The following is a 57,671-nucleotide window of genomic DNA, read 5'->3' as shown; positions in this document are numbered from 1 at the left end:
CACTCCATGGCGGTCTGAAACAGGCCGGTTTCACAGTGGGACCGCAGGTCAGTCCCATCGTAGCAGTGACAATGCCGGATATTCCCACCGCCATCGCTTTCTGGAATGCGCTGCTGGCACGTGGAGTTTATGTCAATCTGTCCCTGCCACCCGCAACGCCGGATGACCATCCTCTGCTGCGTTCCAGCGTGACGGCCAGCCACACAGAACAGATGATTGGCAACGCCATCGCACGTTTCAAGGCTGCCGCCGCCGACATAGGCTTTCCGCTCTGAAGGGTGGCGGAGCCTGTCAGGCTGGCAGGCTGGCAGAACGGATCATATCCACAAACGCGGCGCGACGACGCCGCTGGGCACGCAGCAGCATCGCACAGACCATGCTGAAGCCAATGATCTCCATCAGAAAATAACCCGCTGGCAGGCCGATCAAACAGAATATAAACAGGCTGATCGTCCGCCAGTTGGCCGACATCACCCCCCAGCGGCGTACAGGCGCTGCAAAAATCTCCTGATAGCGGGCCTGTAAAAACGAACTCTGCGCGGGATCATGCATCATGGCATCCGCCATGACCCGATCCAGTGCCACTATATCCCCCGCCACCATCCATTGCAGACGCAGATAGGCTGCATATAACCAGCCTCCGCCTGACGCAGACACAGTAAAGCGTTTATGAATCAAGCCTTTGCCCCACGCCTCATAATCCTGTCGCTGTGCCTCATACGAGGCCGCCTGCACCGCATGCGCGATGCCCGCCAGCGCAATCAGCCCCCATATCCAGCCACCATGAAGCGGCGTCAGAGAAAAGCCGAGTCCAATATAAACCGCGATAAAAGTGATATAATCGCAGATACCATCCAGTAATTTGCCAAGCTCGGACTGCTTTGAGGTCAGGCGGGCAAGCTGACCATCTGCTCCATCCAGCACATGCCATGCCACCATCAGCAAAAAACCAAAGATGATAAAAGGCAGGCGCGGATACTGCGCATAGGCAAAACCGGCAGCCACACCGCAGATCATGCCGCTAAGCGAAACAGCATTCGGATGGATGCCCAGACGCGCACAGATCGGCACCAGCTTTGCCGCAAGAGGATGCACGATCCAGCGATTGGTAGCTTCCTCGATCTCGGTCGTCCGGCGAACTGGCTCAGCCTGTGGGCGCGCATAGGTCGAGGGGGGTGGAATGGCGTTCAGAGCCGCCCCTCCGCCAGCAACTGCTCGGCCTTTCCAAAAGCCAGCGGGTCATCGACATCCACCCAGACGCGGTCGCCTATATCAAAGACATGCGCCTGGCCCCAGCCGGCCAGAACGTTCATCGCCCCGGAAATACTGTCATCCCCGGCCGCCTGACTTTCTTCCAGCGCAGCGAACATGGCAGGCGTACACAGGAAAACACCCGTATCGTAGGCATTATATGTACGGATCACCTTGCCGATATGGAGGATGCGGCCATCCTTGACCTGAACCCTCGTCACATCGTCGGGATCGTTCAGCGGGCTGTCCAGATTGTAATCGACCGCCAGCGTCACCGTATCCTCCGGCGTGCCATGCGCGATCAGGGCACGGATCAGATCCGGGTCCACCAGATGATCGCACATCACCAGCAGAAACCGATCATCCAGAAACTGCCGGGCCATGGTCACGGAATAACCATTGGCCCGATCCCACTGACGATTGATCACATGCGTGACACGAACGGTTTCCCGTGCTGCATAGCTGTTGAGGAACGCCCTCAGCTCATCCCCACGATAGCCGCTAACGACGAAAAATTCATCGACGCCAGCCTGCATGGCGCGGGTCATCACAGATTCAATCAGCGGAACTCCACGAAGGGGGATAAGCGGTTTCAGCGCCCCCTTCGCGCGCAGCCTGACACCCTGACCGGCCGCAACAATCAGGCATTTCATGCGACGACAGAGACCTTCACCTTTGCCTTGAGCCCTGCATGATCCAGAATGAACTGCTCGGTCGCCTGGAACGCTTCGTCATCGGTGAACTGCACAGGCGGATGTTTGCAGAAATAGGCGCTCGGCCCTTCCAGAACGCCGCCCACTCCGGCATCCAGCGCCAGCTTGCAACAGCGGATCATATCGATCACCACACCGGCCGAGTTGGGAGAATCCTCGACCGACAGACGCATTTCCAGATTCATCGGCACGTCACCGAACAGATGCCCCTCCATGCGGATGAAGCAGACCTTGTTGTCATTCTGCCAGGGCACATAATCGCTCGGGCCCACATGGATATCGGTATCATCCATACGCTTCTTGGCCACGGCCTGCACAGCTTCGGTTTTCGATTTCTTCTTCGAGACCAGACGATCCTGATTTTTCATATTCAGGAAGTCGGTATTGCCGCCGGTATTGAGCTGATACGTCCTCAGCAGCTTGACCCCGCGCTTTGCAAACAGATCGGTCAACACACGATGGGAAATCGTGGCCCCCAGCTGGGATTTTATGTCATCGCCGATGATGGGCAGGTTGGCAGCCTTGAAACGCGCCGCAAAAACGGGGTCAGAGGCTATGAAAACCGGCATGTTGTTGATGAAGCCGATCCCGGCCTCCAGCGCGCATTCGGCATAGAACCGTGCCGCCTGCTCCGACCCTACCGGCATATAGTTGAGCAGGACCTCTGCCTCGCTGCGACGCAGTTCCGCGACGATCTCGGCCTTGCTCAGTTCAGGGACATCCGCGCGCAGGAACGTCCTGTCATCCGCATAATGCGCCATGTGGTCGGAGATTCCATCCAGCACCTGTCCCATCTGCACGATCACGCCGCTATCAGGAATGTCTGCCTGGAAAATGGTAGTACAGTTTGGCTTGGCAAAAATCGCCCGGCTGACATCCTGCCCAACCTTGCGCGCATCAACATCGAACGCCGCAACGACCCGTATATCACAGGGACGAAAACCGCCGATCTCGGTATGCATCAACCCGGCAACACCCTGATCACAGCGCTCCGGCGTATAATAATGCAGCCCCTGAATCAGGGCACTGGCACAATTGCCTATACCTGCGACCGCAATGCGGATGGATTTTTCAGACATAATCATAAATTCCCTGTTCACGGCTGCAAGTATAGGAGAAGTTGATATGTCCACCCGGCTTGCAGAATTTTAGGCAACCAAGACGGCAACAATACTTCCATCCTATGACCGGATTTATCGTGGTGGAAAGCATCGTGGCCTAAAAATATTTTTAAGTTGTCGGCGGCAGAATTTCCAAAATCAACCTGCTGACATGCGACATTGTCCGCTCACTCCTCCACAAGCGATTTTCGATAGACACGGTAGGTCTTGTAGATACTGCCGCCCAGTGCCTCGTTCATACGCCGCATGGGATCATTATTTTCCAGAACCCATGAAAGCTCAACCGAACACATTCCCAGTTTCGCGCTTTCCCGGCGCACCGCATCAACCAGCAGAAAAGGGACCAGACTGCCCAGCAACCCATGATTGAAGCTGCGCCTGACACCCATCAAAGGCACACGAGCGGTTTTGACACCGCGTATTTTCAGACGCCACAGCAATCTGACAAGACCAAAAGGCCATAGTTTTCCGTGAAGATCACGGATGGCCTCGTTCAGATTCGGAAGAGCCACGATAAAAGCAATTGGTTTGCCTTCATATTCTGCAAACCAGATCATTTTATCATGCAGCAGCAGTTTGAGTTGCTGCGCCATGGCATCGGTCTCATTCTCGGTCAGTGGCACGAACCCCCAGTTATCCGACCATGCATCATTGAAGATCGCCGTGATCGAGGCCACTTCCTCCCTGTAACGCGACCAGTCGAGGTGTCGGATCGACAAGCCCTGTGGCAAAGGCCGGTTCAGCATCCTGCCGACAAAAGCCGGCAAAGGCGCTTCCGTGTCATAGAGATAAGCCAGCAGATCCTGGGCCTTCTCATAGCCCTGTTCTTCCAGCCGTGATCCCGTATAAGGCTGGTCATGGCCCATCATCAGCATGGGCGGCGTATCAAAGCCATCAATCAGAACACCTGCCGTTTCATTGATCGACAGATTGAACGGCCCCAGTACCTCCCGCACGCCCCGTTCCCGGTGCCATGCCTCCACCGTCCTGAGCAGGGCTGCAAAAACGGCTGCATCATCTTCGGCCGCCAGCATGCCGAAATGCCCGGCCCCGTTTTGCTCCAGCGAGTCATGTTGCGCACTGATACGCCCCACATCACGTCCATCGCGCCTGGCCAGCCAGAACGCAGCCTCTGCATGGCGGAAATACGGGTTCCGGGACTGCGACAGCAACATTCTCTGATCAATCCGGAGGGGGGCAATATAACAGGGATCCGCAACCGCCAGCCGGTCGGGAAACGCTATGAAACGCTCCCTGTCCGCTTTGCTGCGCACAGGGATGACCTCAATGTCTGAAACCGGATTGATGAAAGGGGAGATCATACCCGCTTCGCCAGCGCCGATGCAGGCAGAGGACGGTCACGCGGGGGAGCCCCCGTGGCCTGCATCACCCATGGATAGCGGCGTGCCTCCTCTATATCATAACCCAGATTGAACACATGCGGACTGCGTGGCCGAGCCCGGGTATCCCGGTAATAAGTGCCCGCCAGAATATCCGGCAGAAAGGTGATGATGCCGTAATTGCCGCTTTCATCATGGAAATGATGCAGCAGATGTACACGCTTCATATACTGGAGAATACGTGATTTCGGCTTGTAGTTCAGATGCTGGATGCAATGAAAGAACTCATAGACGCATGTCATCATCAGCGCCCCACCCAAGGCCGAGACAGCGCCTGCCATACCGCCCAACCATGCGCCGACCGGTACCGTGATCACTGCCATGGTCGGAATGGTATTCAGGGGATCACCAAACAGCACCTCCAGCCGATGCGGATCCTGATGATGATCGAAATGCACCCGCTTCCAGAGCCGGGCTGTCCAGCGCATGCGATAGAGCCAACGACCATGCAGGATAAAGCGGTGAATGCCGTACCAGACAAAGGGATAGATCAGGATCGCAGCCAGCACACCCAGCAATACGCCGCCCGCGCCCTGATAAAAGATAGCCGCCAGCAGCGCACAGCCTGCCATCAGGGCAAAGTAAAGCTGTATCGCCGGATAGGTTAAATAGGCGATCCATAATTCGGGCAAGGTCATTTTGCCCAGATCATAGCTTCGGCCGCCCCAGAGCCTGCCCCATCCCACCGATTTGTCCCCCTTCAATACCTGGCATGACCACATCAGGCCGACAGAATGGCCATCAGCGCGATGCGCTCTGTCATCCAAGGAATGCGTTGGTACTCCATCGCTCTGACCGAGCGGTCAGCAGACAGGTAATAAGCTGTGTCCCTTTCAGATGACAGTCTCGGGTCAATGCATTCTGCGCATATGACATAAGCCTGTCACATGTACCAGAACAGGTTTGACATACGTCCGCAGGTAATTCACCTTTCTAAGAATCATTATCATGATATGCTGACATAAAGGTGGCTGCCAGCCTTCTGGAGACAGTTGCCCGCATTGGCCCTGGCGGACGGGGATGTCTTCCCATGCCCTCTTCCCGATAGAGCGGCGGCATGGATTTGGCCTCCCTGCCGCACTCCTGTTAATAGTCAGAGCCTCAGGTGCATCATACGCCAGTGACGGGAGCCTGCTATTCCCACCATCCTCATCCGCGGATAACGTCCGGCGTCAGGAGTCTCTCGCCCGCATGTCCCTTTCCGAACTTTCTCCTCCGCCCAGCGGTCTTAAGCTTGCCAGCAGCGGCGCAGACGATGCCGGGATCATCGCGGCTGCCGATCAGGCGGCCCGGCATTGGGTCAGCCCTTTCAAGGGCAAGCTCACCCCTGGCTCTGAAGCCCACAAACAGGCGACGCTGCGCATGTTTCTGGAGACCTTCAACCCCTACAAACCAACCATCATCGACTGGCCGAAGCTGAGCGATGAGGAACGGGACCGGCTGACCAGCCTGCCGATCTGGGACATCGCCGTTCAGACAGAAGGCAAGGCGCGCATCCGCATGGCATCCTATGCCGAGAGCCTCCGCGATCCGGCCTGGCGGGAAGCCATCGCCCTGAACGGATGGGAGGAAGGGCGGCACAAGGTAGTGCTGTCCAACCTGGTGCAGGCATACGGTATCGTGCTGGAGCCGGAGCCGCCCTACCCTCCGCCGAAACATACGGAGTGGGCTTATCTGGTCACGGGTTTCAGTGAATGCATCGACAGCTTCTTCGCGTTCGGCCTGTTCGCGGTCGCGCAGCGATCCGGCTTCTTCCCGCCCGAGCTGGTCGATACATTCGAGCCTGTCATGCAGGAGGAATGCAGACATATCCTGCTGTTCGCCAACTGGCTGGCGGCACATCGCCGTAACCTGCCCATCTGGCGCCGGATCTGGTTTGAAATGCAGGTGGCTGCCGTGTGGGTGTTCCTGGGCTGGGAACGGATCGGACTGGCGCGCGGCATGGATGGCGACGGAAAAGCCGCCAAAGCACAGGATAATAATTTCACCGTCACCGGCACCAAAGCCGTCAGTGACGTCGATGTCAGTGTGCGGGAGCTGATGGAGCTGTGCCTGTCCGAAAATGACCGCCGCTTTGCCGGTTATGACCAACGCCTGCGCCGCCCCACCACCATGCCAGCCCTGACCCGGCTGGCCTGCCGCTTCATACGCAAACCAAAGCAGAAAGCAGCGGCTTAGCCGGACCGCCATGAACACCCCCGTCCTTCTCGGCCTGCTGGCAGGGCTTGCCATCGTCACCCTGCTGGTCCTGGAGCAGAATGCAGGGGCGGTCTGGCACAGCCTGACTGCCATCGGCTGGGAAGGCTTCGGCATCATCGTCCTTTATCATCTGATCCTGATCGGTCTGATGGGCCTTGCATGGTGCCTGCTGGGGCGGAACAAAGGGCGGCCATGGCAGTTCGCATGGGGGCGCCTGATCCGCGATTCAGCCGCCGAAACCCTGCCCCTGTCACAGCTGGGCGGCTACGTGCTGGGCGGACGGGCAGCAACGCTGGCCGGCATTCCCGGGGCTTTTGCCGCGGCATCCACCGTCGTCGACGTTACGACGGAACTGGTGGCACAGTTGATCTACACCCTGATCGGCCTCACCCTGCTGTCATGGATCCGCCCCGATAGCGGGCTGGTCACACCCCTGCTCTACGCCGTATCGGGCATGGGCGTACTGGTGTCCCTGTTCATTATTCTGCAAGCCAGAGGATTGAAGGGCACCGACCGGATCGGGGCATCCCTCTCCCGCCATCTGCTGGGGCAGGCACTGGCCCGCTCCGCCGTGGTGCAGGATGATATCCGCCAGATTTATGCAACACCTTCCCGCCTGTTGCTGGCCGGAGCGCTGCATCTCCTGTGCTGGATCATCAGCGGGCTGGAAACATGGCTGACCATCCGCCTGCTCGGCATTGACCTGCCCGTTACCAGCGCCATTGCCATCGACAGCCTGCTCTATGGCATACGAAGCCTTGCCTTCATGATCCCGAACGCAATTGGCGTGCAGGAAGGCGGCCTGATCTTTCTGGGCGGCCTCTTCGGCCTCGGCGGAGAAGCCGCCCTTGCCGTATCACTGATCAAGCGCGGACGTGATCTGGCCATCGGTATTCCCGCCCTGCTGTTATGGCAATGGGCTGAAGGCCGACGCGCCCTGCTGCAGCGTCGCCCGCTTCCCCCCGATCAATGCGCCCCTCCGACCATTCGATCTGTAAAAGACTTGCATTAAGACGATAATCGTTCTGATATCGCTTCGATGATTCTATAGAAGCCTGTCAATACCGCATCTGATATTCAAGTAAACAAATTATCCTTTCCTAGGTATTTATTCATAATAAAAAACAAACGGTCCTAAATTACAATGACAGTAAAAATAAATTTCGGTCATTGCTTGCGAAGGCAATCTTAAACACGATTTTAGTTACTCATTTGATTACTTTTATGCAGAAGTCCCTGCGAGCTAAGGAAAATAACATGCACCGCCTTCAACTATTAATGCCTTGTCATCTGCCTACCTTGACTTCTCTCCGGGATTATCAGCCCGTTGGCTCTCAGGATAAAAAATTTCACGAGAGCAAAACAGGTGCAGCCGAACGTATTTCGGCATAAAGGCAACTGACCGACTACACGTGAGGAAAGTTTCCCAATATGAACGACCGCCGGGATTAGACGAATGAACGCACTCGTTCTTGTTGCTCTTAGACGACCATACACTTTCGTTGTTTTGTCGATTGCCATTGTTTTCTTTGGTATTCTGTCCATCCTCAAAACACCAACAGACGTATTTCCGACCATCCGCATTCCGGTTATCGCCGTCGTATGGACGTATGGGGGCTTGCTCCCTGATGAAGTCGCCGGTCGAATTATCTACAATTTCGAACAGGGCGTTACCTCGACCGTCGAGGGAATCGAACATATGCAGTCCGATTCCTACTACGGTCGCGCGGTTGTTAATATTTTCTTCCAGCCCGGCACTGAAATCGGCTCTGCTGAAGCAGACGTGGTCGCTATTTCCCAGACCGTGCTGATACAGCTGCCGGAACATACGCCAGCGCCGATGATCATGAAGCTGGAAGCCTCCTCGGTTCCAGTGATCACGCTGAAGCTGACATCCGACAATATGACTCCTTCGGATCTGTTCAAACTGGCGCAGATCCGTATCCGCCCCATGCTGGTAACCGTTCCGGGCGCGATCGTCCCCCACCCCTACGGTGGTATGGACAGTTTCGTCATGATCAGCCTGAATCAGGAACAGTTGCAGGCGCACCATATCTCGGCCATGGACGTGCAGAAGGTTCTGGATACCCAGAACGTCGTGCGTCCGGCGGGTGACCAGAAAATAGGCCCGACAGACTGGATGGTGCAGACGAACGCCACCCCCAGAACGGTCGAGGAAATCGCCAATATTCCGGTTAAACGTGTCGGCAACGCGGTCGTTTATATTCACGATCTCGGCGAAGTGTACCGCGGCGGCCATCCACAGACCAACCTCGTCCTGGTGCATGGACGGCAGGCAGTTCTGCTGGTTGTCATGAAAAGCGGTGAAGCCTCAACCCTGGACGTGATCAGCGGCGTGCGTAATCTTCTTCCACGTCTGGAAAAAGTTATTCCCGCCAGCAGCCATATCAGCGTGTTCAGCGACGCCGCCGGTTTCGTGAAAGGCGCGATCACGGACGTGTTGCGGGAAATGACGACCGCAGCAGCACTCACCGGCTTCGTGGTCATCATGTTCCTTGGCTCATGGCGTCCCACGGTCATCATCGCGACATCGATTCCGCTGGCTATTCTCTGCTCCCTGATCGGGCTTGGCTGGCTTGGTCAGACCATCAACGTGATGACACTCGGCGGTCTGGCGCTGGCTGTCGGCATCCTGGTGGACGACGCCACCGTGATGATCGAAAATATCGATACCCATCTTGAAATGGGAAAAGATCTGGAAACAGCCATTGTCGATGCCGCCAACCAGATCGTAATCCCGACCTTCGTCTCCACCACCTGTATCTGCATCGTCTGGCTGCCCCTGTTCGCCCTCAGCGGCGTGGCAGGCTGGCTGTTCATGCCGATGGCTGAAGCCATCATTCTGGCCATGGCGGCCTCGTTCATCCTGTCCCGCACACTGGTGCCGACCATGGCAAAGTATCTGCTGGCCGGGCATGGACATCAGGAAGGTCACGGCCACGAGGAAGGCCATGGTCATGCCCATCCGCCCAAACCGCCGGGCTTCTTTACCCGCTTCCAGAAAGGCTTCGAGAGAGGGTTCAGCGCCTTCCGGGAAGGATATGGACGATTTCTGGAAGTCGCCATCAGGCGACGGGGAACGGTCGTTCTCTCCATGCTGGCGTTTTCTGTCGCCTCGCTCGGACTGTTCGGAATTATGGGCCGGGATTTCTTTCCGGAAGTAAAAGCCGGTCAGTTGCAGATGCATATGCGTGCACCGCTCGGCACACGTATCGAGGTCGCAGGCCGTATCGCAGCACTGGTTATCGACCGGATGCATGAATTGCTGCCTGGCCAGGTTGCCGATGCCGTCGCCAACTGTGGTATGGCTGAAGCACCGCACAACCAGGCCTTTATTCCGACCCCAACCATCGGCACTCAGGATTGTGACTTCACAGTCATGCTGAACAATCCTGAATCTCCGGTCTGGGATTATCGCAGACTCCTGCGTAAGGAACTGTCTGCCAGTTTCCCCGGCACAGTCTTTACCTTCCAGCCTGCCGAACTGACGGCAAAAATCCTTAACTTCGGTTCTCCGTCTCCGATCGACCTTAAGGTGCAGGGACCGGAACTGGCAAAGAGCTATGAGTACGCACGGATGCTCGTGAACAAGCTCCGTCGCATTCCAGGCGCATCAGACGTGGTTCTGCAGCAGACCATGCGGAATCCTACGCTCTTCGTCCGGAATGACCGAACCTTCGGCAGCGAGACGGATATCACCGCTGGCGATCTTGCCGACAGTGAACTGATGACACTGTCCGGCAGCTCGACGGTCGATCCTCAATATTGGTTCGATCCGCATTGGGGTGTCACCTTCACCCTCAACACCTATGTTCCACAGCCGCAGCTCACTCACTTCAACAATCTGCTGACTGTTCCGGTTGGCGGATCCGCAAACAACCCTCATTCCAAAATCCAGCTTCTGGGTGGCGTCAGCCATGTCGGCCCGATCGGCACACCTGGAGAAGTGACCCGCTACAACTCTATGCCGAGCTTCGACATCTATGTTTCTACAGAAGGGATCGACCTTGGCACGGTTCTGAAAAATGTCGACAAAATCGTTAATGAAAATGCCAGCACACTGCCCCGTGGCGCCATTGTGCAGATACAGGGTCAGGCCCCCACAATGCGCCAAGCCTATGCCCAGCTGATCGGTGGTCTATTCGTCTCAGTTGCGGTGATCTATCTGCTGATCGTGGTGAATTTCCAGTCCTGGATGGATCCGTTCATCATCATCACCGCCTTGCCAGGCGCGCTTGCCGGGATTGCCTGGAGCCTGTTCCTGACTAAAACCAATATCTCGGTGCCTGCCCTGACAGGTGCGATCATGTGCATGGGCACAGCCACCGCCAACTCCATTCTGGTGGTGTCCTATGCTCGTGAAAGGATGGAAATACACGGCAAAGCGCTTACGGCTGCCCTCGAAGCGGGCTACGGGCGTATCCGTCCGGTGATCATGACGGCCAGCGCTATGATCGTGGGCATGATCCCGATGGCCACCAGCAACTCGGAAAATGCGCCATTGGGTAAAGCCGTGATCGGTGGCCTGATCATGGCCACGATTTCCACCCTCGTGTTCGTCCCCTGTGTTTACGCAATTATTTATGGCCGGCGTTCTGCTTCCAAAGGAGCGGCATAATGAAAATAAGACTCCCCTACGTTATTGTCCTGCTTGGCGGCTGTGCGCTTGGTGTCTATGCGTTCACCCTGTTCAAGGAACAACTGACCAAGGTCTCATCCCTGAAGGATGAGACCGACTACAACGCCATCCCCGATGTGACGGTGGTGAAGCCGAAACTGGCCTCCAACCAGCACAAGCTGACGCTGCCCGGCACTCTGGACGCGTGGTATCAGGCCAAGATTTATCCTCAGGCCACTGGTTATGTGAAAATGTGGTACAAGGATTATGGCGCAGTCGTCAAAGCAGGCGATGTGCTGGCCGAAATCAATACACCCATGCTGGATGCAGAGTATAATCAGGCGAAAGCTGACTACGAAGCCAAGGTGGCCAAATACAATCTGGCCAAGATCAGTGCAGAACGCTGGCATAACATGAAGAAGGCCAATGCTGTCTCCGGCCAGTCCGTCTCGGTTGCTGATGCCAATCTGCAATCCGGTTACGCGGAAATGCAGGCAGCAGCCCATACTGTTGCCAAGTATGAAGCACTGGAACGGTTCAAGACCATCGTTGCTCCGTTTGATGGCGTTGTGACAGCTCGTAACATCAATGTCGGCGACTACGTCCGCTCCGGCACCGGTGAACACGGCGAGGAAGACGAAGCGACACAGATGTTCACAGTCTCAGACATGCACAAGATGCGTCTGTTCGTCTCCGTGCCTCAGAACTTTGCCACCATTCTTCAACCCGGCATGACAGCGAACATCACCCTGCCTCAGGATCCGGGCAAGGTATATAAGGCTGATTTCCTGACAATCGCCCGCAGCTTCAACTCCGATACCAGAACGGCGATTACAGAATTCGTACTGGATAATCCTGATCATGCCCTGTGGCCGGGCACTTTCGCCTCTGTGCATTTTACGGCTCCCGTGCCTTACAAGAGCTTCGAGATTCCAACGGCGACCCTGGTCTTCCAGGAGCCCGGACTACAGGTTGCGGTGATCGACAAGAACAATCACGTCCATTTCAAAGACATCAAGGTCGGAACGATGGCTGATACATCGACGACCGTGACCGAAGGCGTGAAAGAAGATGATGTGCTGATCAAAAATCCTCCCTCCGACCTGCTGGAAGGACAGACTGTCCGGATCACCAAGCCGATGAACGGATATGAGGGCAATAACTCCCCGGCGGATGAGGAGGTTTCCGAAGAATGATGCCCTCTCTCCAGATATTGCAGAAGGGACTTCGGTCCCTTCTGAAGGCAAGTAGCGCCCTTATTTGTTCCGGTATCGTCGCGGGCTGCAATCTCGCACCGGACTATAAAGTGCCGAATTTCATCGTTCCGGCTTCCTGGCACGGACAAGGTCCATTCAAGGAAGCAAAACCTGCCGACACGCAAATTCCACAGAAATGGTGGGTCCTGTTCCAGGATCCAACCCTGAATGATCTGGAGGAGCGCGCCGTCGTCAACAACGCCGATCTGCAGGCAGCGGCCGAACGATTCCTGCAGGCACGCTCGATGATCATGAAGGTGCGGTCAGAGCTTCTGCCGCATGTCGGGATTCAGGCCGGAGCCTCAAATAACAGGCAGTCGGCTGACAGCCTGTTCTATGCACCGGGCAGCCCACTCAACCAGAGCGACACGTTCTATGGCGCGGTCGCATCATGGGAACCTGACTTTTGGTCCAGAATCCGTAACCGTATTCGTGCCACGGAAAATTTCGTGCAACAGCGTGCCGCCGACTATGCCGCGGCAAGGCTGAGCATGGAGGCCGAACTGGCATCCGAATACATTATGCTGCGCGGACTGGATGCGCAGGAGGAAATTCTGCGTCAGGCAATCGCCTATTATAATAAAGCGATTGAAATTACGGGTGCCCAGGTCAGCAATCAGGCAGCGCCGCCACTGGATCTGATCCGTGCCAAAAACCGTCTGTATGTCACGCAGGCTCAGGAACTTGATATTCGTGCAGAGCGGCAAGTGGTTGAACATGCAATCGCAATTCTGACCAACGCCTCACCCAGCACGTTCCACATTCCAGCGAAAGACCACTTTGACTTTCCAAATGTGGATGTGCCGGTCAGCGTGCCCTCTCTGCTGTTGCAACGTCGCCCGGACATTGCTTCCTCGGAACGCAAAATGGCTGAAGCCAATCGTATGATCGGTGTGGCGAGGGCTGCATTCTATCCGGATGTATCCCTGGCAGCGAATGGTGGCTTTGATGCCAGCGGTTTCAATCTTGGAACGCTCCAGAACAGCATGTGGTCCTATGGTGCAGCCGTGAACATCCCGATTTTTGAAGGCGGGCTGCGACGGGCCGAATTGCAAAACTCATGGTCCGTCTATCGCGAAACACGGGATGCTTACCGCTCCAAGGTGCTGTCTGCATTCAAGGAAGTGGAAGACGGACTTTCCAAAACGACCCTCTACAAACAGGAAGTCGTCAAGCTGGCAGAAGCTGTCAAGACAGCTTCACAGATGCAGGTGATCACCATGACGCTGTATACGGGTGGTCTATCCAACTATCTGGATGCGATCATCGCCCAGGAAGCAAAGCTTGATGCACTGATGTCCAAGGTGCAAGTGCATGTGAAATATGAAAAATCGGTAGTGGAACTGATCAGATCTGTCGGTGGAGGCTGGAGCACGGCCCAAATTCCGCCAAAAGACCAGCTCCAGTCCTTCGATGTCTTCCAATATGACGGACTACGTCATCCCAAGGACATTGGCGGCATTCCGGTGGAAGCCAATCCCGAGAAGTTTGAAAATCTGACGACGCCTTACATACCTTCAGCGAATACACACTGAACAATAAAAAATCCGCCCGGCCATAAGGTCGGGCGGATTGATATAATGGACAGAGTTTTTATTTTGTCAGCAATCCAATTACAACTCATTCTCTTGCAAACCAGCAGATACAAAAGCTGCTTTTATTAAAGCGTCGATTCGCTCACGCGAACAGTTTTTCTGGATATAAGAAAGGCAACGCTCTGAAATTTTATTGTATAGTTCCGGATCATTGTGCAGATTGAGTATCACTGTGACGAGGCTTTGCGTATCCCCGCCTAACAAGGCATTCATGGATAATGGCAGGTCCATGCCTTCTGCAGCAATCGGGGTGCAGACACAGGGAACGCCAGCGGCAAAACTGTCGAGAACCTTCCCTTTAAGGCCAGCCCCATAGCGCAAGGGCGCGACTGTCAACCGCGCCGTCAGAAAAACATCGCGAAGGTCAGGGACAGGTCCGATAAAGTGAACCCGTCCATGGCGCACGCCAACCAGATGTTTGGGAAGGCCCGTACCATATATCCGACAATCGATTGTCGGATCGATCGCCCATATCTGCGGCATCACCTCATTGATAAGATACTCTGCGGCATCACGATTGGGCGCATGCTTGTAGTTGCCAATGAAAGCAATGCCATGGCGCTGGTAAAATGTGGCGGATACCGGGTCTGCATCAACCGCCCATGGAATGACATGAACATTGGCGGCAGGCACATGAGTCCGAAGAACATCGCGTTCGTAAGAAGAATGCGTGATAACAGTGTCAACCTGCCATGCTGCTGCCAACTCAGCTTTCTGTGTACGGAAAGCATCCTGCCACAACAGTTCATCCTGTGTCATCTCGGCCTGCCGCATCATGCGCACAGCGTGAAGATCAGCTACCAGATAGACAATGACGGCATGTGGATTCCAGTACCGTATCAAGGGGATATACCGTATCGCCATTGAAGTGCGATGGATATAAACCGCATCGAACTGCCCGACATTCCTGCGCAGTACGTCTTCAATACTGCGAAAAAGCGGCGGTGCATAAAAATGAACCCCTATACCCGTCAGGAGATCAGGCGCAGCATCGTACTGCACCGCTGCAAAACTGACTTCCATCCCCAGACGCTGGAGAGATTCAATATGCGATACGATCGCGTTGGAGCCGGCATCACGATTTTTTGCCGGAACTACTTCATCCAGAACAAGCACACGGCATCCGGTGAAAGGATGAATTTTCTCAGCCGGTAAGCGATCCAGAAAATCATCTTCCCGACAAAGGGATTCTGTTTCAACCATACGCTGTGCAAGCTGCTCTGCCTGATCCAGCAGGAAACCGGCAGCCTGTTCCTGCCCCTCCCTACTTTCAATACTGCGAAGAAGACCGGACAGACCGTTTTTGAATTCCTCGTCAAAACAGTTTTCAGCCTCCAGCATATGGGGCGAGTTTTTAAGCTCCTGTCCGCTGGCTTCATCAACCAGGCTGATAACATGCCTTTTGACCGGATCAAGGGCAATGTCCCACTCCAGCTCAAACCCATGATAGCCGTTCCCGATACCGGCCTGCTCAAGATCAGGGCGATAACTGTTGGCAACAATAATGGAAATGAACTCTCCATTGCAAAGGCACCGTAATTTTGGTGGCACATGGGGATCATCCGGATTAAAAGCCCAGCCCTTGACCTTCCTTCGGGTTACTGAATCGACATGGCCGATCATCTTGCCATCCTTCCCACCTGCCCCAGGCTCAGGCAGTACCTCCAGGGCTGCGGCAAATCAGCAGAATCATATTGCAGATACCGGACGCTGATTCTGGATCGTCGGAGATCACGGCAAGCTTTTTTCCGGATTTCAGATGCCCGGCCAACATTTCAACATAGTGCTTGGGAACCACGACAGGGGCATTCCCCTCTTTTGCCAAATACCAGTAACGGTCTTCCTTCAGCATTTCAGGGTTCTGCTCATCAGAATTCTGCAGCAGTATCTTGAACGGCATATCATCAACCCAAGCGGGTGACAGATCCGGACCATTCCCTTCAAGCCGGATACCTTCTCCATCATACAAGGTGCCAGTGATCATCAAAAAGTCCCTTCAAACGTAAATTTAATTAATATTATTAGTATTAAAAACACATTCTTCAAAAAATGCGCGAATATCTCCCGATTATCATGATCAGGAGTATCATTAAAGCAATTTATATTAACCTGGACGATTAAAGAAGCGCTTAGGGATACAGTCTCTCCTGTCCCCAGCTTTTACCCTGACGCCTGAAAACCAGCCGGTCATGCAACCGGAACGGCATCTGCTGCCAGAATTCTATCGCTGTCGGAATCACGCGATATCCCGACCAGTAGGCCGGACGAGGAATATCATCTCCCGGATAACGCGCTTCCTCCTCCTCCACGCGCTTCTGCAATGTCCTCCGGTCAGGAAGGGGGCGGGACTGATCCGATGCGCGTGCTCCCAGACGGGAGATGCGGGGACGCGTATGGAAATAGGAATCCGCTTCCTCCACTGCAACTGGCACGGCCTTACCCTCAATACGGATCTGCCGCCCCAGAGATTTCCAGTGAAACAACAGGGCAACCTGCGGATTAGCCCCGATCTCCAGCCCTTTCCGGCTTTCCGTGTTGGTAAAAAACACGAATCCCCGTTCCGGATGCTGCGGCCCATCGACATTACGCAGCAGCACGATCCGGGCCGAGGGAGCGCCGGAAGGTGTAGACGTCGCCACCGTCATGGCATTCGGGTCATTCGGCTCCGCTGCTCTGGCCTCTTCCATCCACAGGGCAAAGGCTGCAAACGGGTCTGCAAACGCCAGTTCCGGTGCCTGAAATGGGGATTTTGCGTCACTATCCATGCTCATGCGATCTTCCTTCCCCGCCGATCCCTTGCCGAAAGCGCCAGCCCTGTGCCACCACCCATCAGGCGCCGGACCGTAGCAATACTGTGCTTCTGCCCTGCCCTGCTGTTTCGTCAAGTCCGCCGCCCGGGACCACTATGCCTGACAGTATCAATGCCTGCCCGTTTTCAACACCCATGGCTCTCTTTGCCAGGACTGACCGTCCCATGATGAGGAACCTCGCACCATGACACAGAGCGGACCCCAGACCGGAACTCTGATGCAGGGAAAGCGTGGCCTGATCATGGGTGTCGCCAATGACCGCTCCATCGCATGGGCCATCGCGCAGGCCTGTGCGGCACAGGGCGCGCAGCTTGCCTTCACCTATCAGGGGGATGCTCTGGCCAAGCGGGTCATTCCGCTCGCGGAAAGTGTTGGCAGCTCCCTGATTGTTCCGTGTGATGTCGGTGATGATGCCTCGATGGATCAGGCCTTCACACAGGTGTCCGATCATTTCGGTGGCAGAATTGACTTTCTGGTCCATGCCATTGGCTGGGCCGACAAGAATTTCCTCCGCGGCCGCTATCTGGATATTCCGCGCGATGCGTTTCTGCAGGCACTGGACATTTCATGCTACAGCTTCACCGCTGTCTGTCGCCGTGCAGCAGAGTTGATGAGCGATGGTGGCTCCATGCTGACACTCAGCTATCTGGGGGCGGAACGCTGGATGCCGCATTATAACGTGATGGGCGTGGCCAAGGCCGCATTGGAAGCCAGCGTGCGTTATATGGCTGCCGATCTGGGTGGGAATGGCATCCGGGTGAACAGCCTGTCCGCCGGCCCGATCAAAACACTGGCCGCGAGTGGAATCGGCGATTTTCGCTATATCCTGCGCTGGAACGAGTTGAACGCGCCCATGGCCCGCAATGTCACTCTGGCTGAGGTCGGTAGCGCCGGCCTGTATCTGGTGTCTGATCTCAGCAGCGGCGTAACCGGGGAAAATCACCATGTCGATTGCGGCTATAATATTGTTGGCATGAAAAATCCCCTCGCCCCCGACATTGCAGTGGTTTCAGACTGAAAGCCTCACGGTTGCCCCATGTCCCATAACAGCTTCGGCCATCTGTTCCGCGTCACCACCTGGGGTGAAAGCCATGGCCCGGCGATTGGCTGTGTCGTGGATGGCTGCCCCCCCGGCATTCCGCTGACCGAAGCCGATATCCAGCCAGCGCTGGATCGCCGCCGCCCCGGCCAGTCACGCTTCACGACCCAGCGCCGGGAAGCCGATCAGGTGCGCATCCTTTCCGGCACGTTTGAGGGTGTGACAACCGGTACCCCGATCGCGCTGGAAATCCAGAACACTGATCAGCGATCAAAGGATTACGGAGACATCGCCCAGCGTTACCGGCCCGGCCATGCCGATCTGACCTATGATCTGAAATACGGCATCCGGGACTATCGCGGTGGTGGTCGCAGTTCGGCCCGTGAAACCGCCTGCCGGGTCGCCGCCGGAGAAGTCGCCCGTAAAATCCTGGGCGCGGCAATCACCATCCGGGCGGCTCTGGTCAGGATAGGGCCGCACGGGATCGACCGATCACGTTGGGACTGGTCACAGATTGAGGCCAATCCGTTTTTCTGCCCTGATCCGGTCGCTGCTGAGCAATGGACGGCCTATCTGGATGAGATCCGCAAACGCGGCTCCTCGGTCGGAGCCGTGGTGGAAGTCATTGCCGAAGGGGTGCCGGCCGGCCTCGGCGCGCCGCTTTACGGGAAGCTGGACAGCGATCTGGCCGCAGCCCTGATGAGCATCAATGCCGTCAAGGGCGTGGAGATTGGAGATGGATTCGACGCAGCCACCCTGACGGGTGAAGAAAACGCCGATGAAATCCTTGCTGCCCCCAATGAAGCCGGAGGAACCCATATTTTCGGCTCCAACCATGCAGGTGGCATTCTCGGCGGCATTTCCAGCGGACAGCCGGTCATAGTGCGGTTCGCGGTTAAACCGACCAGCTCTATCCTGATCCCCCGCCGTTCGGTCGGACGGGATGGACAGCCGGTCGAGATCATCACCAAAGGCCGCCACGATCCCTGTGTCGGCATCCGCGCCGTGCCGGTTGGTGAAGCCATGGTCGCCTGTGTGCTGGCTGACCACCTGCTGCGTGATCGGGCACAGAACGGCCTGCGGTGACCTGACCCTACCTTGACCTGGCACGGCAGGGGCAAGCAATATCCTGATAAGCGACAGCAGTCTTAATGCGGATTTAATATTATTACGTCAGAACAACATTGCTTCCTGTCATCAGATACCGTGAAATGAGCTTGCTTGCTGCGACAGGTTATCCCTTACCATTTAACATACCCAGCCAGCCACCAGCCATGACGCCAGGCAGGCATATTATTGAACATGCGGAATTTGCGCGGTGGAATGACAGAGTCCGCTGCCTGCTCCGTGCAATGGAGAGTCGGTTTGAACGAGATGCGTGATATTCCTGCTCCGATCACACCGGATGACGGCTCTCTGGCAGATGTTTTCCGTTTTACCGCCGCTCGTTTACCTGAAAAAACCGCCATCCGCTTTCGCGGGCAGACCATCAGCTATGCAGAGCTGGACGCGCTCAGCAGCCGCTGGGCGGCCGTTCTGGCGGCACGTGGCATCGGGCCGGGTCGTTTCGTCGGCATCTGGATTACACGCTCCATTGCCCTGCATGCCGCCGTTCTCGCGGTTCTGAAAACCGGTGCGGCCTATCTGCCCTTTGACCCCGAAGCGCCGCGTGAACGCGTGGATATCAGCGTCGAGGACTGCCAGGCCGCCGCCGTGCTGGTCGATGCCGCCCATCTGACACTGGCCGATGGGCTGAGTGTTCCCGTGATGACGACCGATACGCTGGATGAAACCGCACCTGCCATCGCGCCGGGTGCCGATGCGTTTCAGCGGCCTTCTCCAGGTGATCCGGCTTATGCCATCTACACATCGGGCTCGACCGGCAAGCCGAAAGGCATCGCCGTCTGCCAGAGCAATATTCGCCATCTGCTGCAGTCCGAAAATGCGGTTCTGGGCATCCGCGAGGATGATATCGTCTACCAGGGTTTCTCCCCTGCTTTCGATATGTCGCTGGAAGAGGTGTTTATCTCCTACCTCGCCGGGGCGACACTGGTCGTCGCACCGCCGGAACTCGTCCGCGCCTCCGATGCACTGCCGGACGTGCTGACCGAGGAAAACGTCACCGTCCTGCATTGCGTGCCGACTCTGCTGGCCATGCTGGACCGTGATGTTCCCTCCCTGCGTCTGATCAATATGGGTGGGGAGGCCTGTCCCGCCGTACTGGTGGATCGCTGGTGGAAGCCGGGGCGTCGCCTGCTGAACACCTACGGTCCGACTGAAACCACCGTCACCGCCACGGCGGCAGAGCTGGAGCCGGGCGATCCGATCACCATCGGCTATCCGCTCCCCGGCTATACCGCTTATATTCTGGACGAAACGACGCTGGCCCCTGTTCCTGCCGGTGAGAGCGGGGAGTTACTGATCGGTGGCCCCGGTGTGTCCCTCGGCTATATCGGCCGCCCTGAGCTGACTGCTGAAAAGTTCATCCGCAATCCTCTCGCGGCTGCGGATGCATCGGACATTCCTGACCCTGTCCTGTATCGCACCGGCGACAAGGCCAGCTTTGATACGGAAGGTCGCATCGTCTTTCATGGCCGCATTGACGACCAGATCAAATTCCGTGGCTACCGCATTGAAACCGGGGAAATAGAGGCCGAACTCGGCAAGCTGGATGCGGTGCGGGCGGCCGCGGTCGTGCTGCGTGAGGATAGCGCCGGCACACAACATCTGGTCGCGTTCATTTCCTATGCCGAGGGTACAACACCCGATGCCGGAACGATCCGCGCCGCGCTCGCGGCCAGATTACCCGCCTATATGCTGCCAACCGTGTTTCTGGCGCTGGACGAGATTCCCCGCCTGCCCAGCGGTAAGATCAACCGCAAGGCGCTTCCCGCCGTCATTGAAACCATTGCGCCGGAAAAACGCGATATCGTAGCGCCGCGCACCCCGGCTGAGGCAGCACTGGTGGAGGCGGCGCAAGCCGTGTTTCCGCATATTCAGGTCAGCACCACCGACGATTTCTTTCAGGATCTCGGCGGCCATTCACTTTCAGCGGCAGGGCTGGTCTCACGGCTGCGACAGGATGAGCGGTTCCGCTCTGTGTCCATTCAGGATCTGTACGAGTGCCGCACACTGGACCGGCTGGCAGCCAAATTTGCCGACACGGCAAGCGGGGACACAACCGCCGCCCTGCCACCTTTCCAGACCGTGCCGCCATGGCGTCACCGCCTGTGCGGCGCAGCCCAGTCTGTAGCCCTGATCCCGATTTTCGGCCTTCAGGCCATTCGGGACATTGTGCCGTACCTGGTCTTCTCCGCCCTGATGGAATTCGAGTGGACGCTGCGTCAGGCCATTCTCGGCACATTATTCACCTTCGTGCTGACGCCGCTGGTCATTACCGCCATCGCCATTGCCGCGAAATGGCTGGTGATCGGGCGCTATAAACCCGGCAGCTATCCGCTATGGGGCAGTTATTATTTCCGCTGGTGGTTCGTATCGCGGATGCTTCAGGTCGTGCCGGCGGCTTTCATGGCCGACACGCCTGCCTACAGTATTTATTGCCGTCTGCTCGGGATGAAAGTCGGCAAGGATGCCCATCTCGGTTCGGTCGGATTCGGAGCTGCCGATCTGATCGAAATCGGCGCCGATACCAGCATCGGCAACGAGGTGTTCCTCAACAACGTGTCGATCGAAGGCGGTATGCTTCATATCGGCCATATAAGGATCGGCGCGGATTGTTATGTCGGTTCCCGCGCCGTGGTCGAACGCGATGCGGTGATGGAAGACCGGGCCGAATTGGGCAATTTGTCTGCCCTGTCCGCAGACCGCACAATCCCGGCCGGTGAGATCTGGACCGGCTCCCCCGCCAGCTTCACTGCGAAAGCCGCACCGGAAACACAGCCGGAACAAGTCACCCCATTGCGCCGCGTGGTGTTTGATACCGCCCTGTCACTGGTGATGGCTGTATTCCCGGTTATCGCCTTCGTGCCACTGCTGCCCGGCATGGTGATCTATGATCAGCTCCATGATGGTCGCTGGAGTATCGGCGCGGTGCCGCTTTATGCCCTGATCCCGCTGCTGTCGGTCATGTATATCAGCTTCATGCTGGCCGAAATCGTGATCCTCCGCTGGCTGCTGCTCGGGCGGGTCAAGGCAGGCGTATATGATGTGCGCTCAGCTTTCTTCCTGCGGAAATGGTTCGTCGATCATCTGATGGAGCTGGCGCTGGGGGCTGTCCATGCCATTTACGCCACGCTTTATGTCGTCCCCTGGATGCGGGCGCTGGGTGCCAAAATCGGCGAATATACCGAGATTTCTACCGCAACCTCCGTCACGCATGATTTGCTGGACATCGGGCCGGAAGCTTTCATCGCCGATGGCGTGATGCTGGGGGATGCCGATATCCGCCATGGCAGGCTATACCTGCGCAAGACCATCATCGGCCGCCGTAGCTTCGTCGGTAACTCCGCCCTGCTGCCGGATGGCACCTCCATCCCCGATGAGTGTCTGGTCGGCTGTCTGTCAGTGCCGCCCGCAACCGACAAGGCACCGCTCAAGGACGGTCAGACCTGCCTCGGCAGCCCCTCCTTCATCCTTCCTACACGCCAGAGCTTTACCTGCCATGCCGAGACTCTGACCTTCCGTCCTGGGCCAATCCGCATCGGTATGAGGCTGCTGATCGAAGGTATTCGGGTGCTGCTGCCACCTGCGCTGTTCATCGCCATGCTGGGTCATGCGATGAGCTGTTTCGACTGGACCTATGACCATTACGGATTGCTGGCCTCCTACGCGGCGGTGCCGTTTATCTACTTCGCGGTGATGGGTGTTCCGTCCCTGCTGAGTGTCGCCCTGATGAAATGGGTGCTGATCGGGCGCTATAAATCGGCGGAAGTACCGATGTGGACGCCGTTCGTGTGGCTCAGCGAGGCGGTTACTGCCACCTATGAAGGGCTGACCGTGCCGTTCCTGCTCGACCCATTCCGCGGCACGCCTTTCCTGCCATGGTCGTGGAAACTGCTGGGTGCGAAAGTAGGACACCGTATCTGCGCCGACACCACCGACCTGACCGAATTCGATATGGTGGAAATCGGTGACGATGCCGCACTGGACACAAATTGCGGGCCGCAGACCCATCTGTTCGAGGACCGGGTCATGAAAATCGGTCTGGTCCGGCTGGGCGCACGCACCTCGCTCGGCACCATGTCCATCGCGCTGTATGGCAGCACGGTGAATGATGATGCCCGGATCGGGCCGCTTTCTCTGGTCATGAAGGGAGAATCCATCCCGGCCGGCACAGTCTGGGCCGGTTCTCCGGCACGCCGGCAAAGCTGACATCCGGACTGGAACCCAAAAAGCCGGGATGCCGCTGCATCCCGGCTTTTTTTATTCCTTTACCGCCGCAATCAGAAATTCGCGATTGCCTTCAGGGCCGGTGATCGGACTGGGCTCGATTCCAAGCACGCGCCAGCCAGGCAAGCCCTGCCACCACTCCTGAATCATGCTACAGACCGCCTCATGCACAGCAGGGTCGCGCACCACTCCCTTGGCACCGATCGCGTCTCTTCCGGCTTCAAACTGGGGCTTGATCAGAGCAACAGCCCATCCGCCGGGAACGACCATCTCCAGCGAGGCTGGCAGGACAGTGCGCAGGCCGATGAAACTGGCATCACACACCACCACCTCGATCCGGTCACCGCCGAGACTCTCCGGGGTCAGGTGACGGGCATTGGTTTTTTCGCGTACCACAACACGGTCATCAGCCCGTAATTTCCAGGCCAACTGACCATGGCCGACATCAACCGCATGAACTTTGAGCGCGCCATGGCTCAGCAGTACATCCGTAAAGCCACCTGTAGAAGCCCCGACATCGAGGCAAATGCGCCCCTGCGGTGACAGGCCGAAATGCTCAAGACCATGGGCCAGCTTCAGCCCCCCGCGCGAGACCCAGGGATGATCCTGACCACGCAGTTCCAGCGGTGCCTCTTCCGGCAGCAGGTCACCAGCCTTGGCGATCCGGCGCTCCTGCGAGAAAACCAGCCCGGCCATGATCACGGCCTGCGCCCTGGAGCGGCTTTCCGTCAGACCGCGCTCCACCAGAAGCTGATCAGCACGCTTCTTGGCCATCAGGCGGGCTGCGGCGCCGTTACATTGACATCAGCCAGTTTCAGGACGGTATCGCGAATTGCCTGATGGTCAAGTCCGGCCTGTCTGATCTGGTTTGGCTGTGTATCATGGTCGATATAGCGATCCGGCAGGATCATGGAGCGGATTTTCAGGGCATGGCCATCGCGCCCATCCAGCAGGCCGGACTGCGCCAGATGCTGCATCACGTGGCTGGCATAGCCGCCTATCGAGCCTTCCTCAACGACCACGAGAACGTCGTTCTCCCGCGCCAGACGCTCCACCAGCGCCGTGTCCAGCGGCTTCACAAAGCGGCCATCCGCCACCGTCACCGTCAGGCCATGCGTGGCAAGATCATCCGCTGCCAGCAGGGCATCCTGCAACCGAGTGCCTATGCTCAGGATCGCGATCCCGCTCCGGCCATCCCGCACGATGCGGCCCTGACCGATCGGCAGGATATCCCCGCGCAGGCGACCTTTCCCATCACGCGGCAGCGCAACACCCACGCCTTCACCACGCGGATAACGCACCGCACTCGGCCCCGCATCATACGCCGCAACCGTCGCCACAGCATGCACGAGCTCCGCCTCATCAGACGGAGACATGATCATCATCCCGGGCAGACAGCCCAGATACGCCATGTCGAAGCTGCCAGCATGCGTCGCGCCATCGGCACCCACCAGACCCGCACGGTCAATCGCAAAGCGAACCGGAAGGTTCTGGATCGCAACGTCATGCACCAGCTGGTCATAACCGCGTTGCAGGAAGGTCGAATACAGCGCGCAGAACGGAACCATCCCCTCCACCGCCAGACCAGCCGCAAACGTCACCGCATGCTGCTCCGCGATCCCGACATCAAAGCAACGATCCGGGAAGCGCTTCTCAAACGCATCCAGACCCGTGCCCGACGGCATCGCCGCATTGATCGCAACCACCCGGGGATTATCCTCCGCCGCCGCAATCAGCGCCTCTGCAAAGACTTTCGTGTAGGTCGGCGGCGCAGGCTTCGCGCCCGGAACAGGCGCAGGCTTGATCTGCTCGCCCGTCACAACATTGAACCGGCTCACCGCGTGATATTTGTCCGCAGACGCCTCCGCAGGGGCATAGCCATGCCCCTTCCGCGTGATCGCATGCACCAGGATCGGACCCGTCTCCTCCGCATCCCGCACATTGCGCAGAACCGGCAGAAGATGATCCAGATTATGACCGTCAATCGGGCCTACGTAATAGAAGCCCAGCTCCTCGAACAGCGTGCCGCCCGTCAGGATGCCGCGGGCATATTCCTCCGCACGGCGCGCCGTCCGCTCGATCCCCCGCGGGAAATGGCGCGCCATCTTCCCAGCCAGATCACGCAGGTTCAGGAAGCTCCGCGATGACAGCAGACGCGACAGATATGCCGACATCGCCCCCACAGGAGGCGCAATCGACATGTCATTGTCGTTCAGGATCACCACCAGACGCGACTTCAGGCTGCCGGCGTTGTTCATCGCCTCATACACCATCCCCGCGCTCATCGCCCCGTCGCCGATCACAGCGATCACATGCTCCGGTCCCGCCCCGACCTCGCCCGCCGCACGCCGCAGATCGCGCGCCACCGCCATGCCAAGTCCAGCCGAGATCGAGGTCGAGCTGTGGCCCGCGCCGAACGGGTCGTATTCGCTCTCCGAACGCTTCGTAAAGCCGGACAGACCCCCACCCATCCGCAGCGTGCGAATACGATCCCGGCGACCTGTCAGGATCTTGTGAGGATAAGCCTGATGACCAACATCCCAGATCAGACGGTCAGACGGCGTGTCGAACACCGCATGGATCGCCACCGTCAGCTCAATCACGCCAAGCGCCGCGCCAAGATGCCCGCCCGTGACCGAGACAGCGTCTACCGTCTCCGCACGAAGCTCATCCGCAACCGCGCGCAGTTGCTCCGATGACATGTTCCGTAAATCAGACGGGTAACGAACACGGTCCAGGGTCGGAGTCTCATGGCGACGGCCAGGGGTTGTATCAGTCATAAAGTCAGTCTCACTCACACCGACGCGTCCATTCCGGGACACCGGAAGGGCGCCTCATCAAAAAGCGCTTCAGCTACGGCGCGCCAGAACATAATCGACCAGAGCGGTCAGCATCGCCGCCCGCCCACCGAACACGGACAAAGCCGCCTTCGCACGGTCGGCCAGAGCCTGTGCTTCGCGCTTTGCCCCGTCGATACCGAGCACAGCAACGAACGTCGCCTTGCCGGCGGCTTCATCCTTACCGGCGGTCTTACCAAGTTCTTCCGCCGTGCCTTCAGTATCCAGAATATCGTCCACAATCTGGAACGCCGCCCCGAGATCACGCCCGTAAGAGGCCAGAGCTTCCTGCTGAGCTGGCGTGGCCGCGCCGAGAATACCGCCTGCCTCAGCACTGTACTGAATCAGCCGCCCGGTTTTCAGGGCATGCAGACGCCCCACCTGCTCCGCCGTCAGCGCCCGTCCTTCCGATGCCATATCGATCATCTGACCACCGACCATGCCATCCGCACCCACAGCCCGGGCCAACGCCAGCACCAACGCACAGCGCGCGGCAGGATCAGGATGCGTGGCCGCATCCGCCAGCAATTCGAACGCACTGGTCTGAAGGGCATCACCGGCCAAAATCGCGGTTGCCTCATCAAAAGCGCGATGAGCAGAGGGTTTGCCTCGGCGCAGATCGTCATCATCCATCGCCGGAAGATCATCATGCACCAGAGAATAAGCATGCAGCATTTCGACCGAGGCCGCGGTCCGCACACCGGATTCAGCGGCGACCCCATCGAACAGGGCAGCACTTTCCAGCACCAGAAACGCCCGCAGACGCTTGCCACCATTCAGAACCGCATAGCGCATCGCCTCCACCACCCGTGACTCCGGGCCGGGAGGAACAGGCAGCAGACGATCCAGCGTCGCCTCGACCTCATGGGCGCGACGGGTCAGGGCCTCCTTTAAAGCCGAGGCCGGCAGCGTATGGGCAAGCTCAGGCGTCGCCACGGTCATATCCGCTTCATTCCCGTATGGATGATGGTCATCATAATCCGTTTCCGGTCGAACTCTCAGTCGCTCAGAGGACGGGTACCGGTGACGCCATCCGCTGATTCCACAATCGCCGCCACCCGCGCCTCGACATCCGCAAGCTTCGTCTCGCAGTGGCGACGCAGTGCATTGCCACGCTCATACGCGGCAATAGCGTGTTCCAGTTTCTGCTGGCCGCCTTCAAGGGTACGCACAATCTGCTCCAGCTCGGCCAGCGCATCCTCGAAAGACAAGGACTCGATGGGAGCGGAAGACACAGATGACGGTCCGCTTTTCGCGTCGCTCATGCCAATTCCTGCCTCTATCCTGCCGCGGGCATCGAAGGGCCAGTCTCGTAGCGGCTGTGCGGCGTTTTGGATAGAGCCTTCAGCCCCCGCCGCCTGCGTCTCTGATCAGCCGGAAACGGTGCCCTGCCCCTCCCCCCGATCCGTGGACGATCCGGAAGGGAAAGGATCGCCGCGGCGCCTGATCACGAAACTGAACACGCCGCCTTCCTCGCTCCAGGCCACCAGAGCATGGCCGGTCTCTCGACAGAAAGCATGGAAATCCGCCACGGAGGCACGATCGGTCGCCTGCACCCGCAGACGGTCCCCTGCCGCCATACCCCGTAGGGCACGGTTGGCACGGAGCACAGGCAAAGGGCAACTGAGGCCCCTGACATCCAGAACAGTTTCGGCCATGACGTAATTCTCCGCTCTTCTGTCCAACAGGACAAGCCCGCCCTGCCATAGAGACCATGAGAACAAGCAGCATTGGCGCTTGAGCATGGCCGATAGCTGCGGCATCACGTGATCATGGCGCATGGCATTCCTGATTTTCGTATCGGCCCCGATTTCCGTATCGGCATTGATCTTGGCGGCACCAAGACGGAGATTGTCGCTCTGGGACGGGATGGCGATATCCTGTACCGCCGTCGCGCCATAACCCCATCATTTTATGACCCTTCACTGCGCCAGATCGCCTCCATGGTGGAAGCGGCGGAACAGGCGCTGGGCGGGCATGGCAGTGTCGGCATGGGCATTCCCGGCACCATCGACGCCCGGACCGGACTGGTGAAGAACGCCAACTCTACCTATCTGATCGGTCATGCTCTGGATCGTGATCTGGCAGAGCTTCTGCATCGCCCGATCAGGGTGGAAAATGATGCCAACTGCTTTGCACTCAGCGAGGCCTCTGATGGGGCAGCCGCGGGGATGAACATCGTGTTCGGTGTGATTCTGGGCACGGGTTGTGGGGGTGGAATAGTGGTCAATGGCCATGCCCTGACCGGGCGCCACCGTATTGCCGGAGAATGGGGGCATAATCCGCTGCCATGGCCCGATGCAGAGGATCTGCCCTTACCGGCCTGCTGGTGCGGACAGCATGGCTGTCTGGAAACCTATCTCAGCGGACCGGCTTTGGCCGCCTCCTGCGATGGTCCCGGCTGCCACGACGCTCATGACCTGCCTGCGCGTGCGCGGGCGGGCGATTTTGCTGCGCAACAGGCGCTGGACCGACATGCGGATCGGCTGGCACGCGGGCTGGCAGCGATCGTCAATGTGCTGGACCCCGATGCCATCGTGCTGGGTGGGGGATTATCGGCCATGGACCACCTCTACAGCATCGTGCCCGGCCTGATGGCCCGCCATGTTTTCAATGACCGCTGCGATACGCCAGTACTGAAAAACCGGCACGGTGACAGTTCCGGCGTGCGCGGTGCGGCATGGTTATGGCCGGCGCCAGAGCCTCTGCCGGGATGACGGCAACAGCCACCTCGCTGTGCCGGGACTGTCTGGCTGCGCCGGCAGGGCTGCGCTGCACCTGCGGCTCCCGCCGGATCGTTCGTCATCCGCAATTGCATCAACTGACCGTCGCGCATGTCGATTGCGATGCTTTTTATGCCAGTGTCGAAAAACATGATCGCCCGGAACTGGCCGCGAAGCCCGTTCTGGTCGGCGGCGGCAAACGGGGCGTCGTCGCGGCTGCCTGCTATATAGCCCGGATGCAGGGGGTGCGCAGTGCCATGCCGATGTTTCAGGCCCTGAAAGCCTGCCCGGACGCCGTTGTTCTGCCGCCCGATTTTCCAAAATATCGTGCCGCCGCCCATCGTATCCGGGAGATGATGCTGGCGCTGACGCCTCTGGTGCAGCCTTTGTCCATTGATGAAGCCGCCCTTGATCTGTCTGGCACGGAGGCACTTCACGGTATGTCCCCGGCCTGTGTGCTGGCACGGTTCGCACAACAGGTGGAAGCAGAGCTGGGCGTGACCGTCTCCATCGGACTGGCCGCCAACCGGTTGATGGCCAAGATCGCTGCCGGTCGGGACAAGCCACGCGGCTTCAGCGTCATTGGGGCAGAAGCCGCACAGGTGCTGGCATCGGAGCCGGTCCGCCTGCTGCCTGGAATCGGAGCCGCGCAGGCCAGTCATCTGGCTGCGCAGGGCATCGTGCTGCTGGGGCAGTTGCAGGCACTGGATGACCGCGAAGCACGGCGACGCCTCGGCGATGACGGGCCAGGCCTGGTGCGGAGGGCAAGGGGAGAAGATTCCCGTCGTATCTCCCCTGAGCGCGACACGAAATCCGTCAGTGCGGAAACCACCTTTGAAGCCGATATCAGCGACCAGGAGACATTGGAGCGGCATCTCTGGCGTATGGCTGAAAAACTGGCGCGCCGCCTGAGGGAGCAGGATCTGGCTGCGTCGGGCATCGTGCTGAAGCTGAAAACCGCCGGTTTCGCCCAGCGCACCCGCAGTCGTCGCCTGCACAGGCCGACCTGCCTGCCCGAAACACTGTTCGAATCAGGACGCAACCTGCTGGAAAAAGAAACCGATGGCACCCGTTTTCGCCTGATCGGGCTGGGGGCTTCACCGCTGGTCAGCGCTTCCCTGGCCGATCCCGGTGATTTAATGGACCAGACCAGCACCAGACGCGCCGCAGCCCGGAAAGCGCTGGATCAGCTGCGTGATAAATTCGGAGACCGTGTTATTCAGCACGGACGCGGAATGATACTACCCCCGCCAGTTCCAGGGAGACGATCCTGATACCTTTTTCATCCGAGCCGGCCGCCAGCGGTCGTCTCAGTTATCTATGGGGTCTTCTGATCGGCGTCCTGCTGACCAGCACCCTGTTCCCGCTCTCCGCTTTTCTGGGGCACTATCAGTCCGCTGCACCGACTTCGGCCGATGTGGCCCAGCACATTGTCGGCCAGTGGTATTTTCTGGCTGAGCCCTGGAACTGGCCTCCTCTGGTCTCTCACAGAATGGCCGATACGGCGGTCAGCCTGACCGACAGTATTCCTCTGACCATTTTACTGGCCAAACTGTTTCAACCATGGCTGCCGAAAGGATTTGAGACCGTCACCATCTGGCTGACGCTGTGCTGGATGCTGCAACCGGTTGCCGCCATATATGCCCTGCGCGGTCTGGGAGAAAAAAGGCTGCTGCCTGCGCTTGCCATTGCGGTGATGGCCATCTCCATGCCGACCTTCATCTTCCGCATCGGGCATGCCGCCCTGTGCGGGCATTTTCTGATCCTGCTGATGGTCGGGCTGTATTTCCGGCTCTGTGCCGGGCCGCGCCTGTCGCTCCTGTTGGCAGGCTGTGTGCTGACCGTGCTGAGCCTGCTGATCCATCCTTATCTGATGGTCATGGTGGCCAGCCTGTTTCTGGCTGTTCCTGTCACACTCAAGCTGCGTGGAGACAAAGGCTGGCGCAAATGCGCAGCCGCTGTCGTGCTGACAGGTGCTCTTGTTGTCCTGACCGGCTCTGGCGCCAGTCTCTGGGGGGCAAAGTCAGATGGCGGATATGGCCATTATTCGATGAATCTGCTGGCCCCGTTTTATCCAGCCTCTTCCGCCCTTCTGCCCAATCGCGGGATTGGCGCCATTGATATGACAGGCGGTCAATATGAAGGCTTCCAGTATCTGGGAGCGGGATTGCTGTTGCTGCTGATCGTGCTGGCCTTTTCTGTCAGCAAGCGGACAGAATGGCATCATTTCGTACATGGCGGCTGGCGCAGGCATGGGGGGCTTCTGCTGGCCTGCCTGTGCCTTATCCTGCTGGCCATCTCTCATACATGGTATCTTGGCCCTTATCGTCTGCTGGTGATCATTCCTCAGCCACCCGGCTTCCTGCAACAAATCAGGGCGAGCGGACGATTATTCTGGCCGGTGGCCTATACGCTGCTGCCTGTCAGCATCGCGGCGATTGCTGCGTGGAAAGGGATCTATCGGCACACCATCGGCATGGCTCTGATCATACTGGCGGCAGGGCTTCAGTTTCTGGATACCTCGCAACTGCGTGCAGGAGTCCGCACCGAAACCCATCAGCAGGTTGCGTCACCGTTCGACAGCATAAAGCTGCGGGAGATCCTTGCCGGGCAAAACAGATTGAACATCTATATGCCTGCCCGTTGCTGGAACAACGACATCAATGATCTGATGCAGGTTCTGTGGGTTGCCGCCCAAGTCCCCATTGCCGTGAACACGATGTATACGGCCCGCACCAACAATGCCGCCGGATGTTCACTGGACGCCGCCGGAGGAGCCACGCTAGCAACGGGTGAGGTCAAGTTGTTCCTGCCCAATCATCAGGCTTCTGCATTTCTGGTCGATCATGCTGCGGAGCAATGCAGGGCGCTGGGTGCGCTCGGGGTCTGCACTGCTGATACAGCCAGGCTGGAGGGGCTGCCTGCCATCCGATTGCCTCACGCCATAAGTGGGGAGCGTCTGCCTGCCAGCGCCGGGCATATGCTATCCACCCTGCTGGTTCAGGGCTGGCTTGAACCGGCAGGGTGGGGAACATGGAGCGTCGGCCCGCAAGCCGATCTCCTTCTTCCTGCCATCGGCAACGGCGCCCTGCATCTGGTTGTTCAGGCACAGGGCTTTGCCCCCGTCAGCGGAGGCACCCAGCATGTCACCGTTTTACAAAACGGTGTGCCTGTCGCGGAATGGGATCTGACCGATATGCAGATCAAAACCTATCAGGCTGAGTTGCCACCCGTGACTGGCCTGCGCCGCCTGACCTTCCGGATTGCCCGTCCGATCTCGCCCACGGAACGTCAATCATGGTCTTTTGACGGTCAGATCGGGTTCGGACTGGAAGCTGTGACGGTTTCAGAACGATAATAAAAAATTTTCTCTTCATAGAATATCAGGAATATCCTTATAAGATTGCAATATCTTATAAGGATATTTTTCTTGATCTTGAATGGAAGAGCTGGAATTACGAAAAAATTTCACCGTATAATAGAACGATGAAGGCACACATCACCAAAAAATCTCTTACTGATTTTCTGGAACTATCAATTGCAGCGGTGATATCGCTTTTTTTGACTGTCTCCATTGCCATTTATGCCCGCCTGATCCCGCTCAGCCGATGGCAGGCTGACGAGTTCATTACATTTGCCCATAATCGGGATACCGGCCTGCCGTTTCTTCTGGATCGTTTTTTCCACTGGAGTCCCAGGCCGGTCTCCGAGTTCATTCTCTGGCTGTACTATCTTGCATCAACCGCTTTACATCGCCCCATGATCACCGCGATCATCGGAAGCTTATGGGCGGTTCTGATCATCAGCGGGCTGGCCATCCTGAGGCGCAGCAGCAACAAAAAACTGCTCCAGCTTTGTCTCTGTCTGGCGCTGCCCGCCTTCTATCTGCTCGATACCGATCCGACCGAGGTGTTTTTCTGGCCTCAATCAGCCGTTGCTTATGTCACGACACTGGCAGCCATCACCTTGCTGTTCTGGGAGATCGCCAGCAACACACCCATTACCTCCACCCGATCCATCGTGCTGCTGATCATTGCCGCATGGAGTAGTGAAACCGGCGCGTTTTTCGTCTTCCTCTTCACCATCATGAATGCTCCGTTCGCCTTTTCCGAGCAACCGCAGCCGCCTGTATTTTTTCGCTGGAGTCTGCCTCTGCTGGGATCAGGACTGATTTTGTTTCTGCTGTTGCTGGGGAGGGTTGGTACCCCCGAACTTCCCATCCAGACAGGGCACTATATTCACCATGTTCTTCCCAGCGCACAGGCGGCGACAGGCGTTCTGATGGAGGAGCTTGGCTTTTCAACACAGAGCCAAATGCCGCTCGGCTGGATTCATCTGCTGTTTTTTCTGGGAGCACGCTGGTGCTGGAGCAGCATGCGCCGCGATGGAGCCCGGATTCGAGCGGGGCTTCTGACAGGCTTTGCTCTCGCCCTGCTCTCAGCCGCTTATATCTCCATCCTCGCAGCCTATTATCAATTTGATTATGTCTGCTGCGCCCGGCACGCCACGATCCGTGAAAGCTATATCCTGCTGGCGGTTATGGCCCTTGGATTTGCATCAGCCCGCTGGTCCCTGATCGACACACGATATCTGCGGGCCGTGTCAGCGTTGCCATTCGCCGTGGCGCTTCTGATCGCGCTGCCTGTTCGCCTGCCAGCGCTCCAGCATGATCATGCGCTCATTGATCAGGTCACTGCGGCGAAAGCAGCGACATGGGTGTCCGGCACAGCCCACGCTGAAGCAATGACTTTTTATCAGCAGCCGGATGGCATGATCGTCCATAATGGCTATCTGCCAGCAGGCAATTACATCCTGGGACAAACACAGAACTGGATTCCGACCGGGATTATGCAGTTCTTTCACAAACAGAAGCTGACCGTCACTGCCGCACCACCGCCATAAGCGGCGACCAGATCAGCATTTATGCGGTAGTGACTTGAAGGATGCGATGCTGCCTTTCAGTTTGAAATCACCGAAATTCATGGTGAGGTCATCCGCCACGCCATTCAGCCAGTATCGCATACCGGCCTGATAAGCAGGCTCGATCCTCGCCTTGTCGGTGTCGAAGAAGGACACCAGCACTTTGGCGCTCGGCATGTCCTTCAGCAGGTTGATCTCGACCGGAACCGATTTTTTCCAATCGAGCGCTACGACAAATGTATCCTGCACTCCATCTGCCGATGTTCCATCAAACAGGGGCAGGGCAGAAAATTTGATCCCGTTCTCCGCCGCGGCCAACAGTGCCGCGGTATGCATCATCGGGAAGAACGTACCGGCCCGAATTGGCTTGGTCATCGGACGCGGCAGATCGTAACGGATCGTCCCGCTCTGACCGAAACCGTTCATAGAGGCTTCACCTGCCGTTTCCTGCGATACGGCGGTATCCGTAGTCTGCCGCATGTGAAAACGCATGTGGGTGCCGTCTTTGGATTCCCAGGTGGTGTAATCCGAAACCATCTGGATATCCTGACCATCCCGATTGGAAATGGTCATCTCCAGACGCTGCCGTGTGGCCCAGCCGTCACAGGCATCAATGACCTCGTAATCCATGCCGCCGCGAGCGCCAATCACATCCCCTGTCGGGGTGCCATCCAGCGTCAGATCATAATGGATGCGATGCGCCGCCATCCCGGAGGCGATCTTAAAAATCTGGGCCTGAGTAGGATGCTCCGTGGGCGTGATGGCAGAAGCCGCTTGCGCAGTCTGCACGATACTATGGGAAGAAGACTTTTCTTCCCCCCCTCCGGCTGAAGCCGCAAAAGCTGGCTGGATGGCTGCCAGACTGATCCCGCCCCCCAGTATCAGCCCGACCAGCGCCATGGAAAACCCATTGACCGGCTGGGCCTTCAGGACAGGCGCGCCCTCCTGCGCTGCATGGATACGGGACAGAAGGAGAAAATCGCGGATACGTGCCATGTGGGGAGGATAAGAGCCTCCTGCCACGATCGCCAACCCCCGCCAGAGCGGAAAATACTGCTCAGGCAGGAGAAGGGGACCAATATTACCCCTTTTTAACCACAGGCGGCTTCTCGATCCGCAGTGACAGTTCTTTCAACCGGGCAGGCTCGACCTCGGCCGGGGCCCCCATCATCAGATCCTCGCCCTGCTGATTGAGCGGGAACAGGATCACCTCGCGGATATTCGGCTCATCCGCCAGCAGCATCACCATACGATCAATTCCCGGCGCGGCCCCACCATGCGGGGGGGCGCCGTAGCGGAACGCATTCAGCATGCCGCCGAACCGTGCTTCGACCTCGCTGGCCGGATAGCCTGCGATCTCGAACGCACGGATCATCAGATCAGGACGATGGTTACGAATAGCGCCCGATGAAAGCTCAATCCCGTTGCACACGATATCGTACTGATACGCCTTGATCGTCAGCGGATCCTGATTGTTGAGCGCATCCAGCCCACCCTGGGGCATGCTGAACGGGTTATGGCTGAAATCGATCTGGCCGGTTTCCTCGTTCAGCTCATACATCGGGAAATCGATGATCCAGCAGAAGCGGAACTCGTTCTGTGCGATCAGATTCAACTCCTGCCCCAACCGAGTCCGGACGGCACCTGCGAATTTGGCTGCTTCCAGCTTCTGTCCTGCGGCAAAGAATACCGCATCGCCTGCCTTTAAGCCGCACGCCTCACGGATGGCTTCCGCGCGCTCCGGCTCCAGATTGCGGGCAATGGGGCCTTTCGGGCCTTCCGCATCAAAAATGATGTAGCCGAGGCCACCGGCCCCTTCCGCCCGCGCCCAGTCGTTCAGCTTATCGAAGAAGCTGCGCGGGTTTCCGGCAGCACCCGGTGCCGGAATAGCACGGACGATCCCGCCCGAAGCCGCGATCTTGGCAAACAACCCGAAACCGGAGCCGTCGAACTGGGCCGTCACATCGGTGATCCGCAATGGATTACGCAGATCCGGCTTGTCGGAGCCGTATTCCAGCATCGCGGTTTCATAGGGAATCCGCGGAAAAGGCGGCTTGGTCACCGCCCGACCGTTGGAGAACTCCTCGAACACCTGCGCCATCACCGGTTCCAGTGCAGCGAACACGTCTTCCTGCGTAGCGAAGCTCATCTCGAAATCGAGCTGATAGAATTCGCCGGGAGAACGGTCAGCACGACTGGCCTCATCACGGAAACACGGGGCGATCTGGAAGTAACGATCAAAGCCCGCCACCATCGCCAACTGCTTGAACTGCTGCGGCGCCTGCGGCAGCGCATAGAACTTGCCCGGATGCAGACGAGCCGGCACCAGAAAGTCGCGCGCACCTTCAGGGGAGGATGCCGTCAGGATCGGAGTCTGAAATTCGGTAAAGCCCTGCTCGATCATACGGCGACGCAGGCTGGCAATGACCTGGGCACGCAGCATCATGTTCCGGTGCACACGCTCCCGCCGCAGGTCGATATAGCGGTATTTCAGCCGCAGCTCATCGGGATAGGATTCAGTGCCCGCCACCTGCAAAGGCAGCACCTCGGCCGAGGATTGAACGTCCAGCGCAGTCACACGGAGTTCAATTTGCCCGGTCGGCAGTTTCGGATTCACCGTCCCTGTTTCACGTGCAACAACCTGCCCGGTCACGGTGATCACGCTTTCGGGGCGCAGCTTTTCGACCGCCGCAAATACATCGGTACCGGAGGCGAAAACGCACTGGGTCAGACCATAATGATCACGCAGATCAATAAACAGCAGGCCGCCATGATCGCGCTTGCTGTGAATCCAGCCGGACAGACGGGCTTCCGTTCCGGTATCGGCGGCGCGCAGGGCACCACAATCATGGCTGCGATAGGCGTGCATCGGGTCAATCCTCGCGGCGTCTACCTCCGCCGGACAGGCAGAAGCGACACATCTTTATCAGGCACCCCCGAAAAAGCCGGGGCGCGACTGAGTAGCCGATGGCCGCCATCAGGCAAAGCCCATAATGCCCCGAAAAACCGCATCAGAACCATCCCCGTATTCGAAACCACGCCAGCGTCAGCAGGACACTCAGCACCATCAGCCCGAGACTCATCGGATAGCCGTAATGCCAGTCCAGCTCCGGCATCAGCTTGAAATTCATCCCATAAATGCCCGCAATCAGTACCGGAGGGATGCCCGCAACAGACACGATGGTCAGCACCTTCACGATCACGCTCTGCTCGATATTGATGAACCCGAGCGTCGCATCGAGCAGAAAATTGAGCTTCATGTTCAGATGATTCTCATAGTCATTCAGAGAGGCAATATCGGCCTTCAACGATTCCAGCCGCGCCGTGAGCGCATCCGACAACCAGTCCTGCGCGTTCGTGATCACATAGGGTACGATCCGCCCGACCCCCAGCAAGGTGTCACGAATCTTGCCCAGCCTGTCACCCAGTTGGCCGATCCGGCGCAGGGATGCCTGCAACATACGATCAGCACGGGCCGGTCTGCGGGACGTCTGACGGCTTTCCCTGAAAATCGTGCCCGAGACATGATCAATATCGGTCGCCGTCATCTCCAGTACATCGGCCAGCCGGTCAACGATGGCCTCAATCAGTGAAACCATCAGCCGGAAACCGGAGCCGCTTCTGACCTGCCGGGGCGCCAATGCCTCATGCAGACGATCAAAAACCTGTGCGTCCTGAAACCGGACCGTGATCAGACGTTCCCGGTTCACCACCAGCCCGAGCGGACCGACCACCGGTTCTTCGCTGGAGCGACTGACCAGCGGCATGCTGAGATACAGGGTTTCTTCATCAAGGCGCAGGCGACTCGAGTTTTCGATCTCTTCCAGCGCCTGACGTGAGGGAATGGCCTGACCGGTTTCCTGAGACACCAGACGGATTTCCTCTTCCGTCGGATTATGCAGATCGATCCAGCTAGCCTGCGACAGACAGTCAGGAGCAATTTGTCCCGACTGGCCTGCTTGAGCCGCCGGGAATATCCTCAACATGGCAGCATACCCTCAAACCCTTCTGTTCCATCGCATTTCGGAGCATCAACCACGCCATTGGTCCTTCCGCCCCCGCACACACGGGTATAAAAGCAGCCCTATGTCCCGCCAGCCCCGCTCCAGATTTCCAGGCCCCACCCTGATCACAAAAAGCGAAGACCTCGCAGCGCTATGCACAACCCTGCGCAGAGAGCAGTACGTCACGATTGATACCGAGTTCATGCGGGAACGCACATACTGGCCGGAACTTTGCGTCGTCCAGCTTGGCGGCGTGGATTCCGTTGCCGTGATCGATACGCTGGCGCCGGAACTGGACCTCGCCCCTCTGGGAGAATTGCTGGCTGATCCGGCGGTGATCAAAGTTTTTCATGCCTGCCGGCAGGATATCGAAATTTTCCTGCTGCGCTTCGGCTCCATCCCGCAACCCATGTTCGATACGCAGGTCGCCGCCATGGTCGCCGGGTTTGGTGATCAGGTCGGCTATGACACGCTCGTCTCATCACTGACCGGCGGTCATATCGACAAGGCGCACCGGTTCAGCGACTGGTCCCGCCGTCCCCTGTCTCAGGCCCAGATCGACTATGCTGCCGCCGACGTCACCTATCTGCGTGGCGTGTACGAGACCCTTCGCGACCGGCTGGAAAAAGAAGGCCGCCTTGCCTGGGTATCCGAGGAAATGGCGGTGCTGACCGATCCTGCAACCTATCGCACTGATCCGGTCACGATGTGGGAAAGGCTGCGGCCCCGCACCAATAACCGCCGCTATCTGGGGTTGCTGCGCGCCATATGCGCCTGGCGCGAGATTGAGGCCCAGCGCCTGAACATTCCGCGTCAGCGCCTGATCAAGGATGAAAGCCTGCTGGAAATCGCCGCGACCTCTCCTGCCGATGCAGAGTCTCTGGCACAGGCCCGTGGAGTCGGGCGTGGCTTTGCGGAAGGCCGGTCAGGCGCCACCCTGCTGGCGGCCATTGCCGAGGCCAGGGCCCTGCCGGAGTCTGATCTTCCCGCGATTCCACGCGGCCGGGAGAATGGGTCGCGCCCTTCTCCCGCGCTCGTCTCATTGCTGAAAGTGCTGCTTGCGGCCAAAAGCGAGCAGCATAACGTCGCTCCGAAGCTGCTGGCTTCCTCTGAGGATCTGGACCGGCTGGCAACCGAGGCGGAACCGGATGTGCCCGCTCTGACCGGATGGAGGCGGGATGTATTCGGTCAGGATGCTCTTGCCCTGAAAAACGGCAAGATCTGTCTTGGTGTGGACGGGAAGCAGATCAAACTGATCACCACAACGGCCTGATCAGGCACCCCGATCACTTATCCCTCTGCAATCAGAGGGTTCAGGCCCATGATCTGGGCCAGTTGCTCCAGCCTGCGCACCACGCTTTCACCGGCAAAAACACCCCCACCGCGATGCAGCCGCAGTTCCAGTGCTCCATTCCGGACGTCCAGACCTGCCAGCGCCAGCAGGGCCGGAGTGCCACCGGACAATGTATAGGCCAGCCGAAGGGCGTTCCCCAGAATCTCAGCCCGCAGCGCGGCAGCACTATCCAGCAGCAAACGCGCCGGCAGCAGCCAGGGAGAAGCCGGATCGGCCTCATACCGCATGGCAATCGTCAAACCCAGAAAAGCCCGGCCATGGTGATCCAGACCGCTGCCCGGCTGACGCAGCAGATAATGAAACGCCTGCTCGGCCCTGAATTCCGGGTGATCATGATGCCCGATATCGGACATCAGACAGCAGGCTTCGCGCAGCCGCCTCTGTTCCTCGGTCTCATCGGGAAATAATCCATCCGTCCAGGCACAAAGACGGCCAGGCAGAGCAGGATCACGGCTATACAGGCGCGCATCTTCCTCGGCCGCCGCGCGCAATGGGTCACGCGCGGCAATCTCTGGCGGGATCGTGCGCATATACCAGCCCTCGCGCAGACCATTGGCCGAGAATACAACACGACGGCAGCCAGTAGCACGCAGCAACCGACGCAGCACCAGAGCCGCATAGGGCAAATCTTCCGTGCGACGGCGCGGCACGGCAGGCAGCCGCTCCAGCGCTTTCGGACTGGCGGAGGCGATCACCCCGGTCAGATCCCGCGCCTCATCCCGGCTGATCGTATAATGATGCACCATATTCAGCGGATAGCCGGTCTGGGCCATATGGATACGCGCCATTGCGCGCCACGCTCCGCCCACCAGCAGCAGATCCTGCCCCGGCTGCTGCCCCAGCCACGGTAGGGAAGCAAGGTCGGTATCGACCAGCGTCCGCGCCTTGACCAGATCGCCTCCGGCACGATCCGCCAGCCGGATGACCCCAAGCCGCAGGGTGGTGGCATCTTTTGCCTCCCCCCCCTCCAGTCGCAGCACTTCCAGCGAGCCACCGCCAATATCGGCCAGAATACCTTTGGCCTGCGGCATCCCGCACAGCACACCGCGCGCAGAGAGCGTGGCCTCCTCATGGCCGGACAGCACCAGAATCGGCACGCCCGGCATAATCCGTTCCAGAGCAGCAACAAAATCAGGGCCGTTCTCGGCATCCCGCACCGCGGCAGTCGCCAATACCTCGAACGGATCGGCATGCATCGCACGGGCCAGCGCGTAATACCGCGCCATGACAACCAGCGCCTGCTCGACCGCCTCCCCGTTCAGCCTTCCGGTCGTCTGCAATCCGCGCCCGAGCCGGAGCACCGCTTTTTCGTTGAAAATCGGCAGCGGATTCCGTGACTGCCCCTCAAACACCACGAGGCGTACCGAATTGGACCCCAGATCAACGACCGCAGCACGTTTTCTGTCAGTCGGAAGAGGAAGAAGCATTCAGCGCGTCTCTTCTTTTATAATGATAGGCGTCTTGAATTATGCCGCAGAGACCGCTTTTTCCAAAGAGGTCACCGGACGCTTGTGAAGGATCAATGTCATCCAGTGTCCCTGCGGAATCGCTTTCCACAGTACCAGCCCCTGACGGCGATACGCTGCCAACACCATCCGCATCTGTGTCGCCAGTAACCCGGCCAGAATCACATGGCCACCCGGTTCCAGAGACTGTGCCAGATGATAGGCCATGCCACAAAGCGGGCGCGCCAGAATATTGGCGAAAATCAGATCATAAGGCGCCTTCGCCCGGATCGGACGACGCTTCCATCCATCCGAGACAAGACAGTCTAGCCGCCTTGATACCCGGTTCAGCACCGCATTTTGCTGTGCGGTACGCACCGACCATGGTTCGATATCCGCCGCCAGCACCCGCACAGGATGCGGCTTGATCAGCCGTGCCGCCGCCATGGCAAGGATGCCGGAGCCTGTCCCCAGATCGATCACCCGCCGCTTTGGAGAAGCTTTTGCAACCAGTTGCTCCAGCGCCAGCAGACAGCCACGGGTCGAGCCATGCTCGCCGGAGCCGAACGCGACCCCCGCATCCAGCCGCAGCGTGATCCGGCCCGGCGTATCAGGACCGTTCAGATGTGTGCCGCGCACCGCAAAACGGCGACCTACGAGCTGTTCGGGGAATGATTCATAGGTTCGGGCAAGCCAGCCATCAGCAGGCGTTTCGGTGCGGATGATCTCCGCATCCGTACCGCTGGCAAGGCGTGCCAGCGCCAGAGCCTGATCGAGGCCCGGCGTGCCACGCTCCCTGACCCCCTCAATATGCCAGAGGCCGGTATCCTCATCCAGCCAGAGCCCGACATTGCCGCACACGGTCTGAAACGCCGCTTCATAGGCATAGACGGCTTCATCGGGAACGATGACGCGCACCGTCTCCAGAGCGGTGGCATGGCGGCTCATTGATCTGTCTTCCTCATCGCGGTTCCACGAAACTGTCAAGAATGCGTTTCGGGCCTGCCTTGTCGAATGTCACGTCCAGACGGTCATCAATCACCGCCGTCACCGTTCCATAGCCGAATTTTTCATGAAAAACCCGGCTGCCGACCGAAAACTGCCCTGCCTGAGATGCCCGGCCCGGCTGTTCCCATGCTTCCCGCACCCGTGGTGCCGGAGTGCGCGGGCCAGTACGGGAACCGGTGCGGGTCGCCAGCATCGGGAACTGAACGCCGCCTCCGAATCCACCCCGCAACCGCTGTTCCCGCTCCATCACTGCCGACCCCTGTGACTGGATGCAGTCCGGCGGCAGTTCCTCGATAAAGCGGCTGGGAATAGCGCTCTGCCAGTTGGCGTAAATGCGCCGGTTGGCGGCGTGGCTGATCACGGCTTTCTGGCGCGCGCGCGTGAGTCCGACATAGGCCAGCCGCCGCTCCTCCTCCAGACTTTTCAGGCCGCCTTCATCCAGCGCCCGTTGATGGGGGAACAGCCCTTCCTCCCAGCCGGGCAGGAAAACCATATCGAATTCCAGTCCCTTGGCGGCATGCAGGCTCATCAGACTGACCTTGTCGTCGCCCGCATCCTGCTCATTCTCCATCACCAGAGAAACATGATCCAGAAAACCGGGCAGAGCATCGAACTCTGCCATGGCCCGCAGCAATTCCTTGAGATTTTCCAGCCGCCCGGGTGCCTCGGGTGATTTATCCTGCTTCCACATCTCCGTGTAGCCGCTCTCATCCAGCATGGTGGCCATGGTGGCGACATGGCCTTCGCTGGCCAGCATGCGTCGCCAACTCTCAAGACCCTGCAGGAAAGCAGCAATGCCGTCCTTGACCTTGCCGCGCAATTTACCATCGGCCAGTTGCCGTGCAGCGGCCTCCAGCAGGGGAACGGAATCAGCCCGCGCCCGTTCGTGCAGGCCACGCAACGCGACCTCCCCCACGCCACGACGAGGCACATTCACGATCCGCTCGAACGCCAGATCATCGGAAGGCTGGGCCAATAACCGCGCATAAGCGATCGCATCCCGAATTTCGGCCCGCTCATAAAAGCGCAGGCCGCCAATGACGCGATAGGGCACGCCCAGAGTAATCAGCCTTTCCTCAAAGGAGCGGGTCTGAAAGCCGGCCCTGACCAGCACTGCAATCTCCGACAAAGGATGACGGTTCCGACGCGCCGTTTCGATGCGATCCCCCACCATGCGGGCTTCCTCATCGGAATCCCACAGCGAGATGACATCGACCTTCTCACCCTCCGCATTGGTCCGGCCCGGGCGCAGCGTCTTGCCGAGCCGTCCTTCATTATGCGCTATCAGCCCGGCCGCAGCGCCAAGAATGGGCGCGGTCGAGCGATAATTGCTCTCCAGCCGCACCACATGAGCGCCGGGAAAATCCTTTTCGAAGCGCAGGATGTTTTCCACCTCCGCCCCGCGCCAGGAATAGATGCTCTGATCATCATCCCCGACGCAGCAGATGTTCTGATCCCCGTTCTGCCGCCCCTGCGCCAGCAGACGCAGCCAGAGATACTGTACCAGATTCGTATCCTGATACTCATCGACCAGAATGTAACGGAAAGCCCGGTGATACTGGGTCAGCACCTCAGGCCGGGAGCGGAGAATCTCCGTCATATAGAGCAGCAGATCACCGAAATCAGCCGCATTGAGTGTCCGCAGCCGCTCCTGATACGCCCGATAAATCGCAACGGCATGGCCGGAGGCATAATCCGTATCCTCGGCCGGGGTCACACGCTCCGGCGTCAGGCCGCGATCTTTCCAGCGCTGGATGGCGGCCATCAGGCCGGGCAGCGGCCATCTTTTGGTATCGACCCGGAACGTCTCCGCCACCTGCTTGAGCAGGCGCATCTGGTCATCACTGTCGAGAATCGAGAAATTCGAGGACAGGCCGACATACTCCGCATGCCGCCGCAGCATCCGGGCGCAGAGCGCATGGAACGTGCCGAGCCACAGCCCCTCCACCTTCTCACCGAGGATCGCCCCGACCCTCTCCCGCATTTCCCGGGCAGCCTTGTTGGTGAAGGTAACGGCCAGAACCTGATTGGGGAAAGCCCGTCCGCTTTTCAGGATATGGGCAAAGCGGGTGGTGAGCACCCGTGTCTTGCCGGTTCCCGCCCCGGCCAGCACCAGCAGCGGCCCATCAATCGTCTCCACCGCCGCCCGCTGTTCCGGGTTCAGGCGCGCCAGATACTCCTCCTGTCCCTCGGATGGGACAGAAGCAGCAGCAGGAGGAAACGGCGATGAAGGATGATCGGTCACGAAACCCGATATATGTTGTCAGACCACATCCGTGCAGGGCCGCATCCGTGCAGGGGCAGTCCGGAGGGGAAAAATCATACCTGCTCAGGAACTGGTGCGACAGCTGGGTGAACACCCAGAATACGGGCAATCGCATAGACCAGATCAGGACGGTTCAACGTATAGAAGTGAAATTCATCAATCCCGTTGGCCTGCAACAGCCTGACCTGCTCCGCCGCGACCACCGCCGCCACCATACGGCGGGTTTCCACATCATCTTCCAGCCCGTCGAACAGGCGGCCCAGCCAGTCCGGCACGCTGGTACCGATCGCAGTGCTGAAGCGAACCGCCTGCGCATAGTTGGAGACAGGCATGATACCCGGTACGATCGGCGCGGTAATGCCCGCGACTAGGCAGCGATCCAGAAAACGCAGGAACGTATCCGTGTCGAAGAAATACTGGGTGATCGCCCGTGTCGCCCCGGCATCAAGCTTGCGTTTCAGATTGTCCAGATCAAACCCGGCATCCGGTGCAGCCGGATGAGTTTCGGGATAGGCCGCCACTGAAATCTCGAAATCCCCGATCCGTTTCAGCCCCGCCACCAGATCGGAGGCATAGGCGTATCCGCCCGGATGGGGCTGATACGGGGCACCGCCCGGCATATCTCCCCGCAGGGCGACGATATGCCTCACCCCGGCCTCCCAGTAATGGCGGGCAACCTCATCGACCTCATCGCGTGTGGCGCCGACACAGGTCAGATGCGCCGCAGGGGTCAGGCTGGTTTCACGGACGATACGGGCGACGGTCTCATGCGTACGGGCCTGAGTCGATCCACCGGCACCATAGGTGACGGAGACAAAACGTGGCCCCAGCGGCTCCAGACGGCGGATGCAGGACCAGAGCTGACGTTCCAGCGCTTCCGTTTTCGGCGGGAAGAACTCAAACGACAGCAGCGGCACGGGGTGCTCCGCATCCATGGCCGGCAGCCCGGTCACGCGCGGGCCGGTCAGCCAGCGTCGCAATGTCGCGCTTTCACCCTGCTGTTCCTGACCCGCCAGACGATTCATATCCCTCTGCCTCCATCCGTCCCCTCACACCGGAAGGGAAAAGCCGGTCAGTATTGTCACCTGACGGCCACAGTGATGGCTAGCTCTTGCCTGATAGCACCATGATGCACAACCTCATACATCCGGATGCGTTGCAGCCCGGTAACTGCATGCTACAACAGTTCGCAGAGACAGGCTGTCTGGCCATCACCCCCGACCTTCGCGGCGGGGCTTAATTCTTCAAGGACCTGCCGCCCATGCGTGCTGATTGTTCTGACACAGTTTCGACGATGCGTCCGTTCGGGCTTCCGTTGCGCCGGCTGGCAGCTGTCATGCTGCTGCCCTGCCTGATAGCCGCATGTGCGACGAAACCACCTGCCAGCGACAAGGAAGCCCTCGCGGAATACCAGCAGGCCAACGATCCGCTGGAACCCACCAACCGGGTCATGTACCAGGTGAATGATGCCATTGATGCGGTGGTGCTGAAGCCGGTGGCCCTTGCCTATCATTACGTCGTGCCCTCCCCTGTCCGCACCGGGTTCCGCAACGCGATCACCAATATCCAGACGCCCGTGGTTCTGGCCAACGATATTCTGCAGTGGAACGGGAAACGCGCCGGGGACACACTGAGCCGCTTTGCCATCAACAGCACGCTTGGCATTGGCGGCCTGTTCGATGTGGCGGGCAATATGGGCATCAAGCGACACGATACCGATTTCGGCGTTACCATGGCGTTGTGGGGCGTGCCGGAAGGCCCATTCCTGTTCCTGCCGATTCTGGGGCCAAGTAATCCGCGTGACGCCTCCGGCTATGGCATTGATGTTGCCATGTCCCCCACAACATGGGTCGGTCAGGGCGCTACGGTCAACAAGCTGCTCTGGGCACAGTACAGCGTCTCGGCTGCCGATATGCGCGATCAGGCGAATGATGTTCTGAACTCAATCCAGGAAACGTCGTTAGACCCTTACGCCACGTTCCGCAGCCTGTTCCGTCAGCACCGCGCCAGCGTGATCGAAGATGCCCGTAACAAAGGGACGGTAAAGGACGAAGAACTGTTCCCCGCTTCCGGACCGGGACAACCCTGATCCGGAGCTGGTGTTCACACCGCTCCCGCGTGAATGGTAAAACTGAACCTCATGGATGCCATTGTGTTGAACCGACGCCTGTTTCTGGCTGCCGCCCTTGCCGGCGCCACATTTCTGCCCCTGCCCGCCCATGCCCAAAGCAATGTAGCGGCCGATTTCATCCGCCGTGCCGGGAATGAACTGGTGGCAGCGGTCAATAACTCCCCCAGTGAAGCCCAGAAAAAAGCTGAACTGACCCGCATCGTCGACAGCTATATCGATGTCGGCAATGTGGGCCGCTTCTGTCTGGGCCGTTACTGGGCTACTGCCACCCCGCAGCAGCGGCAGGATTATCTGACCCTGTTTCACAAGGTTCTGGTCCGCAACGTTACCAGCAAGATCGGTGAAGCCAAGGGCATGAGCTATACGCTCGGCCGGGTCACGCCACAGGGCGAAAACACGCTGGTCCAGACCATTATCAACCGTCCCGGCAATGCACCCGCCAATGTTCAGTGGGTCGTGGCGACACAAGGCAGCGGCCCCCGGATCGTGGATGTGTTGGCAGAAGGCACCAGCCTGCGCCTTACCCAGCGGCAGGATTACGCCAGCTTCCTGCAACACCATAATCAGGACATCGATACGCTGCTCTCCGCCATTCGCCGTCAGGCCGGAGAATAAAACCCTGCTTTCTGCCACCGTTGCCCCTTCAGCCTCATTAAAAGGGTGAAGGGGCAAAAGGCTGAAATGAACCTCGAATTTAAGACTTTTTCTTCCCCCTGCGCTTGTTCTGCGGGAAAGAGCGGGCAATATTTGCCGCCCCAACGGGAGATTGTCATGCTTCTTCACTGGCTTACCCCTGCCCGCGCAGCCATGCTGGCTGTGCCGGTTCTTGTATCCTCTTTTGCCGCTTCACAGGCCTCCGCCCATGGCCCGACCCGCCAGAAGGTCGAGGAATCTGTGACGGTCAACGCAACTCCGGACAAAGTCTGGGCCGTCATCGGCAATTTCCACGACATGAGCTGGAATCCTGCCGTGGCGAGCGTCACCGGTGATGGTGGTAACAAGGTTACCTCCCTGCGCACCCTGACGCTGAAAGCGTCCGGGAAGCCCATCACCGAGTCTCTGGACAAGTACGATGCCACCGAGCATCTGTACAAAACCTTCCTCACCAAGCCCGACCCGGATGCCCTGCCTGCGAACGACCTGTCCACGGAGCTGTCCGTCTCTCCGGCCGATGGTGGCAAATCCACTGTCGAATGGAACGCGGCTTTCTATCGCGGCTACATGAACAATGATCCGCCGCCGAACCTGAACGATGAAGCGTCCAAAAAGGCGGTTGCTGACTACTTGAAAGCCGGTCTCGCCGCCCTGAAGGCCAAATTCGGCGGTTAAAAACCCCATGATCAGGACCCTGCTGAGCGCGTTAACGGCCGCTTCCCTTTTGCTTGCCCCGCTGACAGGCCGGGCGGCGGAAGCTTTCGTGACCGATCAGCAGGGTCACATGGTCACCATCATCGATCTGGAAAGCGCGAAACCGGTCGCCTCCATTCCAATGACGGGGGATGTCGCCGGAATTGCAATGAGCCGGGATGGCAGCCGCGCCTATGTCACTGCCCCCGAAGATCACAGCCTTACCATTCTGAATGCTGTGCAGCGCAGTGTGATCAAACGCATTACAGTCGGCGGTGCACCGCTGGGTGTTGCCGTTTCACCCGATGGCGGCACCGTGTTTGTGGCCGACTGGTTTGCCAATCATGTCACCGCTGTGGACAGCGTGAGCGGCGCTGTCAAAGCTGTCATTGAAACCGGGAAATCTCCTTCCGGGCTGGTTTTCACACCCGACGGCAAAAACCTGATTTGCGCGGACCGGGAAGATAATCAGGTTTCCATCCTTGATCCTGTGCATTTCAAACATCTGGCCTCCATCAAGACCGGGCAGCATCCGTTTGGTGTCACGGTTTCCGCTGATGGTAAACGCGCCTACGCCGCCGATGTCGAATCCAATGATGTCGCCGTCATCGACCTGCCGTCACGTACCCTGCTGGCCCGAATTCCGACCGGACATCGCCCCTACGTCGTCGCCGTGCATGGGCTGCGCGGCTATGTGACCAACGAAATGTCTGATTCCGTCACCGTGTTCGATACGGTGAGCCTCAAGCCGATCACCACTTTCCGTGTGGGTTCCTATCCTGAAGGCATCCAGACCAGCCCGGACGGCAAGACTCTGTACGTCGTCAACTGGATGGACGATACGCTGTCTGTTCTGGATGCCGAAAGCGGCCATCAGAAGGCGCTGGTGAAGGCGGGCAACAGCCCCCGCTCCTTCGGCACGTTTCTGCGCTGACCTATGCGGGCGGGCGCCCCATCCGCCAGCTTTCGTAAATCAGCATCCGGTATCCATCCCGCATAAAACTGTCGGCATGCCGCATGCCGATACTGCCCAGCACCATGCGGGAACCCCAGTTTTCCTCCCGCGCCACCCCGATGACACGTTCCACCCCTGCAACATCATGAGCATATCGCAAGGCGGCTCCGGCCGCTTCACGGGCATAGCCACGGCCCCGCGCCTCCGGCCAGAATGCAAAACGAATCGACATACCACGCCCGTCCGGGCGGCCCATCAGACCAGTCAGGCCCTCAAAATGGCCGGTATGGGCGTCCCGCACCGCCCACATCCCGACATTATGCTGACCCCAGAAAGCAATATCCGCGGCCAGATCCTCCGCTGTCTGCAGGGAATTACGAATCCCGCCCAGCATGATGGCGAATACGCCAGGATCAGCCTTGATCCGGCATAATTCGGGCAGATCGGCATAGGTAACAGGGTACAGCAACAGCCGCCCGGTGCGCAGAATGCGCCCGGCCGGAATCAGATCCGCCAGAGGAGAAGCCGCGGCAAGAGCGGGAGAGCGCTCCGCCCCGTCCTCAACGCTCCAGCGGGCGGTACTTAATACGATGTGGCTCGGTGGCCTCGGCGCCAAGTCGGCGTCGCTTATCCTCTTCATAGGCCTGGAAGTTACCTTCGAACCACTCGACATGGCTATCGCCTTCGAAGGCGAGGATATGCGTTGCAAGACGATCGAGGAACCAGCGATCATGGCTGATGATCACGGCGCAGCCTGCGAAATCCGCCAGAGCGTCTTCCAGGGCCCGCAATGTATCAACGTCCAGATCATTGGTCGGCTCGTCGAGCAGGATCACATTGGCCTCGCTCTTGAGCATTTTGGCAAGATGCACGCGGTTACGCTCACCGCCTGACAGCACGCCGACTCTTTTCTGCTGATCGGGCCCCTTGAAATTGAAGGCCCCGACATAGGCCCGGCTGGCCACTGTGCGCTTGCCCAGATGGATGACATCCGTGCCGCCGCTGATTTCTTCCCAGACGGTCTTGTTGTCGTCCAGACTGTCGCGGTTCTGATCCACATAGCCCAGCTTCACGGTGTCACCCACGGTGAGGGAACCGGAATCAGGCTGCTCCACCCCGGTGATCATACGGAACAGTGTCGTTTTGCCCGCACCGTTCGGGCCGATGACGCCGACGATACCACCCGGCGGCAACTTGAAATTCAGCCCGTCGATCAGCAGGCGATTACCGAAGGATTTACGCAGATCCTCTGCCTCGATCACCGTGCCGCCCAGACGGGGGCCGGGCGGAATCACGATATCCGCCACGCCACCAGCCTGTTCCTGAGACTTGTTCAGCAATTCCTCATAACGCTGGATACGGGCCTTGCTCTTGGCCTGACGGGCACGGGGGCTGGACTGAATCCATTCCTGCTCCGCCGCCAGGGCGCGCTGGCGGTTGCTCTCTTCCTTTTCTTCCTGCGCCAGACGCTTGCGCTTCTGTTCCAGCCAGGAGGAGTAGTTGCCCTCGAACGGATAGCCACGGCCCCGCTCGATTTCCAGAATCCAGTTGGTCACGTTGTCCAGGAAGTAACGGTCATGGGTGACGACCATCACCGTGCCCGCATAATCGCGCAGCGTGCGTTCCAGCCAGGACACGCTTTCCGCATCCAGATGGTTGGTCGGTTCGTCCAGCAGCAGCAGATCGGGCTTCTCCAGCAGCAGACGGCACAGTGCAACACGACGGCGCTCACCACCGGACAGCCGGTCCACCAAAGCCTCCGGCGGCGGGCAGCGCAGCGCGTCCAGCGCGATTTCAACACGCCGGTCCAGATCCCAGCCATCCTCGGCGTCGATCTTTTCCTGCAACATGGCCTGCTCGGCCAGCAATTCGTTCATCTTGTCATCATCCATGGGTTCAGCAAACGCCATGGAAATTTCATTGAAGCGGTCGATCGCCGCTTTCAGCTCCGCAAACGCCTCGCCGACATTTTCCGCCACCGTTTTGGTGGGGTCGAGTTGTGGCTCCTGCGACAGATAACCGACCCGGGCGCCTTCCGCGGCCCAGGCCTCACCGCCATATTCCTTTTCGATCCCGGCCATGATTTTCATCAGGGTCGATTTACCGGCACCGTTGACACCCAGCACGCCAATCTTCACGCCCGGCAGGAAGGACAGGGTAATGCCCTTGAAGACTTCCCGGCCACCCGGATAAGCCTTCGTCACATCCTTCATCACATAGACATACTGGTAGCTGGCCATATCTGGCTCCCGGCGGTTGACCGGTCGGCCGCGTCTGAAAAAGCCGCGGCCGACGGAGATCGAAATATGCGCCCGGCAGGACTCGAACCCGCAACCAAACCGTTATGAGCGGTCCGCTCTAACCATTGAGCTACAGGCGCATGAGAGTATCGCGCCGCCGCCACCAGTCGGAGAATAACACCCCCACCCGGTACGACACGGTGCGAAGGCAGGGGAACCACAACTACGCCATGTTGGCAAGGACAACTCTGGCCGTTACGGTGCGCCGACCTTTTTCTTTAACGAGACGAGTATCCTCTCATGGACGTCAGCAAGCTGGCCATTGGCAAGCAGCCCCCCAGTGACATCAATGTCGTGATCGAAATTCCGCAGGGTTCCGCGGTGAAATACGAGGTGGACAAGGAATCCGGCGCCGTGATCGTGGACCGTTTCCTGTTCACACCCATGGCCTACCCGGCTTCCTATGGTTTCATTCCCGGCACACTGGCCGATGATGGCGATCCGGCGGATGCGCTGGTCCTGACCCCCGCCCCCGTGGTGCCCGGTGCCGTGATTCGCGCCCGCCCGATCGGCGTTCTGAACATGGAAGACGAAAGCGGGATCGACGAAAAGATCATCTGCGTCCCGCATGACAAGGTGCATCCGCAGTTCAGCACGGTGGAAAAGATCGAGGATCTGCCGGAAATCACCCGCAAAGCGATCGAGCATTTCTTCACGCGCTACAAGGATCTGGAACCCAACAAATGGGTGAAGGTCACCGGCTGGGGCGACAAGGCCGCTGCCGAGGCAGCCATCACCGCCTCCATCCAGCGCGCAGCGAAATAAAAAAACGGGGCGGACAGGAAAAACACCTGCCGCCCCTTTTATATCAGCGTCGCCGGATAGGGCCTGACGGGTTACAGTTCCTGTCCCGTCATTTCAGAGATCAGGGCGCGGAAACTGGCCAGATGGTCCTCCATGCGGAGATGCTTCTCCGCATAGCGCCGGGCATTGCGGCGCAGTTTTTTCTCAAGCTTTTCATCTGACAGCAGACGCAGGACAGAATCCGCCAACTTGTCAGGATCGAGGCATGGCGTGATCAACGCATTTTCCTCATGCGTCAGAAATTCCAATACCGGCGCTGTATCGCTGCCGATAATGGCGCAACCCGTCGCCATGGCCTCCCGGAGCGACCAGGACAGCACGAAGGGGTAGGTCAGATAGACATGCGCATTCGACCGCTGGAGCAGCTTTAAGAACTCATCATGCTCGATACGCCCCGGTAAACAGACCCGGCTCATATCCAGACGCCCGGCCTGTTCGTTCAGGAAATGCTCTTTCCAGGTGGTGTTCATGGGCCGCGCGCCATAGCTGACCCCGTCCCTGCCGACGAGAATCGCTTTCACATCGGGGCGGGCTGCCAGAATCTTTGGCAAGGCACGGACCATGATGTGATAGCCGCGATAAGGCTCCAGGTCACGTGATACGAAGGTGATCAACTTTTCATCCGGCGCAACATGGAAGTCACGCAGCTGATAGGGTTTCTTGCGAATCGCCGGATCAGGCGTGCAGGCCTCCAGATCAGCGCCTTCAGGAATGACCCGAATCCGCTCCCTCGCCCATTCCGGATATGTCTCCAGCTGGAACCGTGTGGGGGTCTGCCCCATACCATCCAGTTGCAACGCCAGCAGGTTGACAACATTCTTGTTACGCACATTGGGCAGGAAATCAGGCCCGCTCGGGAATTCAGGATCGAAATTCACATCCGTGCCATAGGTGCGATAAAAAAATTCGAAATATCCAAGCAGGGGAACCCCCGGCCAGATATCCTGCAGGTTCAGCAATTCTCCCCAGCCATGGTGGCCGATAATGATATCAGGCCTGAACCCGAGCAGCAGCAGATTACGCGCAGCCGATGCAACCGCCTCTGCCCTTATCGCTGCCAGTTCCATATCTCTGGCATGCAGGTGAACATTTGGCTCTGGCTGGCGCAACATCCGGTAGACCATTTTCCGGACGCCCCCCAGAAAATTGGGGTTTTCCTCCGTCAGGAAGATAATTTCATGCCGGTTTTCCTCCGCCAGTGAGCGGACAATATGCAAAAACTGTCCCGGAAAATTCTGATGGACAAACAGGAATTTCACATCAAATCCATATCAGGTAATAGCCCGAAAAGGGGCAGCACCTATTTAGAAGTGGTGCTGCACCTTTTTATTTCAAATAGCTTGTATTCGGCTTCACGCGTTGCGCCGTGCCCCTGTCCGGGCCGAGGATGTTGCTTTACGGGTTGATGCCTTGGAAGCAGGCTGGGTGGCATCGGTTTTGGGGTGCAGAATGACCCGGAACGCTTCCAGGGGAGCCATACTGGACGCTTCGAGCGTCTCCCCGCCTGCCAACGGCCCAATAGCCGTCCCATCCACGAAACTGCCCTCGTAGCTCAGGTCGAAAGCTTCGGCGGCCCTGTTCCGCAACCGCGCCTTCAGTCCCAGCAACGGCAATGCCATGCCCCGGCTGCCGCAAAGCTGGCCGCCTTCCATCCACGGGGACAACCAGCCACGGCCAAGAACGCCCTGATATTCGATATCTTTCGGATCGATCAGGCTTTGCGGCATGATCATAAAGCCCTCGATCCAGCGGGTGCTGCCTCGCTCGCCAATCCATTCACCCAACTGGTCGCCGACATCCCCCTGCATACGGATATGAGCAATAATATCGGGAATGGCACCAGATGGCGTTCTGACCGGTTCAAATGACTGAGCCGGCCCTTGGGGGGCACCCTGTTGCATACCTTGCGGGATGCCCTGTGGGGGGATGCCCTGTGGGGGGACACCCACCTGCGGCATCAGACCCGAAGGATGCACTACCCCCGGCTGCATGAAACCGGGCTGAAGGGGCGGAGCGGAGGGAACAGAGCCAACAGGCACTCCATCAGCCAGACGCAGCACCTGTAACCGGGGTGCGGAATCCTGCTGGCCGGGTTGCTGGTAAATCGTGACCAGCACCTGAGCCTGCGGCTGCATGACCCGCACCAGCGCCGCATCGGCGGGGCCGTACAGCCATCCATCTTCACGGAAAGAGGTCACCGAAATGGCATGGGGACGGTATTCATGTCCTGGCGGCAGGGAAACCCGGATCGCTGGAAGGCCGCTATTGTCCAACGGACGATTGGGGCTTGGCGTCTGGACAAAGCAGAACAGCCCGGGATCCAGCTTCATGACATGCGCAGAAACCTGAATTTCGCTCATGATACGGGAGGCTGTGTTCTGTGCAGCAGCCTGCTGATCCGCACCCGATGGTGCGGCCACATTTCCGGGAGCACCTTGCCCCAGTCGTGACTGGGCCGGATTTTGCCCGGCAAACAAGCCTTCAGACATGCGTAATCTCGCTCTCCATTGTGCAAAAGAAACTTGTTTTTCGGCTGCTTCTTTTGTCTGTCAGAACTGCTTTCGCCGTATTCAGCAAAACTGAATCCTGTTTACCCGATTTGCAGGAGGTGCAAAGCCTGTTCTGTCCATCTGACATGACAGAAATGTATCGTTGATAATTTGAACAGGAATGCCAAGCGGCATCACAAGGCCGGCATGGCTCTGATGCGCCTGAGCGTTTTTAATACGCTCTGCCACCGTACCGAGGTCGAAGGCCGCCACGGGAAGCCCCGCCCGCCATGCCTCGCTGAGCGTGAAACACCACGTTTCAGGCCAGATCGAGGGAATCCATGCCATTTTCGCCTTCTGGGCCACGATCAGAGCGGGCAAATCATCATCGCTGTAACGGCCGGTGATTCGGACATAACCTGTCTCAAGCAGGGCGGGATCATCAACACTATGCCCGACCAGAACGAAACGAAGCGGGAGGGAACGCGCTGCCGCATCCCTTGCGGCCTCCAGCAGACAATCAAAACCTTTTTCAGCACCGATCGCGCCGATAACACAGATCACGCAAACATGATCCGCCAGCGAACCCCATGCCGCCATATCATTATCCATTGCAGAGGTCATGGCTCCCGAGGTCATGGCCACGACATCAGCCCCCTCTTCCCATGGCACAATGATGGGATGCAGAGCCGGGAAATGGCGCCGCATGCGCCGTGCCACATCCTGTGAGGGGGTGATGACCTGCGCAGCCTCCATCAGATCGCGCTGCGAGCGGCGGCGCAGGGCTGCAACACTGATTGACTCCTCCAGATGACTGCCTCCCTCGGCGATGCAACGTTCACACTGATCGATCTCAGGCTCCCCGCAATAGCGCCGGGCCGGACTCATCAGGGCGATGCGGGGGCAAAACGCGGCATAATCATGCACGTGCATATCCTGCGGCACACCCAGAGCTGCAGCCAGACCGGCCACGGCGTGGTCATGGCCAAGCAGATGGTGCAGTTCCACCCGCTCCACCTTGATCTGGCGCAACAGCCGCAGCAATGCAGGCCTGTCCCGGGGCATACGATGCCGCAAATGGGGATAGTGATCGGCAAACCCGGTGTCGAGCACGGTCCAACCCTCATAAGAGGCTGTCTCCTCAATCATGACCGGACGCAGGACGATAACATTGCGGCCTGCCTGATGGAAAAGAGCCATCCGGGTCTCAATCTGTCGCTGCACCCCTCCGCCCCGATCATGGGTGATCATCAGGACCGCAGGCCTGTCAGGCAGAGCTGCCCGGAAACGCAGAACATCCATCGCCCGGCGGCTGGCATGCAGCGGGTTGCGGGCACGCCAGGCCGCCACCATGTCGTGATAGCCCGGATGCAGCGCGGAGAGGATCGATTCATTGCGGGCTGCCAGACGCGACCGGCCCTCTCCGAAGCTGCCGCCCCCTACATGCGCGACGAAAGCACCCGTTGCCACCACATGACGCCAGCCCAAAGCACGGGCACGCAGGCAGAAATCATTCTCCTCGCCATAACCCTGCGCAAAGACATCATCCCGGAAAACACCGACCTCATCGAGGCAGTCCCGGCGGATATACATGCAGAACCCGACCGCAACCGGAATATCAATCACCCGGTCCTTGTTGGCCTGACGAGCAAACAGGGCGAACTGCTCTGTTTCAGCACGATCAGGCAGAGGCCAGCGCCCCTCCTCCTGCGGATAGCTCAGGATTGAGGCATCGTTCGAAAAAGGCGTTGCCGTCCCGATATCCGCTGCCGCACAGGCGGCTTTCTGTAACCGATCCAGCCAGCCTTTCGGCACCAGCGTATCACTGTTCAGCAACACCACGTCCCGCCCGGCCCCAGTCGCCCGCATGCCAAGATTGACTGTGGATGGAAATCCCCGATTGCGGGCCTGATGCAGCAGACTGATACGCCCCTGCCCGGCAAGAGCCTGCAAATGCTCCAGAAGTGCGGCATCGTAACCGGCATCATTCACAATGATGATCTCGGTCGAGCCAGGGACCGTGTCGAGCACAGACTCCAGACAGGCACGCACCACGGCTCCGCCACCATAAACCGGTATCACGATGGAGACAGGCCGCCCTGTCTCAACAGGGGAGGCGGTCGACAGGCTCTCCGCTACAGGCCCGCAGCGCAACGGGACCAGGGGCTTCATCTCCGGCAGTGTGTCCGCAGGACAGGGAAGGGCCGGTGCAGAAACCGGTAATGCACGGGCCAGAGCACGCACCGGCCTGATCGCGGGGGCAAAAGCCGCTCCATCGCCCTGCTGCTGCAATTTCAGCAAAGGGACCAGATGCGGATCAAGCGGACTGCCCAAAAGATCATTGCCCCGCACATCGCGAACCGAGACCAGCCCGGTGCCATCCCATATACCCAGCGGCACATGAATGCGCCGGGGGCGGGCAAAAGGTGTATCGAGACCCACTTTCTCCGCCGGTTCATGGGCCGTGAACGGACCGTACGAGTGCCCGTCAGCGGAGATGACCGACAGCAGCGGATCAGCATCAGGGCAGCCCGGATGCCAGGCCCAGCCCTGCACATCCCCGTCTTTATTCCAGTCGATCCAGCCCTGCACGCGATACATCGCCACAAGATCAAACGGCGATCCCAGCAAAGGCCGGTTCCCGCTGCGCACATCCAGAAAATGACCCGCCACCAACGTCTGCATGGAAGGCGCTGTTTCCAGCCTTATCCCATCAAGGATGAAACTGAGGCTGGCAGGGTCTGCATCACCGGTCCCGACCTCATAGGCATGAACCTGCCCCTTGGCTGACAGACGGCACCATCCGGTCAGTCCTGCTGCCCTGCTCACCGTCATCAGCAATTCATGTGCTATCGGCCAGACATCATGCCGGATACGTGAGAGAAGTCGTTGAACGGTGACGGCAGCCTGCGTCAGATCACCGCCCAGCACCTGCATAGTCGCCAGACCGGAGAGGATTTCGGTCGTTTCATACTGTCGTGCAAGTGTTTCAAAATCGGCCTTTGCGGTCGGATCACCCCGCCGCAGCTTCAGAAGCGCCGATAACAGCCGGATCGTGTCCTGACGCGGAGACAGACGCGTGGCCCGGGACAGCCAGAAAGCGGCTTCCTGCCACTGCCCCTGCTCCATGGCATGTTCGCCAGACCGGTAGGCCTCTTCAGCCAGCTGCCGCCAATATTCCCGCAGCCTCTGCCGTTCAGCTGAAACGGCGGCACTGCCTAGTGCCATATCGCACCCTGCAGCATATCATGCATGTTTATGAATGATCCGTCAGAGCCGGGTTCTGACCTGAAGACGGCTCATGCTCTGGCAATTGTGGGGCAGGCTGTTCGGCAGCATTGTCCGCTCTGCCCGTCTCATGAGGATATGGCATCGTCAGAATCTCCGGCGGCAATGCCTGAAGATCGCCCTGTGCTTCCGTCAGTCCCTGAGAAAGGGCCTTTTCCAACCAGAAGCGCCCCTGCAGCTCGTCCTTTTCTCCGGCCAGTCCCCGCGCCAGAAACCGACCCAGCATCAGCTGCGCATGAGCATGGCCGCGCTCTGCCGCCGCACGATACCAGATGATGGCCTTCTCCCGATCCGTCGGCACTTCGTGGCCACCGCCCATCATCGCACCGATCGCGAACATGGCGCCGATATGGCCCCGCCCGGCGGCACGCTCGAAATAGACCAGCGCCTCCGGATGGTCCTTCGGACCACCGCGCCCGGTCACCAGC

At 58.8% G+C, this 57,671-nt stretch carries 45 protein-coding genes and 1 tRNA gene (2 of these 46 running past the window's edge); 19 read left to right on the top strand and 27 right to left on the bottom strand.

The features are described from left to right. On the top strand, nucleotides 1–275 hold the final stretch of the coding sequence (gene spt / locus GbCGDNIH8_RS01195; RefSeq protein WP_072571796.1) for a serine palmitoyltransferase. 925 nt of this gene lie to the left of the window's left edge; only the last 275 of its 1,200 coding nucleotides appear in the window; the start codon falls outside the window, past its left edge; it ends in the stop codon at nucleotides 273–275. 16 nt (nucleotides 276–291) lie between these two features. Here the strand turns inward: spt and GbCGDNIH8_RS01190 are convergent, their stop codons facing one another. From GbCGDNIH8_RS01190 to GbCGDNIH8_RS01170, 5 genes are all read right to left on the bottom strand, one after another. After that, entirely contained in the window at nucleotides 292–1,095 is an 804-nt protein-coding gene (locus GbCGDNIH8_RS01190; RefSeq protein ID WP_253736068.1) for a CDP-alcohol phosphatidyltransferase family protein, read from the bottom strand. Between the two features lie 92 nt (nucleotides 1,096–1,187). Continuing rightward, nucleotides 1,188–1,904 (bottom strand): phosphocholine cytidylyltransferase family protein, encoded by a 717-nt coding sequence (locus tag GbCGDNIH8_RS01185; protein ID WP_072571794.1) that lies wholly within the window; start codon nucleotides 1,902–1,904, stop codon nucleotides 1,188–1,190. Beyond that, a complete protein-coding gene (locus GbCGDNIH8_RS01180; protein ID WP_253736067.1) occupies nucleotides 1,901–3,043 on the bottom strand; it encodes an inositol-3-phosphate synthase in 1,143 nt (380 codons plus the stop codon). The genes GbCGDNIH8_RS01185 and GbCGDNIH8_RS01180 overlap by 4 nt, the downstream gene beginning before the upstream one ends. Before the next feature lie 209 nt (nucleotides 3,044–3,252). Further along, entirely contained in the window at nucleotides 3,253–4,407 is a 1,155-nt protein-coding gene (locus GbCGDNIH8_RS01175; protein WP_072571792.1) for a dATP pyrophosphohydrolase, read from the bottom strand. After that, nucleotides 4,404–5,123, bottom strand: a complete 720-nt coding sequence (locus GbCGDNIH8_RS01170) for a sterol desaturase family protein (protein WP_253736066.1) — start codon at nucleotides 5,121–5,123, stop codon at nucleotides 4,404–4,406. Before GbCGDNIH8_RS01170 ends, GbCGDNIH8_RS01175 begins: the two co-directional genes overlap by 4 nt. Nucleotides 5,124–5,676: 553 nt before the next feature. On the opposite strand from GbCGDNIH8_RS01170, the gene GbCGDNIH8_RS01165 reads away from it, so the two are divergent. From GbCGDNIH8_RS01165 to GbCGDNIH8_RS01145, 5 genes are all read left to right on the top strand, one after another. Further along, a complete protein-coding gene (locus tag GbCGDNIH8_RS01165) occupies nucleotides 5,677–6,663 on the top strand; it encodes a hypothetical protein (protein ID WP_072571790.1) in 987 nt (328 codons plus the stop codon). Between the two features lie 10 nt (nucleotides 6,664–6,673). Next, nucleotides 6,674–7,696 (top strand): lysylphosphatidylglycerol synthase domain-containing protein, encoded by a 1,023-nt coding sequence (locus GbCGDNIH8_RS01160; RefSeq protein ID WP_072571789.1) that lies wholly within the window; start codon nucleotides 6,674–6,676, stop codon nucleotides 7,694–7,696. A 444-nt stretch (nucleotides 7,697–8,140) separates the two neighbouring features. Beyond that, entirely contained in the window at nucleotides 8,141–11,323 is a 3,183-nt protein-coding gene (locus GbCGDNIH8_RS01155) for an efflux RND transporter permease subunit (protein WP_072571788.1), read from the top strand. Beyond that, complete coding sequence (locus GbCGDNIH8_RS01150) at nucleotides 11,323–12,519, top strand: efflux RND transporter periplasmic adaptor subunit (protein WP_072571787.1); 1,197 nt, start codon at nucleotides 11,323–11,325, stop codon at nucleotides 12,517–12,519. The genes GbCGDNIH8_RS01155 and GbCGDNIH8_RS01150 overlap by 1 nt, the downstream gene beginning before the upstream one ends. Then, nucleotides 12,516–14,114, top strand: a complete 1,599-nt coding sequence (locus GbCGDNIH8_RS01145) for an efflux transporter outer membrane subunit (RefSeq protein ID WP_172822871.1) — start codon at nucleotides 12,516–12,518, stop codon at nucleotides 14,112–14,114. Before GbCGDNIH8_RS01150 ends, GbCGDNIH8_RS01145 begins: the two co-directional genes overlap by 4 nt. Nucleotides 14,115–14,192: 78 nt before the next feature. Here GbCGDNIH8_RS01145 and GbCGDNIH8_RS01140 read toward each other — a convergent pair whose 3' ends face one another. From GbCGDNIH8_RS01140 to pdxH, 3 genes are all read right to left on the bottom strand, one after another. Beyond that, nucleotides 14,193–15,797 (bottom strand): glycosyltransferase, encoded by a 1,605-nt coding sequence (locus tag GbCGDNIH8_RS01140; RefSeq protein ID WP_072571786.1) that lies wholly within the window; start codon nucleotides 15,795–15,797, stop codon nucleotides 14,193–14,195. 28 nt (nucleotides 15,798–15,825) lie between these two features. Further along, on the bottom strand, nucleotides 15,826–16,158 hold the full coding sequence (locus tag GbCGDNIH8_RS01135; protein WP_072571785.1) for a hypothetical protein: 333 nt from the start codon (nucleotides 16,156–16,158) through the stop codon (nucleotides 15,826–15,828). Between the two features lie 145 nt (nucleotides 16,159–16,303). Next, nucleotides 16,304–16,945, bottom strand: coding sequence for a pyridoxamine 5'-phosphate oxidase (pdxH, locus tag GbCGDNIH8_RS01130; protein ID WP_072571784.1), 642 nt, complete (start codon nucleotides 16,943–16,945; stop codon nucleotides 16,304–16,306). Nucleotides 16,946–17,168: 223 nt separating this feature from the next. On the opposite strand from pdxH, the gene fabI reads away from it, so the two are divergent. The 3 genes from fabI (at nucleotide 17,169) to GbCGDNIH8_RS01115 (ending at nucleotide 23,354) form a co-directional block, all read left to right on the top strand. Continuing rightward, complete coding sequence (fabI, locus tag GbCGDNIH8_RS01125; RefSeq protein ID WP_072571783.1) at nucleotides 17,169–18,002, top strand: enoyl-ACP reductase FabI; 834 nt, start codon at nucleotides 17,169–17,171, stop codon at nucleotides 18,000–18,002. Between the two features lie 18 nt (nucleotides 18,003–18,020). Beyond that, nucleotides 18,021–19,109 (top strand): chorismate synthase, encoded by a 1,089-nt coding sequence (gene aroC / locus GbCGDNIH8_RS01120; protein ID WP_072571782.1) that lies wholly within the window; start codon nucleotides 18,021–18,023, stop codon nucleotides 19,107–19,109. Nucleotides 19,110–19,346: 237 nt separating this feature from the next. Next, nucleotides 19,347–23,354: a Pls/PosA family non-ribosomal peptide synthetase gene (locus GbCGDNIH8_RS01115; RefSeq protein WP_172822870.1), complete on the top strand. Its 4,008-nt coding sequence runs from the start codon at nucleotides 19,347–19,349 to the stop codon at nucleotides 23,352–23,354. 51 nt (nucleotides 23,355–23,405) lie between these two features. Here GbCGDNIH8_RS01115 and GbCGDNIH8_RS01110 read toward each other — a convergent pair whose 3' ends face one another. From GbCGDNIH8_RS01110 to GbCGDNIH8_RS01090, 5 genes are all read right to left on the bottom strand, one after another. After that, nucleotides 23,406–24,146 (bottom strand): TlyA family RNA methyltransferase, encoded by a 741-nt coding sequence (locus GbCGDNIH8_RS01110; protein ID WP_072571781.1) that lies wholly within the window; start codon nucleotides 24,144–24,146, stop codon nucleotides 23,406–23,408. Continuing rightward, nucleotides 24,146–26,152: a 1-deoxy-D-xylulose-5-phosphate synthase gene (gene dxs, locus GbCGDNIH8_RS01105; protein ID WP_072571780.1), complete on the bottom strand. Its 2,007-nt coding sequence runs from the start codon at nucleotides 26,150–26,152 to the stop codon at nucleotides 24,146–24,148. Before dxs ends, GbCGDNIH8_RS01110 begins: the two co-directional genes overlap by 1 nt. A 69-nt stretch (nucleotides 26,153–26,221) precedes the next feature. Continuing rightward, on the bottom strand, nucleotides 26,222–27,151 hold the full coding sequence (locus GbCGDNIH8_RS01100; protein ID WP_072571779.1) for a polyprenyl synthetase family protein: 930 nt from the start codon (nucleotides 27,149–27,151) through the stop codon (nucleotides 26,222–26,224). 56 nt (nucleotides 27,152–27,207) lie between these two features. Further along, the gene (locus GbCGDNIH8_RS01095; RefSeq protein ID WP_072571778.1) at nucleotides 27,208–27,474 is read right to left on the bottom strand and encodes an exodeoxyribonuclease VII small subunit; all 267 of its coding nucleotides are present in this window, start codon (nucleotides 27,472–27,474) and stop codon (nucleotides 27,208–27,210) included. Nucleotides 27,475–27,579: 105 nt separating this feature from the next. Further along, nucleotides 27,580–27,867 carry a sulfurtransferase TusA family protein gene (locus GbCGDNIH8_RS01090; protein WP_072571777.1) on the bottom strand — a complete coding sequence of 96 codons (288 nt, stop codon included), beginning with the start codon at nucleotides 27,865–27,867 and terminating at the stop codon, nucleotides 27,580–27,582. 114 nt (nucleotides 27,868–27,981) lie between these two features. Here GbCGDNIH8_RS01090 and GbCGDNIH8_RS01085 point away from each other — a divergent pair, with 114 nt between their 5' ends. The 4 genes from GbCGDNIH8_RS01085 to GbCGDNIH8_RS01070 all read left to right on the top strand — a co-directional run bounded on the left by GbCGDNIH8_RS01085 (nucleotide 27,982) and on the right by GbCGDNIH8_RS01070 (nucleotide 33,834). Further along, on the top strand, nucleotides 27,982–28,926 hold the full coding sequence (locus tag GbCGDNIH8_RS01085; protein WP_072571776.1) for an ROK family protein: 945 nt from the start codon (nucleotides 27,982–27,984) through the stop codon (nucleotides 28,924–28,926). Further along, nucleotides 28,890–30,206, top strand: coding sequence for a DNA polymerase IV (locus GbCGDNIH8_RS01080; protein WP_253736065.1), 1,317 nt, complete (start codon nucleotides 28,890–28,892; stop codon nucleotides 30,204–30,206). The genes GbCGDNIH8_RS01085 and GbCGDNIH8_RS01080 overlap by 37 nt, the downstream gene beginning before the upstream one ends. After that, the gene (locus GbCGDNIH8_RS01075) at nucleotides 30,134–32,290 is read left to right on the top strand and encodes a DUF6311 domain-containing protein (protein ID WP_475690356.1); all 2,157 of its coding nucleotides are present in this window, start codon (nucleotides 30,134–30,136) and stop codon (nucleotides 32,288–32,290) included. Before GbCGDNIH8_RS01080 ends, GbCGDNIH8_RS01075 begins: the two co-directional genes overlap by 73 nt. A gap of 203 nt (nucleotides 32,291–32,493) precedes the next feature. Further along, the gene (locus GbCGDNIH8_RS01070) at nucleotides 32,494–33,834 is read left to right on the top strand and encodes a hypothetical protein (RefSeq protein WP_157692504.1); all 1,341 of its coding nucleotides are present in this window, start codon (nucleotides 32,494–32,496) and stop codon (nucleotides 33,832–33,834) included. Between the two features lie 12 nt (nucleotides 33,835–33,846). Here the strand turns inward: GbCGDNIH8_RS01070 and GbCGDNIH8_RS01065 are convergent, their stop codons facing one another. From GbCGDNIH8_RS01065 to GbCGDNIH8_RS01055, 3 genes are all read right to left on the bottom strand, one after another. Further along, nucleotides 33,847–34,848, bottom strand: coding sequence for a cell envelope integrity EipB family protein (locus GbCGDNIH8_RS01065; protein WP_081368768.1), 1,002 nt, complete (start codon nucleotides 34,846–34,848; stop codon nucleotides 33,847–33,849). Between the two features lie 85 nt (nucleotides 34,849–34,933). Then, nucleotides 34,934–36,721 carry an aspartate--tRNA ligase gene (aspS, locus tag GbCGDNIH8_RS01060; protein ID WP_072571773.1) on the bottom strand — a complete coding sequence of 596 codons (1,788 nt, stop codon included), beginning with the start codon at nucleotides 36,719–36,721 and terminating at the stop codon, nucleotides 34,934–34,936. Between the two features lie 142 nt (nucleotides 36,722–36,863). Continuing rightward, nucleotides 36,864–37,838, bottom strand: a complete 975-nt coding sequence (locus tag GbCGDNIH8_RS01055) for a magnesium transporter CorA family protein (RefSeq protein WP_072571772.1) — start codon at nucleotides 37,836–37,838, stop codon at nucleotides 36,864–36,866. Between the two features lie 100 nt (nucleotides 37,839–37,938). On the opposite strand from GbCGDNIH8_RS01055, the gene rnd reads away from it, so the two are divergent. Then, complete coding sequence (rnd, locus tag GbCGDNIH8_RS01050) at nucleotides 37,939–39,129, top strand: ribonuclease D (RefSeq protein WP_072571771.1); 1,191 nt, start codon at nucleotides 37,939–37,941, stop codon at nucleotides 39,127–39,129. 17 nt (nucleotides 39,130–39,146) lie between these two features. On the opposite strand, the gene GbCGDNIH8_RS01045 is transcribed toward rnd, so the two are convergent. The 4 genes from GbCGDNIH8_RS01045 to metF all read right to left on the bottom strand — a co-directional run bounded on the left by GbCGDNIH8_RS01045 (nucleotide 39,147) and on the right by metF (nucleotide 44,954). Continuing rightward, complete coding sequence (locus GbCGDNIH8_RS01045) at nucleotides 39,147–40,637, bottom strand: Ppx/GppA family phosphatase (RefSeq protein ID WP_072571770.1); 1,491 nt, start codon at nucleotides 40,635–40,637, stop codon at nucleotides 39,147–39,149. A 39-nt stretch (nucleotides 40,638–40,676) separates the two neighbouring features. Further along, nucleotides 40,677–41,603 carry a 50S ribosomal protein L11 methyltransferase gene (locus GbCGDNIH8_RS01040; RefSeq protein ID WP_072571769.1) on the bottom strand — a complete coding sequence of 309 codons (927 nt, stop codon included), beginning with the start codon at nucleotides 41,601–41,603 and terminating at the stop codon, nucleotides 40,677–40,679. Nucleotides 41,604–41,616: 13 nt separating this feature from the next. Then, nucleotides 41,617–43,908, bottom strand: a complete 2,292-nt coding sequence (locus GbCGDNIH8_RS01035) for an ATP-dependent helicase (RefSeq protein ID WP_072571768.1) — start codon at nucleotides 43,906–43,908, stop codon at nucleotides 41,617–41,619. Between the two features lie 74 nt (nucleotides 43,909–43,982). After that, nucleotides 43,983–44,954, bottom strand: a complete 972-nt coding sequence (gene metF, locus GbCGDNIH8_RS01030; RefSeq protein WP_072571767.1) for a methylenetetrahydrofolate reductase [NAD(P)H] — start codon at nucleotides 44,952–44,954, stop codon at nucleotides 43,983–43,985. 236 nt (nucleotides 44,955–45,190) lie between these two features. Between metF and GbCGDNIH8_RS01025 the strand changes: the two genes are divergently transcribed. The 4 genes from GbCGDNIH8_RS01025 (at nucleotide 45,191) to GbCGDNIH8_RS01010 (ending at nucleotide 48,341) form a co-directional block, all read left to right on the top strand. Beyond that, nucleotides 45,191–46,018, top strand: a complete 828-nt coding sequence (locus GbCGDNIH8_RS01025; RefSeq protein ID WP_081368767.1) for an MlaA family lipoprotein — start codon at nucleotides 45,191–45,193, stop codon at nucleotides 46,016–46,018. A gap of 51 nt (nucleotides 46,019–46,069) precedes the next feature. Next, a complete protein-coding gene (locus GbCGDNIH8_RS01020) occupies nucleotides 46,070–46,675 on the top strand; it encodes an MlaC/ttg2D family ABC transporter substrate-binding protein (protein WP_072573493.1) in 606 nt (201 codons plus the stop codon). Between the two features lie 156 nt (nucleotides 46,676–46,831). Further along, on the top strand, nucleotides 46,832–47,389 hold the full coding sequence (locus tag GbCGDNIH8_RS01015) for an SRPBCC family protein (protein ID WP_095206397.1): 558 nt from the start codon (nucleotides 46,832–46,834) through the stop codon (nucleotides 47,387–47,389). Between the two features lie 7 nt (nucleotides 47,390–47,396). Further along, nucleotides 47,397–48,341 (top strand): YncE family protein, encoded by a 945-nt coding sequence (locus GbCGDNIH8_RS01010; protein WP_081368765.1) that lies wholly within the window; start codon nucleotides 47,397–47,399, stop codon nucleotides 48,339–48,341. A gap of 1 nt (nucleotide 48,342) precedes the next feature. Here the strand turns inward: GbCGDNIH8_RS01010 and GbCGDNIH8_RS01005 are convergent, their stop codons facing one another. The 3 genes from GbCGDNIH8_RS01005 to GbCGDNIH8_RS00995 all read right to left on the bottom strand — a co-directional run bounded on the left by GbCGDNIH8_RS01005 (nucleotide 48,343) and on the right by GbCGDNIH8_RS00995 (nucleotide 50,742). Further along, nucleotides 48,343–48,978: a GNAT family N-acetyltransferase gene (locus tag GbCGDNIH8_RS01005; RefSeq protein WP_367593389.1), complete on the bottom strand. Its 636-nt coding sequence runs from the start codon at nucleotides 48,976–48,978 to the stop codon at nucleotides 48,343–48,345. Then, on the bottom strand, nucleotides 48,923–50,602 hold the full coding sequence (ettA, locus tag GbCGDNIH8_RS01000) for an energy-dependent translational throttle protein EttA (protein WP_072571766.1): 1,680 nt from the start codon (nucleotides 50,600–50,602) through the stop codon (nucleotides 48,923–48,925). The genes GbCGDNIH8_RS01005 and ettA overlap by 56 nt, the downstream gene beginning before the upstream one ends. Before the next feature lie 67 nt (nucleotides 50,603–50,669). Next, nucleotides 50,670–50,742 (bottom strand) — tRNA-Ile (locus GbCGDNIH8_RS00995). 160 nt (nucleotides 50,743–50,902) lie between these two features. On the opposite strand from GbCGDNIH8_RS00995, the gene ppa reads away from it, so the two are divergent. Continuing rightward, nucleotides 50,903–51,427 carry an inorganic diphosphatase gene (gene ppa, locus GbCGDNIH8_RS00990; RefSeq protein ID WP_072571765.1) on the top strand — a complete coding sequence of 175 codons (525 nt, stop codon included), beginning with the start codon at nucleotides 50,903–50,905 and terminating at the stop codon, nucleotides 51,425–51,427. A 71-nt stretch (nucleotides 51,428–51,498) separates the two neighbouring features. Here ppa and GbCGDNIH8_RS00985 read toward each other — a convergent pair whose 3' ends face one another. The 4 genes from GbCGDNIH8_RS00985 to GbCGDNIH8_RS00970 form a co-directional block, all read right to left on the bottom strand. Continuing rightward, on the bottom strand, nucleotides 51,499–52,725 hold the full coding sequence (locus GbCGDNIH8_RS00985) for a glycosyltransferase (RefSeq protein ID WP_072571764.1): 1,227 nt from the start codon (nucleotides 52,723–52,725) through the stop codon (nucleotides 51,499–51,501). Between the two features lie 93 nt (nucleotides 52,726–52,818). Beyond that, nucleotides 52,819–53,955, bottom strand: coding sequence for a PAT1 family protein (locus tag GbCGDNIH8_RS00980; RefSeq protein ID WP_072571763.1), 1,137 nt, complete (start codon nucleotides 53,953–53,955; stop codon nucleotides 52,819–52,821). Between the two features lie 81 nt (nucleotides 53,956–54,036). After that, nucleotides 54,037–57,183 (bottom strand): glycosyltransferase, encoded by a 3,147-nt coding sequence (locus tag GbCGDNIH8_RS00975; protein WP_072571762.1) that lies wholly within the window; start codon nucleotides 57,181–57,183, stop codon nucleotides 54,037–54,039. A gap of 28 nt (nucleotides 57,184–57,211) precedes the next feature. Then, on the bottom strand, nucleotides 57,212–57,671 hold the final stretch of the coding sequence (locus GbCGDNIH8_RS00970) for a tetratricopeptide repeat protein (protein ID WP_072571761.1). 1,499 nt of this gene lie beyond the right edge of the window; the window shows 460 of its 1,959 coding nt (coding positions 1,500–1,959); its start codon lies beyond the right edge, outside the window; its stop codon occupies nucleotides 57,212–57,214.

Origin of the sequence: Granulibacter bethesdensis (assembly GCF_001889545.1) — a bacterium.
In the GTDB taxonomy this organism is placed as follows: Bacteria; Pseudomonadota; Alphaproteobacteria; order Acetobacterales; family Acetobacteraceae; genus Granulibacter; species Granulibacter bethesdensis_B.
Note: the sequence above shows the minus strand (reverse complement) of the source record. Positions and strands in the feature narration are given on the sequence as shown.

Coding starts and splice junctions, on each gene's coding strand:
- fabI (WP_072571783.1), top strand. CDS start 17,169: ATGACACAGAGCGGACCCCAGACCGGAACTCTGATGCAGGGAAAGCGT.
- aroC (WP_072571782.1), top strand. CDS start 18,021: ATGTCCCATAACAGCTTCGGCCATCTGTTCCGCGTCACCACCTGGGGT.
- GbCGDNIH8_RS01185 (WP_072571794.1), bottom strand. CDS start 1,904: ATGAAATGCCTGATTGTTGCGGCCGGTCAGGGTGTCAGGCTGCGCGCG.
- GbCGDNIH8_RS01150 (WP_072571787.1), top strand. CDS start 11,323: ATGAAAATAAGACTCCCCTACGTTATTGTCCTGCTTGGCGGCTGTGCG.
- GbCGDNIH8_RS01100 (WP_072571779.1), bottom strand. CDS start 27,151: ATGACCGTGGCGACGCCTGAGCTTGCCCATACGCTGCCGGCCTCGGCT.
- metF (WP_072571767.1), bottom strand. CDS start 44,954: ATGAATCGTCTGGCGGGTCAGGAACAGCAGGGTGAAAGCGCGACATTG.
- GbCGDNIH8_RS01065 (WP_081368768.1), bottom strand. CDS start 34,848: ATGGCACGTATCCGCGATTTTCTCCTTCTGTCCCGTATCCATGCAGCG.
- GbCGDNIH8_RS01095 (WP_072571778.1), bottom strand. CDS start 27,474: ATGAGCGACGCGAAAAGCGGACCGTCATCTGTGTCTTCCGCTCCCATC.
- GbCGDNIH8_RS01175 (WP_072571792.1), bottom strand. CDS start 4,407: ATGATCTCCCCTTTCATCAATCCGGTTTCAGACATTGAGGTCATCCCT.
- GbCGDNIH8_RS01135 (WP_072571785.1), bottom strand. CDS start 16,158: ATGATCACTGGCACCTTGTATGATGGAGAAGGTATCCGGCTTGAAGGG.
- GbCGDNIH8_RS01010 (WP_081368765.1), top strand. CDS start 47,397: ATGATCAGGACCCTGCTGAGCGCGTTAACGGCCGCTTCCCTTTTGCTT.
- GbCGDNIH8_RS00980 (WP_072571763.1), bottom strand. CDS start 53,955: ATGTCTGAAGGCTTGTTTGCCGGGCAAAATCCGGCCCAGTCACGACTG.
- GbCGDNIH8_RS01015 (WP_095206397.1), top strand. CDS start 46,832: ATGCTTCTTCACTGGCTTACCCCTGCCCGCGCAGCCATGCTGGCTGTG.
- GbCGDNIH8_RS01040 (WP_072571769.1), bottom strand. CDS start 41,603: ATGAGCCGCCATGCCACCGCTCTGGAGACGGTGCGCGTCATCGTTCCC.
- aspS (WP_072571773.1), bottom strand. CDS start 36,721: ATGCACGCCTATCGCAGCCATGATTGTGGTGCCCTGCGCGCCGCCGAT.
- ettA (WP_072571766.1), bottom strand. CDS start 50,602: ATGGCCAGCTACCAGTATGTCTATGTGATGAAGGATGTGACGAAGGCT.
- GbCGDNIH8_RS01110 (WP_072571781.1), bottom strand. CDS start 24,146: ATGGCCAAGAAGCGTGCTGATCAGCTTCTGGTGGAGCGCGGTCTGACG.
- GbCGDNIH8_RS01090 (WP_072571777.1), bottom strand. CDS start 27,867: ATGGCCGAAACTGTTCTGGATGTCAGGGGCCTCAGTTGCCCTTTGCCT.
- GbCGDNIH8_RS01160 (WP_072571789.1), top strand. CDS start 6,674: ATGAACACCCCCGTCCTTCTCGGCCTGCTGGCAGGGCTTGCCATCGTC.
- GbCGDNIH8_RS01145 (WP_172822871.1), top strand. CDS start 12,516: ATGATGCCCTCTCTCCAGATATTGCAGAAGGGACTTCGGTCCCTTCTG.
- GbCGDNIH8_RS01025 (WP_081368767.1), top strand. CDS start 45,191: ATGCGTGCTGATTGTTCTGACACAGTTTCGACGATGCGTCCGTTCGGG.
- GbCGDNIH8_RS01180 (WP_253736067.1), bottom strand. CDS start 3,043: ATGTCTGAAAAATCCATCCGCATTGCGGTCGCAGGTATAGGCAATTGT.
- ppa (WP_072571765.1), top strand. CDS start 50,903: ATGGACGTCAGCAAGCTGGCCATTGGCAAGCAGCCCCCCAGTGACATC.
- GbCGDNIH8_RS01170 (WP_253736066.1), bottom strand. CDS start 5,123: ATGACCTTGCCCGAATTATGGATCGCCTATTTAACCTATCCGGCGATA.
- dxs (WP_072571780.1), bottom strand. CDS start 26,152: ATGACTGATACAACCCCTGGCCGTCGCCATGAGACTCCGACCCTGGAC.
- rnd (WP_072571771.1), top strand. CDS start 37,939: ATGTCCCGCCAGCCCCGCTCCAGATTTCCAGGCCCCACCCTGATCACA.
- GbCGDNIH8_RS01020 (WP_072573493.1), top strand. CDS start 46,070: ATGGATGCCATTGTGTTGAACCGACGCCTGTTTCTGGCTGCCGCCCTT.
- GbCGDNIH8_RS01155 (WP_072571788.1), top strand. CDS start 8,141: ATGAACGCACTCGTTCTTGTTGCTCTTAGACGACCATACACTTTCGTT.
- GbCGDNIH8_RS00975 (WP_072571762.1), bottom strand. CDS start 57,183: ATGGCACTAGGCAGTGCCGCCGTTTCAGCTGAACGGCAGAGGCTGCGG.
- pdxH (WP_072571784.1), bottom strand. CDS start 16,945: ATGAGCATGGATAGTGACGCAAAATCCCCATTTCAGGCACCGGAACTG.
- GbCGDNIH8_RS01115 (WP_172822870.1), top strand. CDS start 19,347: ATGACAGAGTCCGCTGCCTGCTCCGTGCAATGGAGAGTCGGTTTGAAC.
- GbCGDNIH8_RS01140 (WP_072571786.1), bottom strand. CDS start 15,797: ATGATCGGCCATGTCGATTCAGTAACCCGAAGGAAGGTCAAGGGCTGG.
- GbCGDNIH8_RS01045 (WP_072571770.1), bottom strand. CDS start 40,637: ATGCTTCTTCCTCTTCCGACTGACAGAAAACGTGCTGCGGTCGTTGAT.
- GbCGDNIH8_RS01165 (WP_072571790.1), top strand. CDS start 5,677: ATGTCCCTTTCCGAACTTTCTCCTCCGCCCAGCGGTCTTAAGCTTGCC.
- GbCGDNIH8_RS01080 (WP_253736065.1), top strand. CDS start 28,890: ATGGTTATGGCCGGCGCCAGAGCCTCTGCCGGGATGACGGCAACAGCC.
- GbCGDNIH8_RS01055 (WP_072571772.1), bottom strand. CDS start 37,838: ATGTTGAGGATATTCCCGGCGGCTCAAGCAGGCCAGTCGGGACAAATT.
- GbCGDNIH8_RS01085 (WP_072571776.1), top strand. CDS start 27,982: ATGGCGCATGGCATTCCTGATTTTCGTATCGGCCCCGATTTCCGTATC.